Source organism: Caballeronia sp. LP006 (assembly GCF_031450995.1).
Taxonomy (GTDB): Bacteria; Pseudomonadota; Gammaproteobacteria; order Burkholderiales; family Burkholderiaceae; genus Caballeronia.
On sequence record NZ_JARTVW010000005.1, the window covers coordinates 1998971 to 2056641 of the forward strand.

At 62.5% G+C, this 57671-nt stretch carries 52 protein-coding genes (2 of these 52 running past the window's edge); 14 read left to right on the forward strand and 38 right to left on the reverse strand.

Going from position 1 to position 57671, the window contains the following annotated elements; translation table 11 throughout:
• Window positions 1-273, forward strand: partial view of a copper chaperone PCu(A)C gene (locus tag P9250_RS25960; RefSeq protein ID WP_250464726.1) — the 3' portion only. 168 nt of this gene lie to the left of the window's left edge; only the last 273 of its 441 coding nucleotides appear in the window; its start codon lies off the left edge, out of view; the stop codon is at window positions 271-273.
• A 73-nt stretch (window positions 274-346) separates the two neighbouring features.
• On the opposite strand, the gene P9250_RS25965 is transcribed toward P9250_RS25960, so the two are convergent.
• Entirely contained in the window at window positions 347-2908 is a 2562-nt protein-coding gene (locus tag P9250_RS25965; RefSeq protein WP_310395935.1) for a penicillin-binding protein 1A, read from the reverse strand.
• Between the two features lie 554 nt (window positions 2909-3462).
• Here P9250_RS25965 and P9250_RS25970 point away from each other — a divergent pair.
• The 3 genes from P9250_RS25970 (at window position 3463) to P9250_RS25980 (ending at window position 6117) form a co-directional block, all read left to right on the forward strand.
• Complete coding sequence (locus P9250_RS25970) at window positions 3463-3852, forward strand: plasmid mobilization protein (RefSeq protein ID WP_250509063.1); 390 nt, start codon at window positions 3463-3465, stop codon at window positions 3850-3852.
• 207 nt (window positions 3853-4059) lie between these two features.
• On the forward strand, window positions 4060-4740 hold the full coding sequence (locus P9250_RS25975) for a PspA/IM30 family protein (protein ID WP_244825282.1): 681 nt from the start codon (window positions 4060-4062) through the stop codon (window positions 4738-4740).
• A gap of 144 nt (window positions 4741-4884) precedes the next feature.
• Window positions 4885-6117 (forward strand): tetratricopeptide repeat protein, encoded by a 1233-nt coding sequence (locus tag P9250_RS25980; RefSeq protein ID WP_310395938.1) that lies wholly within the window; start codon window positions 4885-4887, stop codon window positions 6115-6117.
• 507 nt (window positions 6118-6624) lie between these two features.
• Here P9250_RS25980 and glgX read toward each other — a convergent pair.
• On the reverse strand, window positions 6625-8835 hold the full coding sequence (glgX, locus tag P9250_RS25985) for a glycogen debranching protein GlgX (RefSeq protein WP_250492328.1): 2211 nt from the start codon (window positions 8833-8835) through the stop codon (window positions 6625-6627).
• Between the two features lie 221 nt (window positions 8836-9056).
• Here glgX and P9250_RS25990 point away from each other — a divergent pair, with 221 nt between their 5' ends.
• From P9250_RS25990 to P9250_RS26005, 4 genes are all read left to right on the forward strand, one after another.
• On the forward strand, window positions 9057-10445 hold the full coding sequence (locus P9250_RS25990; RefSeq protein WP_250509065.1) for a DUF2252 domain-containing protein: 1389 nt from the start codon (window positions 9057-9059) through the stop codon (window positions 10443-10445).
• Window positions 10446-10617: 172 nt separating this feature from the next.
• A complete protein-coding gene (gene mscL / locus P9250_RS25995) occupies window positions 10618-11061 on the forward strand; it encodes a large conductance mechanosensitive channel protein MscL (protein WP_244825286.1) in 444 nt (147 codons plus the stop codon).
• A 318-nt stretch (window positions 11062-11379) separates the two neighbouring features.
• Complete coding sequence (locus P9250_RS26000; protein WP_244825287.1) at window positions 11380-11871, forward strand: hypothetical protein; 492 nt, start codon at window positions 11380-11382, stop codon at window positions 11869-11871.
• 174 nt (window positions 11872-12045) lie between these two features.
• The gene (locus P9250_RS26005) at window positions 12046-12255 is read left to right on the forward strand and encodes a dodecin (protein WP_244825288.1); all 210 of its coding nucleotides are present in this window, start codon (window positions 12046-12048) and stop codon (window positions 12253-12255) included.
• Window positions 12256-12328: 73 nt separating this feature from the next.
• Here P9250_RS26005 and P9250_RS26010 read toward each other — a convergent pair whose 3' ends face one another.
• From P9250_RS26010 to P9250_RS26025, 4 genes are all read right to left on the reverse strand, one after another.
• Window positions 12329-13414 (reverse strand): BMP family ABC transporter substrate-binding protein, encoded by a 1086-nt coding sequence (locus tag P9250_RS26010; RefSeq protein ID WP_244825289.1) that lies wholly within the window; start codon window positions 13412-13414, stop codon window positions 12329-12331.
• Between the two features lie 156 nt (window positions 13415-13570).
• Window positions 13571-14500: an ABC transporter permease gene (locus tag P9250_RS26015; protein ID WP_244825290.1), complete on the reverse strand. Its 930-nt coding sequence runs from the start codon at window positions 14498-14500 to the stop codon at window positions 13571-13573.
• A 13-nt stretch (window positions 14501-14513) separates the two neighbouring features.
• Window positions 14514-15620, reverse strand: a complete 1107-nt coding sequence (locus P9250_RS26020) for an ABC transporter permease (RefSeq protein ID WP_310395944.1) — start codon at window positions 15618-15620, stop codon at window positions 14514-14516.
• A gap of 2 nt (window positions 15621-15622) precedes the next feature.
• Window positions 15623-17194, reverse strand: coding sequence for an ABC transporter ATP-binding protein (locus tag P9250_RS26025; RefSeq protein ID WP_250464715.1), 1572 nt, complete (start codon window positions 17192-17194; stop codon window positions 15623-15625).
• A 280-nt stretch (window positions 17195-17474) separates the two neighbouring features.
• Here P9250_RS26025 and P9250_RS26030 point away from each other — a divergent pair, with 280 nt between their 5' ends.
• Window positions 17475-18407 carry a LysR substrate-binding domain-containing protein gene (locus tag P9250_RS26030; RefSeq protein WP_244825293.1) on the forward strand — a complete coding sequence of 311 codons (933 nt, stop codon included), beginning with the start codon at window positions 17475-17477 and terminating at the stop codon, window positions 18405-18407.
• Between the two features lie 80 nt (window positions 18408-18487).
• Here the strand turns inward: P9250_RS26030 and P9250_RS26035 are convergent, their stop codons facing one another.
• Window positions 18488-19855 (reverse strand): 8-oxoguanine deaminase, encoded by a 1368-nt coding sequence (locus tag P9250_RS26035; RefSeq protein ID WP_244825294.1) that lies wholly within the window; start codon window positions 19853-19855, stop codon window positions 18488-18490.
• Window positions 19856-20341: 486 nt separating this feature from the next.
• On the opposite strand from P9250_RS26035, the gene uraH reads away from it, so the two are divergent.
• From uraH to P9250_RS26050, 3 genes are all read left to right on the forward strand, one after another.
• Window positions 20342-20695, forward strand: a complete 354-nt coding sequence (gene uraH, locus P9250_RS26040) for a hydroxyisourate hydrolase (protein ID WP_250464909.1) — start codon at window positions 20342-20344, stop codon at window positions 20693-20695.
• A gap of 119 nt (window positions 20696-20814) precedes the next feature.
• Window positions 20815-22008, forward strand: coding sequence for a urate hydroxylase PuuD (locus P9250_RS26045; RefSeq protein WP_244825296.1), 1194 nt, complete (start codon window positions 20815-20817; stop codon window positions 22006-22008).
• A 283-nt stretch (window positions 22009-22291) separates the two neighbouring features.
• The gene (locus tag P9250_RS26050; RefSeq protein WP_244825297.1) at window positions 22292-23053 is read left to right on the forward strand and encodes an SDR family oxidoreductase; all 762 of its coding nucleotides are present in this window, start codon (window positions 22292-22294) and stop codon (window positions 23051-23053) included.
• Between the two features lie 90 nt (window positions 23054-23143).
• On the opposite strand, the gene ltaE is transcribed toward P9250_RS26050, so the two are convergent.
• From ltaE to P9250_RS26190, 28 genes are all read right to left on the reverse strand, one after another.
• On the reverse strand, window positions 23144-24151 hold the full coding sequence (gene ltaE / locus P9250_RS26055) for a low-specificity L-threonine aldolase (protein WP_310395947.1): 1008 nt from the start codon (window positions 24149-24151) through the stop codon (window positions 23144-23146).
• Window positions 24152-24276: 125 nt separating this feature from the next.
• Window positions 24277-24777 carry an ureidoglycolate lyase gene (locus P9250_RS26060; protein WP_244828042.1) on the reverse strand — a complete coding sequence of 167 codons (501 nt, stop codon included), beginning with the start codon at window positions 24775-24777 and terminating at the stop codon, window positions 24277-24279.
• The gene (gene alc, locus P9250_RS26065) at window positions 24777-25787 is read right to left on the reverse strand and encodes an allantoicase (RefSeq protein ID WP_244825299.1); all 1011 of its coding nucleotides are present in this window, start codon (window positions 25785-25787) and stop codon (window positions 24777-24779) included. The genes P9250_RS26060 and alc overlap by 1 nt, the downstream gene beginning before the upstream one ends.
• 34 nt (window positions 25788-25821) lie before the next feature.
• Window positions 25822-26343, reverse strand: a complete 522-nt coding sequence (gene uraD, locus P9250_RS26070) for a 2-oxo-4-hydroxy-4-carboxy-5-ureidoimidazoline decarboxylase (RefSeq protein WP_244825300.1) — start codon at window positions 26341-26343, stop codon at window positions 25822-25824.
• Complete coding sequence (gene puuE / locus P9250_RS26075) at window positions 26340-27287, reverse strand: allantoinase PuuE (RefSeq protein ID WP_310395949.1); 948 nt, start codon at window positions 27285-27287, stop codon at window positions 26340-26342. The genes uraD and puuE overlap by 4 nt, the downstream gene beginning before the upstream one ends.
• Before the next feature lie 146 nt (window positions 27288-27433).
• A complete protein-coding gene (locus P9250_RS26080; protein WP_250464922.1) occupies window positions 27434-28168 on the reverse strand; it encodes an aspartate/glutamate racemase family protein in 735 nt (244 codons plus the stop codon).
• Between the two features lie 434 nt (window positions 28169-28602).
• On the reverse strand, window positions 28603-30099 hold the full coding sequence (locus tag P9250_RS26085; RefSeq protein ID WP_310395952.1) for an NCS1 family nucleobase:cation symporter-1: 1497 nt from the start codon (window positions 30097-30099) through the stop codon (window positions 28603-28605).
• A 292-nt stretch (window positions 30100-30391) separates the two neighbouring features.
• Window positions 30392-31153, reverse strand: coding sequence for a GntR family transcriptional regulator (locus P9250_RS26090; protein WP_310395954.1), 762 nt, complete (start codon window positions 31151-31153; stop codon window positions 30392-30394).
• Window positions 31154-31448: 295 nt separating this feature from the next.
• Window positions 31449-32372, reverse strand: coding sequence for a muramoyltetrapeptide carboxypeptidase (ldcA, locus tag P9250_RS26095; protein WP_310395957.1), 924 nt, complete (start codon window positions 32370-32372; stop codon window positions 31449-31451).
• 5 nt (window positions 32373-32377) lie between these two features.
• Entirely contained in the window at window positions 32378-32977 is a 600-nt protein-coding gene (gene tadA, locus P9250_RS26100) for a tRNA adenosine(34) deaminase TadA (protein WP_310395958.1), read from the reverse strand.
• Window positions 32978-32979: 2 nt separating this feature from the next.
• Entirely contained in the window at window positions 32980-33366 is a 387-nt protein-coding gene (locus P9250_RS26105; RefSeq protein WP_244825306.1) for a DnaJ family domain-containing protein, read from the reverse strand.
• Window positions 33367-33573: 207 nt separating this feature from the next.
• Entirely contained in the window at window positions 33574-34332 is a 759-nt protein-coding gene (locus tag P9250_RS26110; protein WP_309843173.1) for an ABC transporter ATP-binding protein, read from the reverse strand.
• Window positions 34329-35195, reverse strand: coding sequence for an ABC transporter ATP-binding protein (locus P9250_RS26115; RefSeq protein WP_404989211.1), 867 nt, complete (start codon window positions 35193-35195; stop codon window positions 34329-34331). The genes P9250_RS26110 and P9250_RS26115 overlap by 4 nt, the downstream gene beginning before the upstream one ends.
• 1 nt (window position 35196) lies before the next feature.
• The gene (nikC, locus tag P9250_RS26120) at window positions 35197-36135 is read right to left on the reverse strand and encodes a nickel transporter permease (protein ID WP_409014946.1); all 939 of its coding nucleotides are present in this window, start codon (window positions 36133-36135) and stop codon (window positions 35197-35199) included.
• Window positions 36136-36153: 18 nt separating this feature from the next.
• Window positions 36154-37224, reverse strand: a complete 1071-nt coding sequence (locus P9250_RS26125; protein ID WP_250509082.1) for an ABC transporter permease — start codon at window positions 37222-37224, stop codon at window positions 36154-36156.
• Between the two features lie 19 nt (window positions 37225-37243).
• On the reverse strand, window positions 37244-38845 hold the full coding sequence (locus tag P9250_RS26130; RefSeq protein WP_310395961.1) for an ABC transporter substrate-binding protein: 1602 nt from the start codon (window positions 38843-38845) through the stop codon (window positions 37244-37246).
• Between the two features lie 29 nt (window positions 38846-38874).
• Window positions 38875-39438: a D-alanyl-D-alanine dipeptidase gene (gene ddpX, locus P9250_RS26135; protein WP_250464937.1), complete on the reverse strand. Its 564-nt coding sequence runs from the start codon at window positions 39436-39438 to the stop codon at window positions 38875-38877.
• Window positions 39439-39583: 145 nt separating this feature from the next.
• Window positions 39584-40777: a cystathionine beta-lyase gene (locus P9250_RS26140; RefSeq protein WP_310395964.1), complete on the reverse strand. Its 1194-nt coding sequence runs from the start codon at window positions 40775-40777 to the stop codon at window positions 39584-39586.
• Window positions 40778-40898: 121 nt separating this feature from the next.
• A complete protein-coding gene (locus tag P9250_RS26145) occupies window positions 40899-41534 on the reverse strand; it encodes a hypothetical protein (protein ID WP_409014948.1) in 636 nt (211 codons plus the stop codon).
• A 29-nt stretch (window positions 41535-41563) separates the two neighbouring features.
• The gene (bktB, locus tag P9250_RS26150; protein WP_310395966.1) at window positions 41564-42748 is read right to left on the reverse strand and encodes a beta-ketothiolase BktB; all 1185 of its coding nucleotides are present in this window, start codon (window positions 42746-42748) and stop codon (window positions 41564-41566) included.
• Between the two features lie 30 nt (window positions 42749-42778).
• On the reverse strand, window positions 42779-43705 hold the full coding sequence (locus tag P9250_RS26155) for a sugar kinase (protein WP_310395968.1): 927 nt from the start codon (window positions 43703-43705) through the stop codon (window positions 42779-42781).
• 3 nt (window positions 43706-43708) lie between these two features.
• A complete protein-coding gene (gene rimO / locus P9250_RS26160) occupies window positions 43709-45097 on the reverse strand; it encodes a 30S ribosomal protein S12 methylthiotransferase RimO (protein WP_409014949.1) in 1389 nt (462 codons plus the stop codon).
• A gap of 355 nt (window positions 45098-45452) precedes the next feature.
• The gene (gene phaR / locus P9250_RS26165) at window positions 45453-46028 is read right to left on the reverse strand and encodes a polyhydroxyalkanoate synthesis repressor PhaR (RefSeq protein ID WP_244825315.1); all 576 of its coding nucleotides are present in this window, start codon (window positions 46026-46028) and stop codon (window positions 45453-45455) included.
• Between the two features lie 170 nt (window positions 46029-46198).
• Complete coding sequence (locus P9250_RS26170) at window positions 46199-46939, reverse strand: 3-ketoacyl-ACP reductase (RefSeq protein WP_244825316.1); 741 nt, start codon at window positions 46937-46939, stop codon at window positions 46199-46201.
• A gap of 81 nt (window positions 46940-47020) precedes the next feature.
• Entirely contained in the window at window positions 47021-48202 is a 1182-nt protein-coding gene (locus tag P9250_RS26175) for an acetyl-CoA C-acetyltransferase (protein WP_244825317.1), read from the reverse strand.
• A gap of 55 nt (window positions 48203-48257) precedes the next feature.
• Window positions 48258-50327 (reverse strand): class I poly(R)-hydroxyalkanoic acid synthase, encoded by a 2070-nt coding sequence (gene phaC, locus P9250_RS26180; protein WP_310395969.1) that lies wholly within the window; start codon window positions 50325-50327, stop codon window positions 48258-48260.
• 319 nt (window positions 50328-50646) lie between these two features.
• A complete protein-coding gene (gene pgeF / locus P9250_RS26185) occupies window positions 50647-51480 on the reverse strand; it encodes a peptidoglycan editing factor PgeF (RefSeq protein WP_310395971.1) in 834 nt (277 codons plus the stop codon).
• Window positions 51477-52709 (reverse strand): RluA family pseudouridine synthase, encoded by a 1233-nt coding sequence (locus P9250_RS26190; RefSeq protein WP_310395974.1) that lies wholly within the window; start codon window positions 52707-52709, stop codon window positions 51477-51479. The genes pgeF and P9250_RS26190 overlap by 4 nt, the downstream gene beginning before the upstream one ends.
• 292 nt (window positions 52710-53001) lie before the next feature.
• Between P9250_RS26190 and P9250_RS26195 the strand changes: the two genes are divergently transcribed.
• Window positions 53002-53805 carry an outer membrane protein assembly factor BamD gene (locus tag P9250_RS26195; RefSeq protein WP_244828049.1) on the forward strand — a complete coding sequence of 268 codons (804 nt, stop codon included), beginning with the start codon at window positions 53002-53004 and terminating at the stop codon, window positions 53803-53805.
• Between the two features lie 96 nt (window positions 53806-53901).
• Here the strand turns inward: P9250_RS26195 and P9250_RS26200 are convergent, their stop codons facing one another.
• From P9250_RS26200 to P9250_RS26210, 3 genes are all read right to left on the reverse strand, one after another.
• Window positions 53902-56130 carry an ATP-dependent DNA helicase gene (locus P9250_RS26200; protein WP_310395976.1) on the reverse strand — a complete coding sequence of 743 codons (2229 nt, stop codon included), beginning with the start codon at window positions 56128-56130 and terminating at the stop codon, window positions 53902-53904.
• An 83-nt stretch (window positions 56131-56213) separates the two neighbouring features.
• Window positions 56214-56435, reverse strand: a complete 222-nt coding sequence (locus P9250_RS26205; RefSeq protein ID WP_244825322.1) for a DUF465 domain-containing protein — start codon at window positions 56433-56435, stop codon at window positions 56214-56216.
• 44 nt (window positions 56436-56479) lie between these two features.
• Window positions 56480-57340, reverse strand: a complete 861-nt coding sequence (locus P9250_RS26210) for a colicin transporter (RefSeq protein WP_244825323.1) — start codon at window positions 57338-57340, stop codon at window positions 56480-56482.
• A gap of 265 nt (window positions 57341-57605) precedes the next feature.
• On the opposite strand from P9250_RS26210, the gene P9250_RS26215 reads away from it, so the two are divergent.
• Window positions 57606-57671: the 5' end (the start) of a Tex family protein gene (locus P9250_RS26215; protein WP_310395978.1), read on the forward strand. 2283 nt of this gene lie beyond the right edge of the window; only the first 66 of its 2349 coding nucleotides appear in the window; the start codon lies at window positions 57606-57608; the stop codon falls past the right edge of the window.

Below are 57671 nucleotides of genomic sequence, written 5' to 3' on the forward strand. Positions count from 1 at the left end.
CTCACGGGCGTCGATACCCCCGCGTTCGGCATGGCGATGATGCACAAGTCGGATACCAAAAGCGGCACCGCGACGATGGCCCCCGTCGATTCCGTCGATGTCCCCGCGCATGGCACGCTACAGTTCGCACCGAAGGGTTATCACGTGATGCTCGAACAGCCGGGCAAGCCACTCAAGATCGGCTCGACGATTCCGCTCACGTTCAGCTTCGCGGACAAGAGCACGCTCGATGTGAGTTGCGCGGTGAAGTCCGCGGCGACGGTCGGTAACTGAAGCACCGTCACCAAAAGAAAACGCGCCGGGTTCGTTTAGAACCACGGCGCGTTTTTTTATCCTGCCTTACCCATCACGGCTTATTGAACATATCCATGATCTGCTTGCGCTCATCGGTGGTGACTTGCGGCGCGGGCGGCGCCTGCATGCCCGCCGGGCCGACGCCGCCGGTAGTGTTGGTATCGCCCGCTGTCGGATTGACGTTGTCCATGCCGATGCTCGCAACGAAGCCCGCACCCGGCGTTCGATCCGCATAGAACAGTTCGCCGTCCACGGTGGTCACGCCGTCGGGCCGCTGCATCTGTTCCTGCGGGATGCCGCGCAACGCGCGTCCCATGAAGTCGACCCAGATCGGCAACGCAAGCTGCGCGCCGAACTCGCGGCTGCCCAGCGTCTTCGGCTGGTCGTAGCCCATCCACGCCACCGCGACGAGCTGATGCTGATAGCCCGCGAACCAGCCGTCCTTGGCGTCGTTGGTCGTACCCGTCTTGCCTTGCAGGTCGCTGCGCTTGAGCACGTTGGTGCCCGAACCCGTGCCCGCCGTCGCCACCGTATGCAACAGGCTATTCATGACGTAAGCGTTGCGCGGTTCGAGCGTCTGCGGCGCGTTCTTGCTGGCCGTGAGCGGATCGGCGCGCGAAATGACGCTGCCGCGCGCATCGGCGACTTCGCCGATCAGATACGGGTTGATGCGATAGCCGCCATTCGCGAACACCGAGTACGCGCCGCTCAACTGCAACGGCGTGACGAGTCCCGCGCCCAGCGCGAGCGGCAGATACGGCGGCGTCTTGTCCTTGTCGAAGCCGAACTTCTGCGTGACGAAGTCCTGCGCGTAGCTCGTGCCGATATACGACAGGATACGAATCGACACCAGGTTCTTCGACTTCTGCAAGCCGGTGCGCATGGACATCGGGCCGTCGGGTTGATCGTCGTCCTTCGGTTCCCAGGCGTCGCCACCGGGCGATGCGGGCGGAAAGTACAGCGGCGCGTCGTTGATGATGGTCGCCGGTCCCAAGCCCTTGTCGAGCGCGGCCGAATAGATGAACGGCTTGAAGCTCGAACCCGGCTGACGCCAAGCTTGCGTCACGTGGTTGAACTTGTTCTTGTTGAAGTCGAAGCCGCCGACGAGCGCGCGGATCGCGCCGTCTTGCGGCACCATCGAAACGAGCGCGCCTTCCACTTGCGGCAATTGCGTGATCTGCCACGTGTCCTTCGCGTCCTTCGCCAGCCGGATGATCGACCCTGGCTTGATGGCAAGCGCCTTCGATGCATTGTTGCGCAGCGCGGCCGCGACGAAACGCAGGCCCTCGCCGGAAATGGTGGCCGTATCGCCGCCGACGAATTGCGCGACCACTTGCTTCGCGTTCGCCACGGTCACCACGGCAGCGACGAGTTCGCCGTTGTCCGGATGATCGACGAGCGCATCCTCGATGGCTTCGGCGCGATCGTCCGCGTTGCCCGGCAGAGCGATGCTGCCTTCCGGCCCGCGATAACCGTGACGCCGCTCGTAATCCATGATGCCCTTGCGCACGGCGCGATAGGCCGCGTCCTGATCGGCGGAATCGATGGTCGTCGTGACCGTCAGGCCGCGCGTGTACGCTTCTTCCTTGTACTGCGCGTACATCATCTGCCGCACCATTTCCGCGACGTACTCCGCATGCACGCCGTATTCGGTGCCACCCGACTTCGTGCGAAGTTCTTCGGCGACCGCCTGATCGTATTGCTCGCGCGAGATGAAGTGCAGATCGAACATGCGCTTCAGAATGTACTGCTGACGCACCTTCGCGCGCTTCGGATTGACCACCGGGTTATATGCCGACGGCGCCTTCGGCAAACCGGCGAGCATGGCGGCTTCGGCAAGCGTGATGTCCTTCAGGTCCTTGCCGAAATACACGCGCGCCGCGGCGGAAAAACCATAGGCGCGTTCGCCGAGATAGATCTGATTCATATACAACTCGAGAATCTGGTCTTTCGTCAACGCGCGCTCGATTTTGTAGGCGAGCAGCATCTCGTAGATTTTGCGCGTATAAGTCTTTTCGCTCGACAGAAAGAAGTTGCGCGCGACCTGCATGGTGATCGTACTTGCGCCTTGCGACGCGCCGCCGTGCGTGATGTCGCTCACGCCAGCACGCAGAATGCCGATAAAATCGACGCCACCGTGATCGTAAAAGCGGTAATCCTCGATGGCGAGCACCGCCTTCTTCATCTGGTCGGGAATGTCCTGAAAACGCACGAGGCTGCGGCGCTCTTCGCCGAATTCGCCGATCAGCACGTGATCCGACGTGTAGACCCTAAGCGGCACTTTCGGACGATAGTCGATCAGCGCATCGAGCGAAGGCAGGTTCGGCTCCATCACGACGAGCGCATAGCCGACGATCAGCCCGCCCACCACCACGCCGATAGCCGCGAGCCCTGCCAACCACAGCGCGACGCGCGCGAGCGGCGAGCGTCGGGAATCGCGCCCGTCGCGGCCATTCTTTCCATTGCGGCCGCCATTGCCGCCATTGCCGCCATCGCGTCCGTTGCCGCCGTTGCGTCCATTGCCGCCGCCGGCGTCGTTGGATGAGTCGTTCCAGCGAGGTTCGCAATTCAGTCGCGATGAATTCGTAGAGTCGGGTCGTTTGATGATAGGCATGACTGGGATCGTTCCGCGCGCCTCGAAGCGCGCGCTCTGTGGCGCCTTGGGTATGTCAGCGCCTGAGCACTTTCAGAAAGACGGGACCAAGCGAATGGGCAGGCCGGCTTCGACCGTATGGGACGGTAACCGTGAATAACAGCGCATTTTAAAGAATTCGCAGGCGACGCTACAAAACCCGTCGCGATTTTTTGTAAGTAATTGCCGATGTGGCGCCCGAAACCCGGTCTTCGGCGGAAAGGGTCGGGGTTGCACCAGGGTTATCCACCGAAAGTGTTGAGAGCCTTGTGGACAACCGTATGAGAAAATAGCCAAGTGGTTGATCGAAGAGCAGTTTTTCGAAATGCCCGAGGATCGTCGCCATGCGGTCGCGGCCGCACGCGCGAGCCCGCGAAACCGATATGATTGGTTTTAAGCCGCTCAGGTTTTAAGAGTGGCGCCAGAAGTTGCGGTAAAGAAGTCGTGCCGTTTGATGATAGGGAACGCGGTTCAAGCGCCCACTCGTGCGTACGCGCTTACGCGCTTACAACCGCCCTACTATTTGCGAGCTGCTCATGACGACCAAGCCTACCGAACGCATCGTTGTTTTCGTGACCCCGGCGCAGAAACTCGCCATCAGCAACACGGCGGATCAGCTCGGCATCAGCGTGAGCGAGCTGATGCGGCGTGCAGTGCTCAACTTCAACGCAACGAGCGAGCAGATCAAGGCAGCGGGTATCGTAGATCGCCTGCGCGCGCCCAAGGCACCCGATCCACTGACCGTGGCCTTGCGCAGCGTCGCCGCCAAGGCCGCGGCCCGCGAGGCGCGGGAAGCAGCGGCAAGCGCCACCAAGCGCGCGGCCGCGAAGCCTGCGCACCTTCCTGTGCCCGACGAATCCGCAAGTCCCGACGAACCTCTGGACGACGATGCCTCTCTAACCGACGACGGCCGCGCGGACAACTGAAGCACGCGCTGTATTCCGCTTCGTTCGTTTGCACGACGTTACACTCCTTCACCTTGCTTAAGCCCCGATTAAGGCGCGGCATGCTCTAATAAGCGGGGTAAACCCGGTCGTCATCGGCTGGTCAACGACGCTTGCAATCCTGCGCCATGCGCCTCACATTCGAGCCGCGCGGGCTTGCATGCCGCGGTCTTCATCAAGGAGAAATACATGTCGCTTCTGGATTCCATCACGCGCACGGTCAAAGGTCTGCTCAACGACGCAGCCGACACTATGCAGGACCCATCGCGCGATGCGCGGCAGATCGTGCGCGAGCTCGACGACAGCATCGCCAAGGCTGAGAACTCGTTGATCGAAATCGAGGCGCAGGTCGCCACGCAGCAGAGCAAGCGCGACGTCGCGGCCGAGAAAGCGAAGAAGTACGAAGACGGCGCGAAGCGCGCGCTGCAAACCGGCGATGAAAGCCTCGCGCGCGAAGCTCTCGCCGCGCAAGCCAACGCCGAGACGGAACGCGATGCCCTCGCCGGCGAATTGCAGACACTCGTGCCTTCGGTGGAGCATTTGAAGCAGCAGATCAACGACATGCGTCAACGTCGCAACGACTTGAACGCGCGCTCGAACATTCTGCAGGCCAAGCAGCAGATCGCCACCGCGAAAGACACGGCGGCGACCGCGCTGGGCGGCATCGGCGGAAAGAATCTGTCCGAAGACTTCCAGAAGCTCGAAGACAAGGTGCAGTTGGCCAACGCGCGCTCGGACGCGCGTCTGAATTCGGCGGATCAGAAGTCGGGCAAGGCGCTCGATGACAAACTCGCGGCGCTCAATCGCGGTCCGTCCGTGGAAGACCGTCTCGAAGCGCTGAAGAAGCAGTTGAATACGCCGGCGCAGTAATATGTTCGTCAGTGCGCGGCGCGGCCCTGGCGGCTCGCGCGCGCGTCGGACGAATCAGCGGGAATCGCGCTTGCATGCAAGCATTCGCTTTCCCCGATTGCAGCTCAGAAAGGAGACGGGTGCTTATCGCGCCCGGCCTGCAACATGAAAAAGACTCTGTCGGCTCTTGCGCTCTCGCTGTCCCTGGCCTTTTGCCTGTCGGTTGCGTCTCCGCTCGCCTTCGCCGTGCCAACCGCGCAGCAAGTCGAGCAGTCGATGACGCAAGGCAACTGGCAAAAGGCCGATTCGCAGTTGAGCGAAGTGCTCGACGCGCATCCGAAGAATGCTCATGCGCATTATCTCTATGCGCAGGTGCTCGATCGCGAAGGCCGCTATAGCGACGCGCTTTCGCATCTTCAACAGGCGCAGTCCATCGATCCCGCGCTTGGCTTCACGACGCTCGCGCGCTTCAACGAAACGCAGGCGCGCATTCAGGCCGATGCGAATCGCGCCAGCATCAGCCCAAACGCCGGTAACGAGACGCGCAGTTCGACCGGCGCGGTCGCGACCAATCCGTTCAATCAGGGCGCACAGGTCGCGCCGCAGAAACATGGACCGTCGATCGGCATGTGGATCGGCTTGATCGTGCTGATCGGTGCGATTGCGCTCGTGCTGCGCTGGGGAATGAAGCGCGCCCGCGTCCGTGACGATGGCCGCGCCGACGACGATCGTCGCACGCAACTCAAACGCGCGACCGAACTGCTGAACGAAGTGCGTTCGCTCAAGCTCGACGTCCGGCTTTCCACGACGCCTGGGCATGAGGCATTGCTAAAGGAAGTGGAAGGCGCCGAGACGCAATTGCGTGAGATGGTCGAGGCGTTGTCGGATGCCAAAAACCCCGTGCCGCCGTATGCGATTCAGGATTTGGAAAATCAGGTGGCGAGTTTGAAGGCGCGCGCCGAAGGCCGTCCCGACCCGAACGCTGCCCAGGCCGCGGCGCAGGGACAGTCGGCGTATGCGCAAGAAGCGGAGCGCTTCGGGCGCGGGCAGCAGCAGCCTTACGGGCCGCAGGGGCCTTATCCTCAACAGGGTCCGTATCCGCAGCAAGGGCAACAGCCACCGGTCGTCATTCAGCAAGGCGGCGGTGGATTTGGCGGCGGCATGGGCGGTTTGTTGACTGGCGTGCTGCTTGGCGAAGCGCTGTCGAACGGACGAGAACGCGTAATCGAGCGTGACGTGCCGGTGGAACGTCGCAACGACAACGGCGGCGGCCTGGACTTCGGCAATGGTGGCGGCGGCGGTGGCGGTCTCGACTTCGGCAACGGCTCGAACGATTGGAGCGATGGCGGTGGCGGCGTAGACCTCGGCAGCACAGATGATAGCTGGCGCGATACGTGATTCGCGCGGTTTGAAACTGGCGTTATGAGCCCCGCTTCGTGCGGGGTTTTTTTTGGGGGCGCTCGCTTGGCTTTTCGGCCGGAACGTTCAGCATGTGGAACGTGCGCTAAAGCTCGAGATTTCGAGCATTAGCAGCTTTGGAGACCGACCCAGTCCGGCACGTCGACGAGTGTTGCTGCCATAAACCCGCGCAAAAGCTCAATACCTCAGGGACGCGAAAGGCTCACCCCCCGCCACCCAAAAACCGCAACAACGCCCACAAGAACTTGAAGAACCCAACCACGAATTCCCAAATGCGTTCGAGCTGATCCCAGGTTGCAACGCGCATCAACGCTTGCAGCATCATGCGCCAGGCGTCGCGCGAAGTCTTTCATGCAACCGCACAGGGAAAAAGAAGCGAAATGGCATGGTTAAAAAAAGAGGCGGCTCTCCGCCGCCTCGTCGTCATCGAGGGAACTGCATGATAACCGCTTGCGTCCGGTCACTACGCAAGGGTCATCTCATTCCTCACGCGGCCGGTTTGTCTTCCGGCGCATCGGGCGGCACGTCATCCGTCAGCGCTTCTTCCAGTCGCTTGAAGATTCGCCGCGTCGCACCGCGCGCATGCAAGGCCAACAGCAGCAGCGAACGCCCCGTCACCTGATACACGTTGCCCGAGTCGAAATCTTCCAGTTCCTCGCGAATCGGCGCGTTCGTATCGATGAGGCAACTCCACTGATCCGAGCCCGGGATATCAGGCAGCTTGAAATCCACGACATCGTGATATGAATTGACGATCAGCAGCAACGTCGCATCGGATGCCGGCTTGCGAATGCCCGTCGCCTGCGCGCGACCGTCGAGCACCATGCCGAAGCAGCGCATGTTCGGGTCGCCCCATTGCTCGTCCGACAGTTCCTGGCCGTCCGGACTGAGCCACTTAACGTCCGCGACTTCGAGATCCTGGCGATACTCGCCAGTCAGGAAGCGCTGACGCCGCAGCACGGGCAGCGTATGGCGCAAGGTCGTCAATTTGCGGACGAACTCGGTAAGCGCGCGACCTTCGTCGTCGATATCCCAGTTCACCCAGCTGATATCGTCGTCCTGACAATACGCGTTGTTGTTACCCTCTTGCGTGCGGCCGAATTCGTCGCCGGCCAGGATCATCGGCGTGCCCTGCGAGAACAGGAGCGTCGCGAGCAGATTGCGCTTCTGGCGCTCGCGCAGCGCGCGAATCTCGGGATCGTCGGTCGGACCTTCCACGCCGCAGTTCCACGACTTGTTGTCCGAATGGCCGTCCTTGTTGTCTTCGCCGTTCGCGTCGTTATGCTTGTCGTTGTAGGAGACGAGATCGTTGAGCGTAAAGCCGTCGTGCGCCGTGATGAAGTTCACGCTCGCCCACGGACGGCGTCCGCGCTTGTTGAACTTGTCGCCCGACGCGGTCATGCGCGTGGCGAGTTCTGGCGCTTCGCCTTCGTCGCCCTTCCAGAAACCGCGCACGGTATCGCGATAACGGTCGTTCCATTCCGCCCAGCCCGGCGGGAAACCGCCGACCTGATAGCCGCCCGGACCGCAATCCCACGGCTCCGCGATCAGCTTCACGGTCGCGAGGATAGGGTCCTGACGGCAGCTGTCGAGGAACCCGCCGCCTTCGTCGAATCCATAGGTCTCGCGTCCGAGAATGGTGGCGAGATCGAAGCGGAAGCCATCGACGTTCATTTCCGTCACCCAGTAACGCAGGCTGTCGGTGACCATCTGCAAGACACGCGGATGCGAAAGATTGAGCGTGTTGCCCGTGCCCGTATCGTTGATGTAGTAACGCGGCTCGTCCGGCATCAGCCGATAGTACGACGCGTTGTCGATACCCCGGAACGACAGCGTCGGCCCGCGTTCGTTGCCTTCGGCGGTGTGGTTGTAGACCACGTCGAGGATCACTTCGAGGCCGGCTTCGTGCAGGCGGTCGACCATCTCCTTGAACTCCGCGATCGCACCCGAACCGCGCGCAAAGAAGCGCGGATCGGCAGCGAAAAAGCCGATGGTGTTGTAGCCCCAGTAGTTCGTGAGTCCCTTGTCGAGCAGGTAGCTGTCGTTGACGAACGCCTGGATCGGCATCAGTTCGACGGACGTTACGCCCAGACTCTTGATGTAATCGACGATTTCCTTCTGGCCGAGCCCTTCGAACGTGCCGCGCATATGCTCGGGAATCGCCGGATGGCGCTTCGTGAAGCCGCGCACGTGGGTCTCGTAGAAGATCGTGTGTTCCCAAGGCACGCGGCCACGTGTCGGGTGCGTCCACGAGAACGTCTGATCGACGACCTGGCACTTCTGCATGAAGGGCGCGCTGTCGCGTTCGTCGAAGGTGAGATCGTCGCCTTCCGCGTTGAGCGTGTAGCCGAACACGGCGGGGTCCCACTTTAGTTCGCCAACGTGCGCCTTGGCATACGGGTCGAGCAGCAACTTGTTCGGATTGAAGCGATGTCCCGCTTCGGGCTCGTACGGTCCGTGCACGCGATAACCATAGACCGCGCCAGGCGCCAAGTCGTTGATGTAGACGTGCCAGACTTCGTCGGTATATTCGGGCAATTCGATGCGATGCGTCTCCTGCTCGCCCTTTTCGTCGAAGAGGCACAGCTCGACTTTGGTGGCGTGGGCGGAAAACAGCGCGAAGTTGACGCCTTTTCCGTCCCAGGTCGCGCCGAGCGGAAAGGGAGAGCCCTCGGCAATGCGGAGTTCGTTCGGCATGAGATGATGAGTTCGAATAGAGTGACGCGTAAAGCGTCGGGATGATGTGTCGCGTTGGGCGATTCCAGCGGACATGAGTGAGCACATCGCGTGCCCACGCGCACGCAGGCCCCTCCGGCGTGATGCTTGCTTCGGCGCAAGATTAGATCGACACGCCGACCGAGTGAGTGGGCGTGCCTTGTAAAAACTATCGGCGCGCAAGCGTCTGAAGGAGAATTCGCTTGCCCACGCGCCCGAACTCCTTGGCATCGACATCATCCGATACGCTTGGCACGGCCGAGGAAAGCCGCGCCAAGGGCCGCGCGCTGCGCGACGCCGTGCCCTTCGAAGCCCACGCGGGCTGGCAGCCCGAAGCCAACCGGCCGAACCCTGTCGAGCGCGTGCTCGCCGTCAACGCCGGCCGTCAAGAGCGGCTCATCCCGCTGCGCATGGCGCGCATGGCCGAGTCGCCGTTCGCGTTCCTGCGCGGGTCGGCCACGGTCATGGCCTGGGATCTGGCGAAGTCGCCCTCGATCGGGCACAACGTGATCATCGACGGCGACGCGCACATCAATAACTTCGGACTCTTTCGCACGCCGCGTCAGGACGTGGTGTTCGACCTCAACGATTTCGACGAAACGCTCGTCGGTCCGTGGGAGTGGGACCTGAAGCGCCTCACCGCGAGCATCAACGTGGCGGCGCGCGAAAATGGCGTCGATGCGAGCGGTCGCGAGCGCGCGGTGCGTTCGGCATGCGCGGCGTATCGCACGTCCATGGCTTCGCTCTGGCAGGTGAGCCCCTACGATCTCTGGCAGATGCGTTCATACGCGAGCGCCCTCCACATCGACGCGCCGACCAGGCTCGATGCCAACGAGAAGGAAACCATCACGAAAACGGTCGAGCGCGCAATGAAGCGGTCGCACGCGACCATGCTCGCCAAGGTCGCCGAACCCGCTGGCAAAAGCTGGCGCTTCAAGGTCGATCCGCCGATTCTCACGCGCCTCGACGCCGCCGAGAAGAATCATGTGGTCGATGGCCTGAAGCCGTATCTGCAAACCATCGCGGGCGAATGGCGCATCATGCTGGAACGCTACGAAGTCGCCGATGTGGCGCATCGCGTGGTGGGCGTCGGCAGTGTCGGCACGCGCGCCTATCTCGTGCTCATGCTCGGCCGGGCGCTCGGCGACCCGCTGTTCATCCAGGTGAAGGAAGGCATCGTGCCGGCCGCCGCGCCCTTCGTCGCGCCGCTTGACGAGACGCAGCAGCATCAGGGGCGTCGCGTCGTGCAAGGGCAAAGGCTCATGCAGAGTTCGTCGGATGCGCTGCTTGGCTGGACCACCATCGCCGGGCGCGATTTCTACGTACGCCAGATGAAGCAGATTCGCGGCTCCATTCCCGTCGATTGGCTGCATGGCGCGACCTTCGATTTCTACGCGTGGTGTCTCGGCCTTCTGCTCGCTCGCGCGCACGCCCGCACGGGCGACGCCGCGCTGATCACGGGCTATTGCGGCACCTCCGACAAGTTCGACGCCGCCTATGCAAGCTGGGCCGAACGCTACGGCGCACAGACTGTCGCGGATCACGCGGCATTCTGCGCGGCTATCAGCGTGGGTCACGTGAGCACGACCTGAAAGGCATGTCCCGCGCGCCGCGCGCACGTTCATCGAGCGAATTGACTATCATGCTCGTGTCTCCGGACAAAGCGCGCGCCTTATGGCGTTTCGTCTGTGGATCAATGGCATAGCCCTTGCTGCCGCTTTTAACTCGCAAAAAACGTCTCACACCAACCGGAGGAAGCCGCGCATGAGCATGATCGACGAATTCAAGAACTTCGCCCTCAAAGGCAACGTGATGGACCTCGCCGTTGGTGTGATCATCGGCGGCGCTTTCTCGACGATAGTCAACTCCGTCGTGAAGGATCTGATCATGCCGGTGGTCGGTCTGGCCACGGGCGGGCTCGACTTCTCGAACCTTTTCATACGTCTGGGGCAGATACCGCCCAGCTATAAAGGCAATCCCGATTCGTATAAAGACTTGCAGACCGCGGGTGTCGCGGTGTTCGGCTACGGTTCGTTCATTACCGTGCTGATCAACTTCATCATCCTTGCGTTCATCATCTTTCTGATGGTCAAGTTCATCAACAATTTGCGCAAGCCCACCGAAGCGCCGCCGCCGCCCGCCGCTACGCCGGAAGACGTGTTGCTGCTGCGCGAGATCCGCGACGAGCTGAAACGGCCGCGCGTCTGATTCGATCACGGCCGCAAGCCCGGTTCGTCGAGCGCGTGAGCGCATTGCATCCGGGCGCACCCACCCGTCAATTGGTGCGCCCCCCCGCTTTTTTCTTTCTTTAGGCTGTTCGACAGGGCAGCAGCGGGACTATTATTGAGATAGATGCTCAGAGGGATGCCAGCGGGCCGCCAAACGGTCATCGGCATGATTCGTGCGCCACGGGTGTGCACCGGTAGCAGAACCCGGCGTGCATTCAAGTTTGCGAATCACCGTGACCGGATCACATCGATGCGCTATAAAAGATCGACGTGCGGCACGCAAGACGGGAGTGGCCGCATGAGGACGCTGCGTTTCTTGCAAATCTTTTTCAGGCGAGTTTTTATGTCCTTCCCGAAAAAGCGTAAACGTGTGAAAGCTGATGGCGACGAGTCTTTCCTCGCCGTGGTGCGGCATTTCAAGCCGTTCGGTCAGCTCGATACGAAAATTGCACGCGCTCGCGCGCAGGACGAGCCTGTGCTCTACGCGCATGTGCTGCCAGGGCTCGATGTCCTGCTATGCAGCGTGCGCGGCGCTCAACCGCCCTATCCCGCCATCGACGAACTGCACAGGCGCTGCGTGGAGTCGATCACAAACGCGCTCGAACAGCCGCTCGACGGTCTGGAGAACGGCGGCTACTGGTACGAAGCGAACGGCTTCGGCTTCCTCGTGTTTGCGAGCCGCGCTCGCACGCAGATCTTGAGCGAATTCGGCGCGACCGTTTCGGCGCGCAGGCGGCGCGGCGCGCGTCGTCAGGATGCGGGCGACGCCGCATCGCGTCCGCTGCGCTGATTCCCGGCTGAATTCCTTCGATGTTTTCCCCTGCGCCTCGCTCTTTCGCGAGGCGCGCGTCTTTCATGCGTCGGCTGCGTGTTGGCGCACGCCTTGCTGCATCGACACCGCGAGTATTTCGCATTGCACCCGTTCGCCCCGAGCGATCGCCATGCTTTTCACAAGGAGAACATCATGACGGAACACGTCTACAAGCAGATCGAACTCACCGGCTCGTCGCAGGAATCGAGCGATGACGCCGTGCGCGTCGCACTGTCGAAGGCATCGAAGACGCTGCGCAACATTCACTGGTTCGAAGTGACGGAAACGCGCGGACATGTCGAAGACGGCAAGATCCAGCACTGGCAGGTGACGATCAAGGTCGGCTTGCGTATCGAAGACTGATTGCTTCAATTAAAAACCGCGCGTCGTGGCAGCACGACGCGCGGTTTTTCGTTTCGCAGCCTGCTCGCGAGGCTTACTTCGGCAGCGAGCCGTCGACACCTTCCACGTACCAGTTGATACGCTGCATTTCCGGGTCGGTCAGCGTCTTGCCGGCCGGCACCTTTTCCGCGCCCGACTGATCCTTGATCGGACCCGTGAACACATCCCACTTGCCCGAGTGCAGATCGTCACGCTTCGCCGATACGGCTTGCATGGCCTTCGGCGGAATCGCGCTGCTGTTCAGGTCTTCGAGGTCCACGGCCTTCTGCGGCATACCGAGCCACACCGGGTCGTTCTTCCACTTGCCATCGAGCACTTGCTGAATGACCGCGTTGTAGTACACGCCCCAGTGCGCGACCACCGAACCCAAATGCGCGTTCGGGCCGAACTTCTTCATGTTCGAATCCCAGCCGAAGGCGAACACGTGCTTCTCGTTCGCGGTGTTGAGCGTGGCGTTCGAGTCGGTGTTCTGCAAGAGCACGTCCGCGCCCTGACCGATCAGCGTTTCGGCAGCCTGCTTTTCCTTGCCCGGATCGAACCAGCTGTTGATCCAGATGACCTTCGTGTGGACCTTCGGATTCACCGAACGCGCGCCCATCGTGAACGCGTTGATGTTGCGGACCACTTCGGGAATCGGCACCGATGCCACGAAGCCCAACGTATTGCTCTTCGTCACATAACCGGCGGCGACGCCTGCCAAGTACGCGCCTTGATACATCCGCACGTCATATGTGCCGAAGTTTTTGGCCTTCTTGAAGCCCGTGGCCGTGAGGAAAATCGTGTCCGGGAAATCCTTCGCCACCTTCAACTGGAAGTCCTGATAGCCGAAGCTCGTGCCGAAGATGACCTTGTTGCCCTTGTTCGCCAGATCGCGGAACACGCGCTCCGAGTCGGCGGATTCCGGCACGTTTTCCACGCGCGTGATCTTGATCTTGTCGCCGAACTTCGCTTCGGCTTCCTTGCTGCCCGCGTCGTGCGCGAAGGTCCAGCCTGCATCGCCCGGATTGCCGAGATAGACGAACGCGACGCCCGGTGCATCCGCCGCTTGCGCGCTCGCCGTCGCGAGCGTGGCGGACAAAGCGACGGTTGCCGCGATTGCCTTCAGCCATGGTTTATTCATTGTGTTTCTCCTGGTCGATGTTGTTTGATGAGCCACGAAATGGAAAACGACGTGCGCCAGTTTCGTCGGAAAAAAATCGCAACGGAACCGTCTGACGGCGCGCGTGCTGCCTCCCTGCAACAGCGGAGAACCGCGCGCGCGTTGCCAAATCCACGTTCAGCTTGCCGCGAAGAACGGCTTGCCAAGCGATGCGGGCGCGTTCAGCTTGATGGTGTTCGGATTGCGCGAGATCAGCACCAGCACGACGATGGTCGCGATATACGGCAGCATCGCGAGAAACTGTGTCGGCACCGGCACGCCGATGGCCTGCGCGTAGAACTGCAGCGCCATCACGGCGCCGAACAAGAGCGCGCCGATCAAAAGACGCCCTGGCCGCCACGTGGCGAACACGACGAGCGCGAGTGCAATCCAGCCGCGTCCGGACGTGAGCTGCTCCTGCCAGACGTGCAAATAGACGATGGAGTAATAGCCGCCCGCGATACCGGCCATCGCGCCGCCGAAGAGCGTTGCGCCGTAGCGCACGCCGACCACGGGAAAGCCCACCGAGTGCGCGACCGAAGGCGATTCGCCGACCGAGCGCAGCACGAGCCCCGCACGCGTCTTGTAAAGAAACCAGCCGATCACGCCAAACATGATGAACGCAAGATAGCCGAGCGGCGTAAGCGAGAAGATAGCCGGGCCGAGCACGGGAATGCTGGCAAGACCCGGAATCGGCATCACGTCGATGCTCGCGCGCACTGCCGCCGACGTGTACGGCTTGCCCACGTAGGCCGAAAAGCCGATGCCGAAGATCGTCAGCGAAAGGCCGGTGGCGACTTGATTCGCAAGCATGGTGATGGTGAGAAAGCCGAACAGCAGCGCCATCGCGATGCCCGCGAAAATCGACGCGACGATGCCGAGCCACGGATTACCCGTGATCGATGTCACCGCGTAGCCGGTGACGGCGCCCATCAGCATCATTCCCTCGACGCCCAGATTGAGCACGCCGGACTTTTCCGCGACGAGTTCGCCCGCGCCCGCGAACATCAGCGGAATGGCCGCGACGACCGCGCTCGAGGCGAGATTGCTGGCTTGATTGATATCCATGTCGTAGGTCTCGTCAGGAAGCGTGATGCGCGATCGCGCGGCGCCGGATGCGGTAATTGACGAACAGGTCGCAACCGAGGAGGCAAAAGAGCAGCAAGCCCTGGAAGACGCCCGCAAGCGCCTGCGGCAGTTGCAGCGAGGTCTGCACCGCCTCGCCGCCGAGGTAGAGCAGCGCCATCAGGAGACTTGCGAGCACGATGCCCACCGGATGCAGCCGTCCCACGAACACGACGATGATCGCCGTGAAGCCGTATCCCGGCGACCAGCCCGCCTGCAATTGCCCGATAGGCCCGGCCACTTCGCCCATGCCCGCGAGCCCGGCGAGGCCGCCCGAGAGCAGGAGCGAGGTCCAGATGGTCTTCTTGTCCGAGAAACCGGCGTAGCGCGCGGCGAGCGGCGCAAGACCGCCCACGTTCATGCGAAAGCCCGCGAAACTCTTGCGCATGAAAACCCACACGAGCGGCACCGCGATGGCCGTGAGAAACACCGACGCGTTGATACGCGTGCCCTTGAGCCGCGTCCAGTGCCAGTCGCCGTAGAGACGCGGGAAGAGCGCGTCGTCGCCGAACATCGCCGAGATGGGGAAGTTCATGCCTTCGGGGTCGCGCCACGGGCCGCTCACGAGATAGATCAGCAACTGCGTGGCGACGTAGGTGAGCATGAGGCTCGTCAGAATCTCGTTGGTGTTGAAGCGGCTCTTGAGCAGCGCGGGAATCGCCGCCCAGAGCATGCCGCCCACGACGCCGCCGAGCATCATCAAGGGCAGCGTCCACCAGCCGGAGGTATCGCCGACATGGATGGCGATGCCGCCCGCGACGATGCCGCCGAGAAGCATCTGCCCTTCCGCGCCGATATTCCACACGTTCGCGCGATAACCGACCGCAAGCCCGAGCCCGATCAGGCACAAGGGCGACGCCTTCAGCACGAGCTCCGACCAGCCGTTCACGTTCGAGAGCGGTTCGACGAAGAACGCGTGCATCGCGCGCAGCGGGTCCTGCCCGACGAGACTGAAGATCAGGAAGCCGATGACGAGCGTCGCCACCGCGGCGACCACGGGCACGGCGAGCTGCATGGCGCGCGACGGTGTCGGGCGCGCTTCGAGTCGATAAGGGAAGATCATCTTTACTTGCTCAATGAGTCGAGTTCGGCTGCGGGCGCGCGCTTTCCGTCGAAGAGTCCGGCCATGAACAGGCCGACTTCCTCCGCGTTGGTTTCGCGCGTCTTGCGCACCGGCGACAGCTTGCCGCGCGCGATCACGGCGAGCCGGTCGCAGATGTCGAACAGTTCTTCCAGTTCCTCGGAGATCACCAGAATGGCGACGCCGCGCGCCGCGAGATCGAGCAACTGCTGGCGGATGAAGCCCGCCGCGCCGACATCGACGCCCCAGGTCGGCTGGGCGACGACGAGCACCTTCGGCTCCTGAAGAATCTCGCGGCCGACGATGAACTTCTGTAAATTGCCGCCCGACAGACTTTGCGCGAACGCGCCGCTGCCGCCGCAACGCACGTCGAAGGCCTTGATGCAGCGATCGGCAAAGCTCTTGACCGCGCGCGAGTTGACCCAGCCGCCGCGCACCATGCTCTGCCGATGCGCGGTGAGCAAGCCATTCTCGGCAAGCGACATGGCCGGAACCGCGCCGCGCCCGAGCCGCTCTTCCGGCACGAACGCAAAGCCCAGACGCCGCCGCGCGCCCGCGGACAGCCGCGCGGCTGGCGTGCCGCAGATCGACACGGCGTCCGTTGCGACATGGGAATCGCGAATCTCGCCCGAGAGCGACGCGAGCAATTCCGCCTGACCGTTCCCCGACACGCCCGCGATCCCGAAAATCTCGCCCGCCTGCACGGCAAAGGAGACGTTTTCGAGCGACGTGCCGAACGGATCGGGACTCGCCACCGAAAGGTTCTTCACCGCGAGCCGGACATCGCCCGGCGTGTGTTGGCGACGCTGATAATCCGGCAGCGAATGGCCGACCATCAATTGCGCGAGCGAGGCATCCGTTTCGTTGCGCGGATCGACATTGCCGGTCACGCGGCCGCCGCGCATCACGGTGGCGTTCTCGCAGAGCGCGCGAATTTCGTCGAGCTTGTGACTGATGTAGAGAATGCTGCACCCTTCCGCCGCGAGCCGTCGCAACACGGTGAAGAGCTTCTTGACCGCTTGCGGCGTCAGCACCGAAGTCGGCTCGTCCATGATGAGCAAGCGCGGGTTCTGCAGAAGACAGCGCACGATCTCCACGCGCTGACGTTCGCCGACGGTGAGACTGTGAACGTGACGTTGCGGATCGACATCGAGCCCGTAGTCCGCCGACACATCGCGAATACGCTTGGACAGCGCTTTCATGTCGAACTTGTCGTCGAGCGCGAGCGCGATGTTCTCGCCAACGGTCAGCGTCTCGAACAGCGAGAAGTGCTGGAACACCATGCCGATGCCGAGCTTGCGCGCCGCCGCCGGACTGCCGATTTCGACGACTTCGCCCTGCCAGCGAATCTCGCCTTCATCCGGACGCACCGCGCCATAGATGATTTTCATCAGCGTGGACTTGCCCGCGCCGTTCTCGCCGAGCACCGCGTGAATCTCGCCTGGCTTCACGATGAGGTTCACGCCGTCGTTGGCCTTGACGGACGGGTACTGCTTGCTGATGCCGGACAGCGCCAGGCGCGGTGGCGTATCCGTAGGGGTGATGGCGTTGCCCATGAGTTCACGGAGTGCGCCCGGCCACCGGCAGGCCGAGCTGGAAGAAAAGGACCGCAGACGGGTCTTGTGACACAAAGGTGTCGCATCAAACCATACCGCGGGCAGAATTTACAGAATTCGCGACACGAAGTCGATCTCTCAAAATTCGATGCAATGCGCCGCTCTCCCAGTCTTTGCGGGTAAGCCACACCTTGACGTAATCTCTCCGTCATATTAAAAATGATATGCGACACCCTACGAACGATCAGCCAGAACATATACTGGCTATAGCGGAGATAACATGAGTCAGCAGCGCGAGGCGATCGATACATACTTATTGCGCGTCTTGCACACTTTGCTGATGGAACGCAGCGTCACCCGTGCGGCCGTCAAGCTTAATCAGTCGCAACCTGCCATCAGCGCAGCGCTCAGGCGTCTGCGCGACATCACCGGAGATCCGCTGCTCGTGCGCGGCAAGTCCGGGATGGTGCCCACCGAATACGGTCTACGCTTGCTCGAACCCACGCAGAATGCCTTGCGCGAGATCGAGCGAATCAAGGTGCAGCAGCATAATTTCGACCCTTCCACGTCGGTGCGGTGTTATCGCATCGGCTGTCCCGACTATCTGAACGTTCTGTTCGTGCCGACAGTTGTCGAGCGCTTCCGGCAGGCCGCGCCCAATGCAACGCTCGAATTCCATTCGCTCGGACCCGCGTTCGATTACGAACTCGCGCTGGAAGACGGCAAGCTCGATATCGTCGTCGGCAACTGGCCCGAACCGCCGGAGCAACTGCATCTGTCGAATCTGTTCGTCGACAAGATCGTGTGTCTCGTCAGCAATCAACATCCGTTCGCCAAGCGCGGCGGTCTCACGCTCGATCAATATCTCAACGCGCCGCATCTTGCGCCCACGCCTTATTCGGTCGGACAGCGCGGGGCGATCGACGTGCATCTGGCGCGCGAGCGGCTCAAGCGTCATGTCGTGGTCACGCTGCCTTACTTCAATCTCGCGCCTTACGTGCTGATCAAGTCGGATCTCGTCTTCACGACTACCCGCCTCTTCGCCGATCATTACGCGAGGTTCCTGCCGCTTGCCGTCGTGCCGGCGCCGCTCGACTTTCCGCCCATGCAGTACTACCAGTTGTGGCACGAGCGCTGTCATTACTCCGATGAGGTTCGGTGGCTACGCGGTCTCGTCGCGGAAGCAACGCGCTCGCTTATCGATCAGCCTTGAAAACGGTTCTTGCGGCGTTCTTGCGGCTCGGAAGGCGCCATCCCGGCGCGTTCCGAACCGCCTTCCCGCGTCTCTAACGCCTATCCGTGGCTCGCCAGTTCACCCGCGAGCCGGTTATGCCGCTCTACCACGGCGCCCAGATCCAGCGTCGTCAGGCGCCCTTCCTTCACTACGATTTTCCCGTCGATCACGCTCGTCGATACCTGCGACGGCGCGCAGAACACGAGCGCCGCCACCGGATCGTGCAGCGCGCCCGCGAACGCCGGCTGCGACAGGTCGAACGATACGAAATCGGCCGCCATGCCCGGCGCCAGCGCGCCGATGTCGTCGCGATTGAGCACCTTCGCGCCGCCGAGCGTGGCGATTTCCAGCGCTTCGCGCGCGGTCATCGCGTCAGGGCCGAAGCCGACGCGTTGCAGCAGCAACGCCTGCCGCACTTCGCCGACCATCTGCGCGCCATCGTTCGATGCCGAGCCATCCACGCCCAAACCCACGGGCACGCCCGCGTCACGCATCGCGCGAATCGGCGCAATGCCCGACGCGAGACGCATGTTCGAGCACGGACAGTGCGCGACGCCCGTTCCCGTGCGCGCAAAGAGCTCGATGCCCGGCTTGTCGAGCTGAACGCAGTGCGCATGCCATACGTCGTGACCGACCCAGCCCAGGTCTTCCGCGTATTCGGCGGGCGTCATGCCGAACTTCTCGCGGCTGTACGCCACGTCGTTCACGTTCTCCGCGAGATGCGTGTGCAACGACACGCCGTATTCGCGCGCGAGCAGCGCCGAATCGCGCATCAACTCGCGGCTCACCGAAAACGGCGAGCAAGGCGCGACGACCACCCGCAGCATCGCGTAGCGGCCTTCATCGTGATACGTTTCGATCAGGCGCTGCGAGTCCTTCAGAATGGCATCTTCCTTTTCGACGACCGAATCCGGCGGCAAACCGCCGTCTTTCTGACCGACGCTCATGCTGCCGCGCGCCGCATGAAAACGCATGCCGATTTCGCGCGCCGCCTCGATGCTGTCGTCGAGCCGGCTGCCATTCGGATAGATATACAGATGATCGCTCGATGTGGTGCAACCCGAGAGCATGAGTTCGGCCATCGCCGTCTGCGTCGACACGCCGATCATCTCGGGCGTGAGATGCGCCCAGATCTTGTACAGATTCGTGAGCCAGCCGAACAGCTCGGCGTTCTGCGCGGCGGGAATGGCGCGCGTCAGGCTCTGATACATGTGGTGATGCGTATTGACGAGGCCGGGAATCACGAGATGACCGCGCATGTCGAGCACGTCGTCGGCGGTTTGCGGCAATTCGCTCGTCGGGCCAACCGCGACGATGCGATTGCCTTCGATATACAAACCGCCATCGGCGATCTCGCGGCGCGTCTCGTCCATCGTGACGAGCATTCGCGCGTTCTTCACCAGCAGACTGCGGGTTTTCGCTTGCATCTGTTTGCCTCCGAAGTTGGAATCGAAAAAGTAACTGGACCGTGTGTAAAGCCCCGGTTACCCAGCTTCGACGCCGTCTTCGGGACGCGGCATGATAAGCGCGCATCGCCACTTTCCGCAGCCAAAAATATCGCGGCAATGGCACAGCCGGCATAGTCGTCTTCAGGCCCGCAATATATTCGCGAATTTTGGCGCGGTTAGCATCGCTCGATAGCCGTGTGGAAGCGCGGCGCGGGCGTCTCGTGAAGAAGAACCAAGCTTACGCGCCGCTGTCATGCGCCGGGCATTATCTTTCCTATCGGGGCCGCACAGCGCGTCTCGAATTTCTACAATGCTAATCACGGCGCGCATCTGAAACGCCGACGGGTATGTAGCCACTGACGTGGAGCCTCGATCCGCCGCCGCCGCACCTCGGACTGAGTCCACGGTGCGGGTTTTTCGGATCGATGCGCGAGCCGGTCATCGCACAACTCAAGGAACATGCGAATGGGCAAGCTCACTACCCACGTCCTCGACACCGCGCACGGACGTCCCGGCGCGAACATCAAAGTCGAGCTCTTCGCGCTCACGAACGACACGCGGCGCGCCATCAAAACCACCCTCACCAACGACGACGGCCGCTGCGACGCCCCGCTGCTCGAAGGCGCCGAACTCGTCACGGGCCAATACGAACTCGTCTTTCACGCAGGCGATTACTTCGCCGCGTTCGGCGTCACGGTGCCCGAACCGCGCTTCGTCGATCGCGTGGTGCTGCGCTTCGGTATCGCGGACGCAGACTCGCACTATCACGTGCCGCTGCTCGTCTCGCCCTGGGCCTACAGCACGTATCGCGGCAGCTGAGCGCGAAGCCGAGCCCCAAGCGAGCGTTGAACAGAACACAACGGAACACACCAGCACATCGCGTTCGTCCCCAGACACGCTGACGATGTGCGCATAACGATTCGGTAGTGGAGGAGTAAATGGAAGGCTTTGTCACCGACTGGCTCAATCTGGCGTTGCGTTGTCTGCACGTCATCGTCGCGATCGCGTGGATCGGCGAGTCGTTTTACTTCGTGGCGCTCGACAACAGTCTCAAACCGCCGCAAGACCCCAACGCCCGCCGACGCGGCGTGTTCGGCGACTTCTGGCACGTGCACGGCGGCGGTTTCTACCACATGCAGAAGTACTCGGTCGCGCCGCAAGACATGCCGGAGAATCTGCATTGGTCGTTCTGGCCGTCCTACACCACGTGGATGTCCGGCTTCGGCTTGTTCTTCGTCTTGTATCTGCTTTCGCCGAGCACGTATCTCATCGACAAGAACGTGCTCGACATGGGACCGGTCGTGGCAGTCTCGGCCGCGCTCGGTTTCCTGATGGCCGGTTGGATCGTCTATGACACGCTGTGCCGCGTCTTCGGCAACAACGATCGGCTGCTCGGTATCTGCGTCGGCATCTATGTGCTGGTTGCCGCGTTCGTCGCGTGTCACGTGTTCGCTGGGCGCGCCGCGTATCTGATCACGGGTGCGATGCTCGCGACGATCATGTCGGCGAACGTGTTCTTCGTCATCATTCCGGGCCAGCGCAAGATGGTCGCCGCGATGCTCAAGGGCGAAACGCCCAACGCCATTTACGGCAAGCGCGGCAAGCAGCGCTCGGTGCACAACACGTATTTCACGTTGCCCGTGGTGTTCGCGATGCTATCGAATCACTACGCGATGACCTACACGCACAAGTTCAACTGGGTTCTGCTCGTGCTCATCATGCTGGCGGGCGCGTTGATCCGTCAGTTCTTCGTGATGCGTCACCGTGGTCAGGTGCTCTGGTACATGCCGGTCGCGGGTCTCGTGCTGGTGCTCGGCGCGTTTGCGTGGACCATGCCTTCGCCGACGATTCCCGTGGCGCAAGCCGCAGGCGCACCGACGCTCAAGGTCGCCGATATCCAGCCGATCATCCAGCAGCGTTGCGCGACGTGCCACTCCGCGCATCCAACCATGATGGGCAGCGCGCCCGCCGGCGTCCTGCTCGATACATCGGCGGAGATCAAGCAGAACGCGCAGCGCGTGCATCAGCAGGCGGTGACGCTAAAGGCGATGCCGCTTGGCAACGTCACGCAGATGACGGACGCGGAACGGCAGAAGATCGCTGCGTGGTTCGACGGAGGCGCGGTGCAGTAACGCTATCGCCCCGCTCTTCGTTGTCGAGAAATAGCCCGATCGATTCGCTTCGATTGGGCTATTTGTTTTGGTGACGACTTGCCGCGGGCGCTTGAACATATCCACTCCCCTCGCGCGACCCAAGAGATGCCTTTCGTCGAAAGAGTTTTTCTAACTCGGACCGGCATTTAATCTGCTTTGCCATAGCTTCGGCGCGTGGTTAATCTTGCGTCTGTTTTCGCGGTCGCGATCGTGCCGCAATCGTCTTTGGTCCGAGTCCACCACCACTTTGAAGGTTCGCTAAATGGCTGACATCACCCAGGCGCCTGTGATTTTGATTACGGGTGGAAGCCGTGGCGTAGGCGCGGCGACTGCGCGTCTCGCTGCCGCGCAAGGCTACGACGTGGCGATCAGCTTCGTGTCGAACGAATCCGCCGCACTCGCGGTCGCAGCCGATGTCGAAGCGCTCGGCCGCGGAGCGTTGGCCGTGCGCGCCGATAGCGCAGACCCCGAGCAGGTCGCTCGGCTCTTTGCGGCGATCGACCGCGAGTTCGGCCGCATCGATGTGCTGGTCAACAACGCCGCAATGCTCGCGCGCCAGTCGCGCCTGGAAGATCTGGACTTCGAGCGGATGCAGCGCATCTTCGCGGTCAACTCCATCGGCCCTATTCTCTGCGCGCAGCAGGCGGTGAAGCGCATGTCCTACCGGCACAATGGACGCGGCGGCGTGGTGATCAACATCTCGTCGGCTTCGGCCCGGCTCGGCAGCCCGAATGAGTACGTCGACTATGCGGCGTCGAAGGGCGCCATCGAAACCTTCACGACCGGTTTTGCCAAGGAAGTCGCGCGCGATGGCATACGCGTCAACTGCATTCGCCCTGGGCACATTTACACGGACATGCATGCCAGCGGTGGCGAACCAGGACGAGTGGACCGCGTGAAAGACTCGATTCCGATGGGACGCGGCGGTCAGCCCGATGAGGTCGCGCGGGCGATTCTATGGCTGGCAAGCGCCGAGGCTTCATTCATCACCGGCACGTTTCTCGATGTCACCGGTGGCAAGTGAGCGATGCTCTTCGTCGCATGCGTGTCGCTAGTCTCGCGCGCACCGCGCGGCCGGCGCCTGACCCACTTGCCCCGCCGCGCGATCTCACGCTCAATGCGCAGCGAAGTAATCCTTCACCGCGCCGATGAACGTGTCGATGTCCTCGCGCGACACATCCCGATGCGTCACGAAGCGCGACGCATAGAGCATCTGCGTAAGGATGCCGCGTTCCTTCAGATACGCCTCCAGCGGCGCGCAATGCGCCTCCGGGATGCGTGCGAACACCATGTTCGTGGCATGCGACTGAATGCCGATGCCATCGATCTGCTTCAACCCTTCAGCGAGACGCGCGGCGTTGTCGTGATCTTCGGCGAGCGCTTCGACATGATGATCGAGCGCATAAAGACATGCCGCCGCGATCACGCCCGCCTGCCGCATGCCGCCGCCCAGCACCTTGCGCCAGCGATGCGCCACTTCGATCAACGCACGGCTTCCCACCAGCACGGAGCCGACCGGCGCGCCGAGTCCCTTCGAGCAGCAGATGGACACGGAATCGAACGGTGCCGCAAGTTCGCCCACCGGCTTGCCCGATGCGACCGCTGCATTGAAGACGCGCGCGCCATCGAGATGCGTGGCGAGTCCGCGTTCACGCACGAGCCGGGTCGCGGCCAGGACATATTCCGCCGGCAGCACTTTTCCGCCGATGGTGTTTTCGAGCGCAAAGAGACGCGAGCGAGCAAAGTGATCGTCGATGGGTTTGATCGCGGCGATGATCTTTTCGAGCGGCAACGAACCATCGGGCGCGTTCTCGATAGGCTGCGGCTGAATGCTGCCGAGCACGGCCGCGCCACCGCCTTCGTACTTGTACGTGTGCGCCATCTGGCCGACGATGTATTCGTCGCCGCGCGCGCAATGCGCCATCAGCGCGGCGAGGTTGCTTTGCGTGCCGCTGGGAAAGAACAGGCCCGCTTCCTTGCCGGTGCGCTCGGCGAGCGTGGCCTGAAGCTTGAGCACGGTGGGATCGTCGCCCCAGACGTCGTCGCCGGTTTCGGCGGCGGCCATGGCGGCGAGCATCGGCAGGCTCGGACGGGTGACGGTGTCGCTACGTAGATCGATCATGCGTGGTTCTCGCTTTTCGTGCGTGTCGGTGTCGGGGCGTATATCTTAGTCCCGCCGGGCGCCGCGCGAAAAAAAGACCGGTCAAGGGCACCGGTCTTCTTGCTCCGACTGAACGCACGAATGCGTTACCGCATGGCCTCAGCGGTCAGCCAGAGCGATTCCTTCAGGTCCTGCTCGTTGAGATTGCGCCCTTCCCCGCCGCGATCGACGACGATGAAATCGCTGACCTTGTCGAGCGCGAGCAGCGGATGATGCCAGACGCCCTTCGCATAGTTCACGCCTTGCCAGCCCTTCGTGACGAACGCGCGAATCTTCGATTCGTCCAGCTCGCCCGCCGGCGCGACGACGACGAGATACGTGCGGTCGTCGAGCGGCAGGAATGCCTGGCTGCCCAGCGGATGCCGTTCCATCATCTTCACTTCGAAAGGCAGCGTGCGCGGCTGCCCGCGAAACAGATTGACGAGCGTATGGCCGCCTTCATCCGTCACATCGACGCGGCACAGATCGTGAAACCGGATCGTCGTGCCGAGGTTGATCGGAATCTCTTTCGCGCCATCGAGTTCGATGACATCGCCGAAAGGCTCGAACGCAGCGCGCGTCAACGGTTCGATAGCGAGCTTCTTCATCATGCAAGCGTTCCGAAAAGACGCAGACGCGATACGCCGCCGTCCGGGAAAATATTGAAGCGCACGTGCGTCACGGGGCCGAGCGCCGCGAGTTCCGATTCGAAGAAATGCTGCTTGTCCATCGCAAGCTTTTGCTCGCCGAGAAGGACCGGCCAGAACATCGCTTGCGTGACGAGCGAGCTGTCCGTGCCGCCCTTCACGTTGGCTGCCTGCAGCGAGCAGCGATCCGGAAAATTGCCCTTGAAGTGCGCGGTATCCACTTCGACTTTCTTGATGATGCCAGGCTGCGCCAGCGCGACGATACACCAGTCGTTGCCAGGTTCGCGGCGGCGGCGCGTTTCCCAGCCGTCGCCCATGTTGACGCCGCGGCCTGGCATCAGCAGCGTGGAAGCGAGCCCGAAATGCTGGTTGTTCGTGCCGACGAGATACGCGCCGTTTTCCATCGCGGCCAGATCGAACAACTGATTGCGATCCGCGTTGCGCCAGTCGAGTTGCGGCTGACCATAAACACGCAATCGCGCGATGCCGCCATCCGGGTAGACATTCACGCGCAAATGCGTGAACGGCTGCTCGACGGCCACATCCAGATAGTGATGGCTATTGCCCTGCAAGGTCGTCGACGGCACGATTTCCGTCCATTGGGTCGACTGATTCGGGGCACCGTCCGTGACATGCGCGCCTTCAATCGATGCCGCCGGCGGGAAGTTGCCCGTAAAGTGGCTCGTATCCAGATCGATGCCCTTGATCACGCCCGGACGCGCGAGCTTGACCACGCACCAGTCGTAGCCGGTCGTGCGCTTGCGGCGCGTTTCCCAGCCGTCCATCCACTTGCCGTGATCGTCGAACTTGCCGGGGATGAACACGGCGGGCTCGGGGTTCAGCATGCGTTCTTTCGGCGCGAAGAAATCGTCGCTCGCCTCCAGTGCCTGCGCGCCCAGACGCGGGTCCGCGAGATTCACATAACGGCGCGTGAATTCGGGCGCGTTGGGATCGAGTGTCGGAATTGCCATTGTCTTCGTCCTTGTCTTTACGGTGAAATGCGGATCAGTGCTGGATCAGGTCGTCGAGCCTGAAACGCGCGATCCGGTAAATCTGATCGAGACTCGCGCGAAGCTCCTCGGCGCGCTCATGCTGCACACGCTTTTCGAAGTTCGCGATGATGCCGTGGCGGTCGTAACCCCTCACGGCGAGAATGAACGGAAAGCCGAACTTCTGACCGTACTGCTGGTTCAGCGACTGCAGGCGGTCGAACTCGTCCTGCGTGCAGAGATCGAGGCCCGCGCCGCTTTGCTCGCGCGTGGATTCTGCCGTCAGTTCGCCGCGCACCGCCGCCTTGCCCGCGAGTTCCGGGTGAGCGTTGATGAGCGCGAGCTGCTTCTCCTCACCCGCCGTTTCGACGGCTTGCGACATGGTCGCGTGCAGGCTGTCGATGTCCGCGAACGGGCGCTTTGCCGCCGCGATTTCCGCGACCCACGGCGAATGTTCGAAGATGCCTGCGAGCACCGTCACGAAAGTGTCGGCGGGCATGGAGTTGAGTTGGTCGAGTGTGTATTGCATCGCCTTCATGCCGCCGTCCCGTTTGCTTGTTGATGAGGATGATGCTCGCGCCAGTGCTTCGCGATATCGACGCGCCGCGAGACCCACACGCGGTCGTGTTTCTCGATGTGATCGAGAAACTTCTGCAGGCCGCGGAAGCGCCCCGGGCGTCCGAGCAGCCTGCAGTGCATGCCGATGGAAAGCATCTTCGGCGCTTCGTCGCCCTCTTCGTACAGAACGTCGAAGGCATCGCGCAGATACGTGAAAAAGTGTTCGCCCGTATTGAAGCCTTGCGGCGTGGCGAAGCGCATGTCGTTGGTGTCGAGCGTGTACGGCACGATCAGATGCGGCTTCTTCTCGCCGCCCGTGACTTCGACTTCGGTCCAGAACGGGAGGTCGTCGCCGTAATAGTCCGAGTCGTAGAGAAAGCCGCCGTATTCCGCCACCAGCCGACGCGTGTTCGGGCTATCGCGGCCCGTGTACCAGCCGAGCGGACGCACGCCGGTGACACGCTCGATGGCTTCCATGCCGAGGCGCATGTGCTCGGCTTCGCGCTCGGGCGACATGTCCTGATAGTGAATCCAGCGATAGCCGTGGCAGGCAATCTCATGCCCCAACTCGACGAAAGCCCTGGAAAGCTCCGGATGCCGCTCCATGGCCATGCCGACGCCGAAGATGGTGAGCGGCAACCCGCGCTTTTCGAATTCGCGCAGAATGCGCCACACGCCTGCGCGCGAGCCGTATTCGTAGATTGACTCCATGCTCATGTGACGCGACGGATACGCTGCCGCGCCCACGATTTCCGACAGAAACTGCTCCGAGCCCGGATCGCCATGCAACACGCAGTTTTCGCCGCCTTCCTCGTAATTGAGCACGAACTGCACGGCGACGCGCGCGCGCCCCGGCCAGTTCGCCTGCACGGGATGGCGGCCGTAGCCGATCAGGTCGCGGGGGTAGTTCGGATCGTGTGACATGGCGAGGGATAGTGTCGATGGGCAAAAAATGCGTCGAATCAACGATTCTGCGGTGTTTCAGTGTAACGAAAAGCCCCGGACGCGCCCATACAGCGGCGCAGATAATCCGGGTCACGGCAGGTGTATGTAGATCGGCGTTTTTGCCATCAGCGCGGGCTGAAATCCGACAACACGCCGTCGTAGCGCTTGGTGAGCGGGCGGGCGAAGTCGCCGCGTTTGGCCGTATGGAGCTTGAGCGCGACGAGCGCTTCCGCCCATTTCACGGCCGCCGTCACGCCTTCGACGACCGGTGCGCCGATCGCATCCTCGACTTCGCGGCAGAACTCGGCCATGCCCGCGCAGCCGAGAACGATGGCGTCCGCGCCGTCTTCGTCGAGTGCGCGCCGGCATTCTTCGATGATCGTCTGGCGCGCGGCCGAACCGGGCTCGTCGAGTTCGAGCACGGCGACATCGGTGGCGCGCACGTTCTTGCAGAAGCGTGTCATGCCGTATCGCTCCGCGAGATGCCAGGCCATGCCGCAGGTGCGCTGCAACGTCGTCACGACCGAGAAGCCCGGTGCGATCACGCTCGCGGCATGCATGGCGGCTTCCGCGATACCGATCACCGGGCCGCGCGCAAGTTCGCGTGCTGCATACAGCGCGGGGTCGCCGAAGCAGGCGATCACGTAGCCGTCGATACCCTGCCGCTCACCCGCTTCCACTTCGGCGAGAAGTCCGAGCGAGGCGACGGCTTCGTCGTAATAGCCTTCGATGGAAGGCGGGCCCATCGTCGGACTGACCGCGATGATCTCCGTGCCGGGCGCGGCGACTTCGCGGGCGCAGCGGCCCATGGCGTCGGTCATGCGCTGGGTGGTGTTGGGGTTGATCAGTTTGATGCGCATTGCGGTTCTCCTTGCTGCTTCTGGCTTGCTGCGGTTCTAAGGCTTTTGCATCTTGCATGCCTTCGGATGGGATGCGGTCTTTTGCATACCATCCGAAGGCGTATGGTCTTTTGCATGCTTCGATTGCTTCGATTGCTTCGCTCGCGGTTTCGACGCTTTGCATCTCGCGTTTTGCATGCCTTCCGTTAGGGTGCGGTATTTGCATGTCGCCCGCTGGCATCCGGCATTGGTCCTTTAGACGCAGTCGGCCGGCGTACAGTCCTTTGCACGCTTCGCTTGCTGCGCTCGCGGTTCTGAGGCTCTGCGTTTTGCGTCCTGCAGGCCTTCGGATGGCATACGGTCTTTTGCATGCCACCTGCTGGCATCTTGTCTTTTGCATGCAGCCGGCCGACATAGAGCATTTGCATGCCAGCCGCCCGACATCGCAATACGCGTCAAACCCGTTTCCGATCTGCCAACACGTAATAAAACACCGCCGCCAATCCCGCGCCGATGAACCACGAAAAGTTCGCGGAGCTTTCCAGCGACGGCAGCATCACACAAAGAATCGCGATCACCGCAGCGGGCAACAACGCCATCACCGCGCGGCGATTCACGCCCTTCGTGTACCAGTATCGACCGCTCTCTGAAGTCGTGTAGAGGTCATCGACCACGAGTTTGCCGCGCTTCATCAAATAGAAATCCACGATCAGGACGCCATATAGCGGCCCGATGAAGCTGCCGAGAATATCCAGCGTGTAATGAATCACGGCCGGATTGTTGAACAGGTTCCAGGGCGTAATGAAAATCGATGCCGTCGCGGCCATCATCCCGCCTGCGCGCCAGCTGATCAGACGCGGCGCCACGTTCGAAAAGTCGAACGCCGGCGACACGAAGTTCGCCACGATATTGATGCCGATGGTCGCAATCGTGAACGTCAGCGCGCCGAGAATCACAGCCGTCGGATGATCGATACGGCCGACCGTTTCCACCGGATCGGTGATCAATTGTCCGAACACCGGCAGCGTCGCGGCAGTCGTGACGACGGTCACGAGCGAGAACGCCAGGAAGTTGACCGGCAAGCCCCAGAAATTGCCGCGCTTCACGCTGCGAAAGCTCTTGCAATAGCGCGAGAAGTCGCCGAAGTTCAGCATCGGACCGGAGAAGTAGGAGACCACCAGTGAGATCGCGGTGACCATCACCGGCACCACTTCCATGCCGTGATACTTCACGCCGCCCAGATTCAGCCCGATGTTCTGAATGCCCGCACGCCACACCATGTAGCCCGCAAGAATGAACATCACGACATACACAGCCGGGCCGGCGAAGTCGATGAACTTCTTGATCATCTCCATGCCGCGCCAAAACACGATAGCCTGCAGCACCCACAGCAACATGAAGCCCGCCCAGCCGAGCGCGGACAGCCCGACGAAGCCATACCGATGCACATCCGCGTAAGGCATGAGCGAGGGCACGAATTTCAGCACGACGATAACCAGCGCGCTCGATGCCAGATAAGTTTGGATGCCGTACCACGCCACCGCGATCAGCCCGCGAATGACCGCCGGAATATTCGCGCCGAGCACGCCGAAGGTCGCGCGGCACGCAACCGGATACGGCACGCCCGCGACCTGACTTGGCTTCGCGATGAGATTGCACAACACGTTGACGAGCCCGATGCCGATCAACAACGACACGAGCACTTGCCAGCTCGTGAGGCCGAGCGCGAACAGACTGCCCGCGAAAACATAACCGCCGACGCTATGCACGTCCGACATCCAGAAAGCGAAGATGTTGTACGCGCCCCAGGTCTGATTTTTTAGCGGAGCGAGGTCTTCGTTATAGAGCCGGTCGCTATAACCGGCAGGCATACCAGAATGGTCGCCGTCTCCTTGAAACTCGCTTTCGTACGGCGGCAGAGCTGAGCTGCCGGATGCACTGAACTGGCCCATGACGTCTCCTTCGATAGGCTGCTTGCGTGATGAAAAAAGGCAAATGCTCGTGCGTGACTGAGATCAGTCGGATACCTTCGCCGGCCTTCGGATTTCACTCGGGCTCTGACGCGGTACTCTTGGGATTTGCTGGTTCGCCGGGAGCGTGATGACAAAAACGCGCGGGCACTTGCCTTCGCGCCTGCCGCCACGGCGATTTTCATTGCGCGCTCTTCTATTTCCCGAGCGGTCATTCAGTGCAGCATGACGCGCGTTGGATGGCGCGTGCATTGCAGATTTAAGGCGTTGCTTGCTACCGGTCGACAGGGTCGACAGCGTCGAGAATCGGCGCGCTTTCGGCCGGCCGCGCAAAGACTTCTTTCAGATCGACCGCGCCGCGCGCTGGCCGCTCCAACATTTTCAATTCGACATCGCGCAGATGCTGCGCCATCAGATTCGCGGCTTTCGCGGCATCGCCGGCGTCGAGCGCAGCGAGAATCGCTTCGTGATCTTCGAACGAGCAAGAACTTCTGCCGAGCGATTCATACAGCGCCGAGATCAGCGTCGAGCGTGCAACGAGTCCGGATAGACATTCGCACAGCACGGTGTTGCCGGTGAGTGCGGCGAGCTCCGTGTGAAACTCGCCGGAAAGGCGAATCCATTGCGAAAAGTCCCGGCTCTCGAACGCACGCCGCTCCCGCCCGATATTCATGCTGATCGACTTGAGCCGACGCATGCCGTGCCCCTTGCCGATGCGCTCCACCACCGCCAGTTCGATGATGCGTCGCATCTCGAACACCTCATGCACTTCCTGCAGCGACGGACTCGCGACGAAGGCGCCGCGGTTCGGCTCCAGATCGACCAGTCGCTCGTTCGCCAGTTGCGCGAGCGCCTGACGTACCGTGCCGCGTTTCACATCGAACACTTCGCATAACTGCGCTTCGGTCAGCTTGGCCCCAGGCGCAAGCCGATGCTCGAGGATCGCGGCGCGAATGTTCTCGGCGATCGACTCGGCATTCGCTCCGCCATTCAAATTCGAAGCGATCGATGCTGCACTCGGTTTGGGTTCGGACATGATGTGCTCGCTTGCATGTTGACCATCTTAGAATCGACATAAAGATTGTCAACAATTTGTTGTAAAAAGCCGCAATGAATCAGGCGTACAGGGACGGCCCATTGTTCGTACAGCCTTTTGCCACGGGCATGAGCGAGGATTCATCGACGTTTTGTCAGCATTGTTCGCACTTTTTTGTCGACAATTGAGCACGGGAAGTGAGCCGATATCAACTCGCGTGGAAATAGAAGAAAGACAGTTAGTTGCGATGCGCGAAGAAAAGAAAGGCGCTATGACAAGCGCCCTCGTTCCCCGATCAAACCAGATGCGGATAATCGGACATCGTCAACTTGAACCCGCGCTCGTTCGATACGAGATGCGCCGACGCGCCGAACGGCAACGTAAGCAGGTTATCGACGTGTCCGAACTGCAAGCCGGTGACGACGGGAATTCCCGTTACTGCCCTCACCTGATCGATCATCGCGTCGAGTGAATAGCCGTTGTCGTATTCGGACAAGCGTCCGCCCGAGAACTCGCCCATCACGATAGCCTGCTGCCGCCCAAGCACGCCCGACTGATGCAACTGATAAATCATCCGTTCAATGCGAAACGGATGCTCGTTCACATCCTCGATGAACAGAATGCCGCCCTCGACCGGCGGCAAATACGGCGTACCGACCAGCGACGCAAGTATGGCCAGATTGCCGCCCCACAACATGCCGCTCACATCGACGGATTGATGCTGCGGCTCATGACTCGTCACAGTCAGCGTGGGATGCGAGATCGCCTGCCAGAAATGCGTCATCGTGAAAATGCTCAGATGCTCCGCGCCGAAGTCGCCCGCGAACATGGGACCGCCGAAGGTCTTGACGCCCGCTTGCGCAAAAAGCGCGCATTGGATGGCGGTGAAATCGCTATGGCCGACGAGCGCGACAGGTTGATCGCGCAGCCTGTCGCGCAAGCCGTCGTAATCGAGACCATGAAGAATGCGCGACGCGCCATAGCCGCCGCGCACGGCGAGCACCACGTCCGGCAAACGACGCGACGGATTGGCGAGCCGGTTCAAATCGGCCGCGCGCTCGCTGTCGGTGCCGCCAAAACGCTGGAAACGGCGCCGCGTGGCATCGACGTTTTCAAGCTTGTGCCCTTGAGCTTTCAACCTGCCGATGCCGCGCTCGACAGCCGCCGGATCGTTCGGATAGCCCGAAGGCGCGATCAGATCGATGGTGCGTGATTTCACGTTTATCAGTTCGTTTTGTTGAAGGAAACGGCGAACTCGCCGCCCTGCCCGGCTTCGCGCGCGCGCCGCAAATCGCGTTCTTCGCGCGCCAGACGCCTTCGTTCCGCAAAGAAGTTCTTGAGCGACCGGCCGCATTCGTCCGCAAGCACGCCGCCTGTCACGCTGGTGTGATGATTGAGCCGCTCGTTGGCGAACACGTCGACCACGCTGCCGCATGCGCCCGTTTTCGGATCGGCCGCACCGAACACCACGCGCGCGATCCGAGCATGCATGATAGCGCCCGCGCACATGAGGCACGGTTCGAGCGTGACATAAAGCTCGCAGCCCGGCAGCCGGTAGTTTTCGAGCGATTGCGCCGCCGCCCGCAAAGCGGCCATTTCGGCGTGCGCGGACGGGTCATGTCCGCCAATGGGATGATTGAAGCCCGTCGCGATGACTTGATCGCCACGAACGATGACCGCGCCCACGGGCACTTCGCCCGCGCGGCGCGCTTCGTCGGCGGCTTGTTGCGCGAGCGCCATGAAGCGGCGATCGCGTTCGTCGGAGGAATCGACGGATGCGGTGGAAAAGGAAGCGTCGGAAAGGTTGGGGAGGTCGGGCGACAAGATCAGCCCATCTCGCTGCGGCCCTGAGCGCGCTCGGACAGCCGCTCGGCAATGCGCCGCCTGTATTCATGCGGCACGCAACCGCCGCCGCGCAAGGATTCGAGCGCCATGTCGAGCGCGAGCATCTTCACCTGAATACGGCAGCGCGCGGCCGGGTCGGTCACGCGGTCCAGCTCGTCCTGAAGCCCGCGCAATGCGCGCAGCTGTTCGACGGCTGGCGGGACAAAACCCGCGTTTTTGAGAATACGATTGGCGACGCGCACTTCCTCCGGCACGAGGAGATCGTCGTCCAAGGCGAGGGGCGCGCCTGCGCCGGGAAGATCGTTGAATTCGCCGCGCGAGGCGGCTTCGTTGATCCGCTGTTCGACCAAAGCATCTAGCAATTTCATCGGGGGATTCGACCGGCTCTCACTGGTTGGCGGGCGCGGTCTGTCGCGATTTCCGTGGGTTAGCCTGAAGTCGGATGGCAGCCGGAAATACCACGCTTGAAGCGCTGTTCGGCAGATCCCGACAATCCAATTCCTATTCTAACAGCGGCTGGCACGCTGTTTTCATCGCGCGGCCAGAGCGCGATCGGGCTGCATTGTATACCGGCTTTATGCGTGATTTTCGCCACATTCGATGGCGTCGTTTCGACGAATGTGCTTGCGCGTATAGCCTTCGGTCGCCCGCATGAGGCTGCGCGTGTATTCGTGCTTCACGTCGCGCGCGCGGACGGCTTCCACATCGAGTTGCTCGACGATCTCGCCATTTTTCATCACCGCGACGCGCTGACACAGAAAACCGACCACGGCGAGGTTGTGACTCACGAGCATCATCGTGAGCTTGCGCTCCGTGTGCAAGCGGCGCAGCAGGTTGAGGATTTCGGCTTGCACGGAGACGTCCAGCGCGGACGTCGGTTCATCGAGCAAGAGCACGCGCGGACCCACGATCAACGCGCGCGCAATCGACACGCGCTGCCGCTGCCCGCCCGACAATTGATGCGGATACCGAAATCTGAACGCCGGTCCGAGCCCGACCTCGGCAAGCGCGGCCAAAATGCGCGCGTCTTCATCGCCGATACCGTTGATCGCGAGCGGCTCGCGCAAGGTCTTGTCGACCGTGAAGCGCGGATGCAGCGCCGCGTACGGGTCCTGAAACACCATCTGCGGACGGCTATCGCTGACTCGCAGGCTTCCGCTCGACAGTGGCACGAGGCCGGCGAGTGCGCGCAGCAAGGTCGACTTTCCGCTGCCCGATTCGCCGACGAGCCCGAACACCTCGCCCTCCTCCACGCGAAAAGTCACGTCGCGCACGGCATCGACGTGACCGGTCTTCGTGCGGAAACGAATGCTCGCGCGGTCGATATCGATCATCGTGCGCTGTCTCCTTCGAACGATTCCGTGAGCCACGCCGGATCGCGCCGCAAGGTCGGCAACTCGGCGGGTGGATCGACGAGCGGCGGATTGGCGGCCAGCAACCCGCGCGTGTACGGATGCTTTGCGTGCGCGAGATCCGCCGCCGCGCATGTCTCGACGATCCGCCCGCCGTACATCACTGCCACGCGGTCGCAAAACGACATCACGAGCGGCAGGTCGTGGCTGATAAAGACGAGTCCTGTGTCGTGACGCTCGATCATCTCGTCGAGCACGGCAAGCACTTGCATGGAGACGAGCACGTCGAGCGCGCTGGTGGGTTCGTCGGCGATCAAGAGGCGCGGGCCGGCGAAGACCATCATCGCGATCATCACGCGCTGGCCCATGCCGCCCGACAGCTCTTGCGGATACGCATCCGCCACGCGCTCCGGATCGCGGATATGCACCGCCGACAACGCCTCGACGATACGCGCGCGCATGGCCTTGCGGCCGAGGCGTTCGCCTTGCCGCGCGAAGGTTTCGCGCATTTGCTGCGCGACGGTCATGACCGGGTTCAACGAGAATTTCGGGTCTTGCAGAATCATGCTCATCTGCGTGCCGCATAAACGCCGGCGCTCGTTCGGCTTCATCGCGAGCAAGTCCTGGCCGTCGAAACGCAGGGCTTTCGCGGACCAGTTCGCCCCTTGCGGCAAGAGACCGAGCAGCGCGCGGCCGGTAAGCGACTTGCCCGAACCGGATTCCCCGACGATACCCAACCGTTCGCCGCGCTCGACCGACAACGAGACGCCGCGCACGGCGGGCATTGGCACGCCGTCGTGGCTGGCGAAAGAAATATCGAGTCCATCGATCTCGCACAAGGACATGTCAGCCTCCGTGACGCGGATCGAAGACATCGCGCAAACCGTCGCCGAGCAGATTGAACGCCAGGCTCACGGCGAGAATGGCGAGGCCGGGAATAGTTGCGACCCACCATGCATCGAGCAGCACATTGCGGCCAGAGGCAACCATGTAACCCCATTCGGGACTCGGCGGCTGCGCGCCCAGCCCCAGAAATCCGAGCCCCGCGACCGCGAGGATGATGCCCGCCATGTCGAGCGTCGCGCGCACGATCACCGACGACGAACACAGCGGCACGATATAGCGCAACAGAATGCGCGCGGGCGACGCGCCCTGCAGACGCGCCGCGTGGATGAAGTCGGCCTGCGCGAGCCGCAGCGATTCGGCACGCGCGAGCCGCGCATACGGCGGCCACGCCGTGATCGAAATGGCGATGACCGCGTTGAGCACGCCCGGCCCGAGCGCCGCCGCAAACGCGACCGCGAGCACGATCTTTGGAAACGCAAGCGCGACATCGGTAATGCGCATGAGCACGGTATCGACGAAACCGCCGCAATAACCCGCCACCGTGCCCATGAGCAAACCCACGGGTACGACGAGCACCACGACCAGCATGGCGATACTCAACGTGAGCCGCGAGCCGTGCACGAGCCTCGACAGGATGTCGCGGCCGAGCTGATCGGTGCCGAACCAGTGCGCGGCGTTGGGCGGCGTAAGGCGTTCGGCGAGCACTTGCTGCAACGGGTCGCGCGTGACGACGAGCGGCCCGAAGATCGCCACCACGACGAGCAGCACGAGTATCGCGAGACCGAACATGCTGAGCGGATTCGCCGAGAACGCGCGCCAGCGCCGGTATGCGCGCCCGAGCGCCGCCTGACGCGGCGACGCGGGCGTGTCGGTGAGCAACCACGCGCGCCAGTGCGCCCGCGCGGGTTTCATCGGCGTGCGCTCGACGGGCGAATGCATCGACAAGCGTCCTCCATGTCAGCGTGCGCGCGGATCGAACACGCGGTAAAGCGCGTCGGTCAGCAAATTGAGCGCAATGAACGTCGCGCCGATCACGAGCGTGCTGCCGAGCACCGCGTTCATGTCCGCGTTCAAAAGCGCGCCCGTCAGATACGAGCCGATGCCCGGCCACGCGAACACGATTTCTGTCAGCACCGAGCCTTCGAGCAGATAGCTGTACGCCAACGCGATCACCGTCAGCAACGGCACCGCGATATTGCCAAACGCGTGCCGCCAGATCACGCGCCGCTCGGACAAGCCCTTCGCGCGCGCGGTGGTCACGTATTCCTGGCTCAGTTGTTCGAGCATGAACGAGCGCGTCATGCGGCTCAGATAAGCGATGGAATAGAACGCCAGCACGCCCGCCGGCAACGCGATATGCGAGAACGCGTTTCTAAAGACGTCCCACTCGCCCGCGAGGAGCGAATCGATTAGTAGACTGCCGGTGCGCGTATCGACCATGCCGTCGTACATCGGGTCGATACGGCCCGGACCCGAAACCCAATGAAGGCGCGCATAGAACAGCAACAGACCCATCAGCGCGAGCCAGAATACGGGCACCGAACTGCCCGCCAGCCCGATGAAGCGCGCGATGTGATCGACCATGCGGTTGTGCTTCACGGCCGCAATCACGCCGAGCGGAACGCCGATGCAAACGCCGATGAAAGTCGAGAGCGTCGCCAGTTCGAGCGTCGCGGGAAACACGCGTTTGATGTCGTCGATGACGGGATTCGCCGTCAAGAGCGACACGCCCAGATTGCCGTGCAGGACATCGCGCGCGTAGATCATGAACTGCTCGATGAGCGGCTTGTCGAGCCCGAGCTGCAAACGCGCCGCCGCATACGCCGCCGCCGATGCGCGGTCGCCGAGAATGGCAAGCACGGGATCGATGGGAATCTTGCGGCCGATGAAGAACGTGATCGCAAGCAGCCCGGTGAACGTCACCGCGAGCATGATGATCCAGCGCACGAGTGCAAGCACGAAGCGCACGCCCCTTCGCCGGCCGCTCGCGGCGCGCATTCGGTCGAAAAACGTGGGCGTGACGGACATTCGCAGGCTGCTTCGCTGGTTATTGCTTTTTGATGTCTTTGTAAGAGACGAGATCGTTGATCGGCCCGACTTCCAGCCCGCTCACGCCTGGCCGCGCCGCCACCTGCGACACCTTCTGGAACATGATGACGAAGGGCGACTTCGCGAGCACTTCGCGCTGCATGGTCTCGTAGCTCTGCGCGCGCTTTTTCGTATCGCTTTCGGCGAGCGCGGCGTTCGTTTCCTTCGTCAGTTCCGCAATGTCCCAGGCGTTGCGCCACGCAAGCATTTTGTAGCTCGACGCATCCGAGTTGTCCGGATTCCACACGAAGCCCTGCGCGTTGCTATGCGGATCGATATAGTCCGCCGACCATTCGCCGATATAGATGTCATGCGCACGCGCCCGGTAGCGCCCGAGCGTCTGCTTGTTGTCGCTCGGCATGAGTTGAACCTTGATGTTGGCAAGCGCGAGGTTCGCCTGCACCGCCTGCGCAATCTCGCTGTATGGATAGTCGTTGCGCACGTCCATCTTCACGGTGAAGCCATTCGCAAGACCGGCCTTGGCCAGCAACGCCTTGGCCTTCGCGACATCCTGGTGATACGGATTGTCATTGAGCGCGCCCAGGAATCCCTCGGGCAGGAAGGTTTCGTGCACCTTGTACGTCGTGCGGATGACGTTCTTCTGAATGCCCTGATAGTCGATCAGCCACTTCATCGCCTCCCAGACTTCGGGCTTCGCCAGATTCGGATTCTTGTTGTTGAGGCCGAGATACATGAGCGTTGCCTGCGGCACGGCGTTCACCTTGATCTTGCCGGCCTTGGCAAGCGTGTCGAGGTCGTCGGGGCTCAGATCGCGTGCCACGTCGATGTCGCCGTTCTCGATCATCAGACGCTGGCTCGCCGCTTCGGTCACATGGCGCAGCACGATGCGCTTCATGGCAAGCGGCGCGCGATACCCGTCGAAACGTTGCAATACGATGCTGTCGTTGGCCGTCCACTTCACGAGCTTGTACGCGCCCGAACCGGCCTCGTTCGTCTTGAGCCATTCGTTGCCGTAGTCGCTGCCCTTCTGATGCGATTCGAGCAGCTTGCGATCCACCACCGACGCCGGCCACGAGCCGAGCACGTTCAACACGAAAGTCGGCGCGTAGCGTTGATCGGTGGTTATGGCGACGGTCGTATCGTCGATCTTCTTCACGTTCTGCAGCGCGTTGGCCTTCGTGAGCCCGATGCCCGCAAGCACGGCGGCCGCGCCCTTGTCCAGCAACGCGGTGCGCTGGATGGACCAGGCGACGTCGTCGGCGGAAAGCGGATTTCCCGAATGGAACTTGAGGCCGGGGCGAATCTTGAACGTGAACGTCAGACCGTCCTGACTGACCGACCACGACTGCGCGACGTCGCCGTTGAACTTCGACGGGTCTTTCAGATCGACGCGCACCAGCCGGTCGTACGTGTTCGCGACGTATTCCTCGGGCACGAGTTCGTAGATTTCGCCGGGATCGAGCGAGGTGAACTCGTCGAGCAGCGTTGCCATGACGAACATGTCCTTCGGCGTGGCGGCCTGCGCGAGTGTCAGTGTTCCCGCGCCCGCCAAAACCAGAGCCGTTGCCAGTGCCGCCGCGACTGCCTTGCGCAAGACCATGTGCTTTTCCGTTCGAAGTGAGGTTGGGTTCACATCAGCCGCAACAGGCCGCTTTCTTCGTTGTCGATGAGAGCAAGTTCGCGCGAGCCCGGCAATTCGTAATGCCACCACTCGCTGGGAATATGCGCGAAGCCCGCGCCGTGCATCACGCCGAGCAGCAGCGTGCGGTTGTGCTGTACGTGCCTCGGCAAACCCGCGTGAAAGTGCGCGGACTCGGGGACCATTGCGTCGAAGCCCGTGCCCATGTCGAGCTCGCCGCCGTTTTCATCGACGAGCGTGAGGTCTACTGCCGTGCCGCGGCTGTGATTCGAGCCGCGCTTGAGATCGGCGATGAAGGTCGGGTCGGGAAGAAAGTCCCAGAGCACCTGCTGCGCTTGCGGCGGCCGATAGGCGTCGAAAATCTTGAGCGTCATGCCGAAGCTTTGCGCGATGGCGACCGCGCGGCGCAAGGCCGCCTCGGCGGGTTCGAGCAGCAGACAATGCTGCGCCTTGTAGATGGGTTTGCCGGTGAGATTGCGATCGGTCGCGTAGACGAGATCGATCTCCACCTGATGCGTCCGTGGCGTGATGTGCAGCAAGGAGAATCGAGTCATGTTTCTGGATGCGGGAGCTGCGGTTCGTTTCATTCCGATAGACGAACCTTAACCCGATAGAAAAATCCGCGAAACTGTTTGTTTGGGTGGTTTTGTTTCGGCCGACGGGTTGGGTCAGGCGAGCAAGCGCCACCGGGCGAGCATCTCACCCCAACGCCTTCTCCAACGCCCTTTCCACGTCCGCCCTCAAATCGCTCTCGCTCTCCAGCCCGATATAAAGCCGCACCAGCACGCCCTCATGCGGCCACTTCGACGCCGTGCGCATCGACCGGATGTCGTAGGGCATCGCGAGGCTGTGCGCCCCGCCCCAGCTCCAGCCGATGGAAAACAGCTCGAGCGCCTCGACGAACGCATCGACTTGCGCCGCGCCATGGCGCGCGTCGAACACGAACGAAAACAAGCCGCCCGCGCCGCCCGAAAAGTCCCGCTTAAAGAACTCGTGGCCAGGACAATCGTCCAGCGCCGGATGCAGCACCGCCGCGACTTCCGGGCGCGTCTTCAGCCATTTTGCCAAAGCAAGCGCGGAACGGTCATGGGCCTCGTAGCGCAGTTGCATCGTCGGCAAGCTGCGCAACACGAGCGATGCGTCGTCGGACGACACACCCACGCCCACCCGCATGCGCGCGCGCTTGAGCTTCTTATGCAGCTCGAAATCGCGAACGATGGTCGCGCCCATCAGAATGTCGCTGCCGCCCGACTGATACTTCGTCAGCGCCTGCACCGAGATATCGACGCCATGTTCGAACGGCTTGAACGCGAGCCCCGCCGAATACGTGTTGTCGATCGCCGTCACGATGCCGCGCGCGCGCGCCGCGGCAACCATGGCCGGCACGTCCTGAACTTCCATCGTCACCGAGCCGGGCGCTTCGAGCCAGATGAGCTTCGTGTTGTCACGGATGTCATCGGCAATGCCCGCGCCCTTCATCGGATCGTAGTAGGTCACCTCCACGCCGAAGTCGCTCGCGAGCCAGTCTGCGTGATCGCGATTCGGTCCATACACGTTGTCCGGCACGAGCACGTGATCGCCCGACTTGACCAACGCGAAGTACACGTTCGAAATGGCCGCGAGCCCGGACGGTTGCAACAGTGCGTGTTCGCCGCCTTCGATCGTCGCAAGCCGCTGCGCAAGCGCGACCGTCGTAGGCGTGCCGTGCAGCCCGTAGCGCCATTTCGAATCGTCGCTCCAGACGAGTTCGCGCATGGTGGCGAGGTCCGGAAACACCACGGTCGAGGCGCGCGTAACCGGCACTGAAAAGGACTCGAAGCCCGGCGTGATGCGGTCATCTGGCTGGACGATACGGGTTTGCAGGTCGCGTTCGGAGTTGCTTGAATCGGTCATGTCGAAGCAGAGTTGAGTGGTTGATGCGCGGGAGTGCCGCTAACGCTCGGCCGAGGAATAGAAGTGGGAAGGTTCGCGATGGGCGTCGTGTCGAGCACTGACGCCCGCTTCGAAACGACCATCACTCACCGATGATCACGTTACTCGTCCCGCCCACCGCATTACGCGGCGGCGCAGGTTCGAGCGAAGGCGCGGGCGGCGCACTGCGCGTGAGAGGCGCACCCTGCACAGCGGGCAGCGTCGCTCCCGCCACCGCTGGACGAAGATCGAATGGCCTGGAATTGGAATCGTCCGGGTCCATGCGCTCGCCCGACACGCTGCCATCCGCCGCGAACTTTCCCACCCAGTTGCCAGTGATATGCGTGCCGTCGTTCGATTCCTCGATCTCCAGCGTATCGCCATCGCGATCGCCAGCAACGAGGATCACCGACGGGCTGTCCGCGAACCGATACTCGCCATGCACGCCCGAGGGATCGTCGGTCTTCGCGCCGAGCCTCATTTCGATTTGCCGGTCGCCGAGCGTGCCGACATAACGCGGAAAGCGCGCGTATTCCGGATTCGGCGTGAGCGGCTTTTGCGGTGGCAAGGCAAGCGTTTCGATAGCCTGCTGCGCGCCATGCGACTCGCCCTTCGCGCTGACAGGCGCATTCGCCGCGGCCGTCGACGCATCCGGCGGCATTGGAGAATTACAGCCGGCAAACGCGAATGCGGCGCCTGCGATCGTCGCCCAGTGCAAGCGCTTCATTGTTTCGATCATCCTTCGTTCCTTGACCCAAGCTCCGAGCGTCAGATGCGCTCGAAAATCGCCGCGATACCCTGACCGCCGCCGATGCACATCGTCACGAGCGCATACCGCCCGCCAATGCGCTGCAACTCGTACAGCGCCTTCACGGTGATGAGCGCGCCCGTCGCGCCGATCGGATGCCCAAGCGAAATGCCCGAACCGTTCGGATTGACCTTCGCCGGATCGAGCTTCAGTTCCTGCGTGACCGCGCAGGCTTGCGCGGCGAAGGCTTCGTTCGCTTCGATCACGTCGAGATCGGCGACGCTCAGTCCCGCGCGCTCCAGCGCCTTTTGCGTGGCGGGGACGGGGCCAATGCCCATGATTTTCGGATCGACGCCCGCATGCGCGTAAGCGACGAGGCGCGCGAGCGGCTTCACGCTGCGCTTCTCGGCGACGCCGCGCTCCATCAGCACGACGGCCGCGGCCGCGTCGTTGATACCCGATGCATTGCCCGCCGTGACCGTGCCGTTTTCCTTCGCGAACACAGGACGCAGCTTCGAAAAATCTTCGGCCGTCGCGTTCATGCGCACGTGCTCGTCGCGATCGAAAACGGTGTCGCCCTTCTTCGATGCCAGCGTGATCGGCAGAATCTGTTCCTTGAAGTAACCGGCTTCGATAGCCCGCGCCGCGCGCCGGTGCGATTCGAGCGCGAGCGCGTCCTGCGCCTCGCGCGTGATGCCGTACTTGTTCGCGACGTTCTCGGCCGTCACGCCCATGTGGATCTTGTCGAACGGGTCGTTCAACGCGCCGAGCATCATGTCGACGACGCGTGCATCGCCCATGCGCTGGCCGAAGCGCGCGGCGGGCATGACGTAAGGCGCGCGGCTCATGCTTTCCGCGCCACCGCCGATGGCGATCTCGGCGTCGCCCAGCAAGATGGATTGCGACGCGGACACGATGGCCTGCAAGCCCGAGCCGCACAGACGGTTTACCGTGAGCGCGGGCGCGTGTTGCGTCACGCCGCCGTCGAGCGCGGCCACGCGCGCGAGATACATGTCACGCGGCTCGGTCTGGATCACGTTGCCGAACACGACATGGCCGACCTCGTCGCCCTGCACGTTTGCACGCGACAACACTTCGCGCACCACGCGCGCGCCGAGATCGGTCGGCGTGAAATCCTTGAGCGCGCCGCCGAAGTCGCCGATTGCCGTGCGTACACCGCTTACCACCACTACTTCTCGCGTCATGTTCTTGTCTCCTGAGTTTGCGTGGGTCTTTTACTCCGCGAGCGCGGACTCCACTGTCTTTCTGGTTGGAATCGGGGCTACCGCGCCGAAGCCTTGCGTCGATAACGCCGCCGCCACGTTGGCATAACGCGCCGCCATAAAAGGATCGTCACCCGCGACGATACGCGCGATGAACGCGCCGCCGAAGCAATCTCCGGCGCCGGTGGCATCGACCGCGTTCACGACGCGGCCCGGCACCACGCGCCGCTCATTGGGTGTCGCGATATACGCGCCTTCCCGGCCGAGCTTGAGCGCGACGACTTTCGAGCCGAGCGCGAGCAGGAAGTCGACGATGGCGTCCTTGTCTTCATGGCCCGTGATGACGGTCACGTCGTCCCAGCTCGGCAGGCAGATGTCCGTCATGCGCAGCGCTTCGAGCATCACCGCGCGGGCGCGCGCAAGCGGCCACAGCTTCAGGCGCAGGTTCGTGTCGAAACTCACCTTTGCGCCGTGCGAGCGCGCGTGATCCATGGCGGCGAAAGCGGCATCGCACGCGGATACGCCGATTGCGAGACTGATTCCCGACAGATGCACGACCTTCGCCGCCGCGATCGCGTCGAGCGGCAGATGCGCGCTCGCATAACGGCTCGCCGCCGAACCCGCGCGCAAGTAATCGAAGCGATGCCCGCTCTCGCCGTGCGACACGAAATAAACGCCCGTGGGCGCCGTATCGTCGATACGCACCGTCGATGTATCGACATTCTCCGTGCGCCAGAGATCGAGCAGCAGTTGCCCGAACTGGTCGTTGCCGACGGCGGACACGAAGCCCGTCGACGCGCCTTGCCGCGACGCCGCGATCAGAAAGTTCGAGACATCGCCGCCGAAGCCTTGCAGATAGTTCGGCTGATTTCGCGTCGACTGGTTGAACTCGATCATCGCCTCGCCGAGCGCGAGCACCGAAGGCATGGAATGCGCCATGACTTATACCTCGCCCCAGAGATCGTGGCCGTCCGCGCCGGTGATCCTGACGGAGACGAAGTCGCCGGCCTTGTAGCGCTTCGACGCCTTCGTCGCGGGCGCGATATACACCACGCCGTCGATTTCCGGCGCATCCGCCGCCGTGCGGCCAACGCCGCCGTCCATGCTCACTTCATCGACGAGCACGCGCAGCGTCTTGCCGACTTTCCTTTTCATGCGCGCGGCCGACAGTTCCTCGGCCAGTTCCATGAAGCGCGCGCGGCGTTCCTCGCGGACTTCGTCGGGCAGCGCGCCATCGAGTTCGTTGGCCGTTGCGCCTTCGACCGGCGAATACGCGAAGCAGCCGACGCGGTCGAGATCCGCCTCGCGGATAAAGTCGAGCAGCGTTTGAAACTGCTCCTCGGTTTCGCCCGGAAAGCCCGCGATAAAGGTGCTGCGGATGGTCAGATCGGGACAAATCTCGCGCCACGTCTTCACGCGTTCGAGCACTTTCTCGGCATTGGCCGGGCGCTTCATGCGCTTCAGGACTTCGGGATGCGCATGCTGAAACGGCACATCGAGATACGGCAGAACGTGGCCGCGCAGCGGGCCTTCGGCCATCATCGGGATGACTTCGTCGACGCTCGGATACGGATACACATAGTGCAGACGCACCCACGCGCCGTATTGCGACGCGAGCTCGCCGAGCGCGCCGACGAGTTCGGTCATGCGCGTCTTGATAGGCTTGCCGTCCCAGAAGCCAGTGCGGTATTTGACATCGACACCGTACGCGCTCGTGTCCTGCGAGATGACGAGCAGTTCCTTCACGCCGGACTTGAACAGATTTTCGGCTTCGAGCATGACTTCGGCGATGGGGCGCGAAACGAGATCGCCGCGCATCGAAGGAATGATGCAGAACGTGCAGCGATGATTGCAGCCTTCGGAAATCTTGAGATACGCGTAATGACGCGGCGTGAGCTTGATGCCCGCGGGCGGCACGAGATCGGTGAACGGATCGTGCGGCTTGGGCAGATACGAGTGCACGGCGTTCATCACTTCGTTGGTCGCGTGCGGACCGGTGACGGCGAGCACTTTCGGATGCACTTCCTCGATGAGCCCCGTGCCGCTCGCGCTCTTTTTCGCGCCCAGGCAGCCCGTCACGATGACCTTGCCGTTCTCGGCAAGCGCTTCGCCGATGGCGTCGAGGCTTTCCTGCACGGCTTCGTCGATGAAGCCGCAGGTGTTGACCACGACGAGGTCGGCGCCGTCATAGGTGCCGGAGATTTCGTAACCTTCGGCGCGCAGCTGGGTCATGATCTGCTCGGAATCGACAAGGGCTTTCGGGCAGCCGAGACTGACCATGCCGATGCGCGGCGCGGGTGTGCTAGTGCTTGATTTCAAAGAAGTATTCACGGGGACATCCGGAGAAAGACGCGCGCGTGCGACAGCGCGTGCCTCGGTCGAGGCGAATCTCGTATTTTAACCGGTTGTGGCGTGGAGAATCACTGACTGCCGGCCGCATACATCTTCACAGACGATTTCTCCCACTCGCGTATTAACTGGACGGGCGAGATTCCTGCCTGCGTCGAGAAGGGCGATTTCCTCAAGCGCGCGTTGCGCTGTCCGGTCAATGACGCACGATGGCGCCAGCACGCAGTCAACCGCGGCGGCTTCATGGCATTCAGCGACGTCTCGACGGATTTTCAAGCGCATCCGCCGCTCGGCGCGGCGGTGGCTGAGTCGGCCCGTGCGCTCGGGCCATGAGCGCCTATTTCTTCTCGGTCGTCGGCGGCACGACAGGCGTCGGAAACGGAAACGTGTTAAACATCGTTTTCGCCTGGGTCTGCATCTGCTCCTGCATCTGCACGAACATGTTCTTCGACTGCTCGATGTAGCTCGTCATCATGCCCTGCATCATCGGCGCCTGCATGTTCATGAATTGCGACCAGACTTCCGGATTGAGCGCGTTGCCGTCGTAGATGCCCTTGCTCTGTTCGGACAGCTTCTGCTGGATGTCGATGAACGCCTGGATATTCTTCTCCAGATACGTGCCCATCATGCCCTGCATGGCATGGCCGTAGAAGCGGATGATCTGCGAGAGCATCACCGATGAAAACATCGGCAAGCCGCCGCTCTCTTCCTCGAGAATGATCTGCAGGAGAATGCTGCGCGTGAGGTCGTCGCTCGACTTCGCGTCCAGCACTTTGAATTCTTCCTGATCGAGCACGAGCTGCTTCACATCCGACAACGTGATGTAGGTGCTCGTTTCCGTGTCGTAGAGCCGCCGGTTAGGATATTTTTTGATGAGTCGTTCGGCGGATTTCTTTGTAGTAGTGGTGGTCATTTAACGCCTTTAAACGCAGGACTTTACTGCGGTGCCAGCCGCCACGGCTTGCATTGTCGCAATAAAGCGTTGCCGCCAGTTCGCCGCGTCGTTGATCTATCCGGCAAGCAGCAGCGTCCCTCTTCACGCCTTCACGCCTTCGCGCCTTCCGTGAGGGACGCCGCCACCCGTCAGCCCATGTGCAAGCCGCCGTTCAGCGAGAAATCCGCGCCGGTGGAGAATCCCGATTCATCGGAAGCGAGCCACGCGACGATGGAGCCGATTTCATCCGGCGTGCCGAGCCGGCGCACGGGAATGGTCGCCACGATCTTCTCCAGCACTTCGGGGCGAATGGACTTCACCATCTCCGTGCCGATATAACCCGGCGACACCGTGTTGACCGTCACGCCCTTGGTCGCCACTTCTTGCGCCAGCGCCATCGTGAAGCCATGAATACCGGCCTTCGCGGTGGAGTAGTTCGTCTGGCCGAACTGCCCTTTTTGACCGTTCACCGACGAAATATTGATGATGCGCCCGAAGCCGCGCTCGACCATGCCGTCGATCACCTGCTTCGTCACGTTGAAAAGACTCGTCAGGTTGGTGTCGATGACCGCGGTCCAGTCTTCATGCGTCATCTTCCGGAACACGACATCGCGCGTGATGCCCGCGTTGTTCACCAGCACGTCGACTTCGCCGACTTCCGCCTTGACCTTGTCGAACGCGTTCTTGGAAGACTCCCAGTCGCCCACATTGCCTTCCGACGCGATGAAATCGAAGCCGAGCGTCTTCTGGTCTTCCAGCCATTTCACCCGGCGCGGCGAGTTCGGGCCGCAGCCCGCGACGACCGTGAAGCCATCTTTATGGAGCCGCTGGCAAATGCTCGTGCCAATTCCGCCCATCCCGCCGGTTACATACGCTACGCGCTTTGTCATTCCTCACTCCATTTTCGTTATGCGGAACGGCGTTCGAACGACGCCTTCCGCTTGGCCTTCCCATGCCTTCGGGTGTTGCGCTCAGTCACGCTCGAGCGCAAGCGCCACGCCCATGCCGCCGCCGATACACAGCGACGCCAGACCCTTCTTCGCGTCGCGCTTCTGCATTTCGTGCAAGAGCGTCACGAGAATGCGGCAGCCCGATGCACCGATCGGATGGCCAATGGCAATTGCGCCGCCGTTCACGTTGATCTTCGACTGATCCCAGCCCATTTGCTTATGCACGGCAAGCGCCTGCGCGGCGAAGGCTTCGTTGATCTCCATCAGGTCGAGGTCGTTCACCGACCAGCCCGCGCGCTCGAGACAACGCTTCGATGCAGGCACGGGACCCATGCCCATGACCTTGGGATCGACGCCCGCATTCGCATAAGCCTTGATGCGCGCAAGCGGCGTGAGACCGAGCGCCTCGGCCTTCTTCGCCGACATCACGACGACCGCGGCCGCGCCGTCGTTGATGCCCGATGCGTTCGCCGCCGTCACCGTGCCTTCCTTCGAAAACGCGGGCTTGAGCGTGGAAAGCGCTTCGGCCGTCACGCCGTGGCGCACGAATTCGTCGGTGGCAAACCGCAGCGGCTCGCCCTTGCGCTGCGGAATGGACACCGGCACGATCTCGTCGTCGAAGCGCCCTTCCTTCTGTGCCTTCTCGGCCTTGTTCTGCGACAGCGCCGCGAACTTGTCCTGGTCTTCGCGCGAGATGCCGTATTCCTTCGCGACGTTCTCGGCGGTCGTACCCATGTGGTAGTTGTTATAGACGTCCCACAGGCCATCGACGATCATGGAGTCGATCAGCTTGGCGTCGCCCATGCGAAAGCCGTCGCGCGAGCCCGGCAGCACGTGCGGCGCCGCGCTCATGTTTTCCTGACCGCCGGCGATGACGATATCCGCATCGCCCGCGATGATCGCGTTGGCCGCGAGCATCACGGCCTTCAAACCCGAGCCGCAGACCTTGTTGATCGTCATGCCCGGAACCATGTCGGGCAACCCTGCCTTGATGAGCGACTGGCGCGCCGGATTCTGTCCCGAACCCGCGGTCAGCACCTGACCCAGAATGACTTCGCTCACCTGATCCGGCTTCAGTCCCGCACGCTCCAGCACCGCGCGAATCACCGTTGCCCCCAGTTCCGGCGCCGCGATCTTCGCGAGCGAACCACCGAACTTGCCGACCCCTGTACGCGCGGCCGATACGATCACTACGTCAGTCATTTCAGTTTCCTTTGGCATCAAATGAATTCGGTTATGCGTGCGACTTCGCGCCGTGTCAGAAGTCGCGCTCCAGCACGTAGCGTCCGGGCGCGGGCTCGATCACCGGATAAGTCTTCGAGCCTTGCGACGTGCCCGCCTTCACTTCCTCGCCCGCGTTTTGCGCGAGCCATGCGGACCACGTCGGCCACCAGCTTCCCGGATGTTCCGTGGCTGCCTCGAACCACGCGTCGGCGGTTTCGGGCAGGCGCTCCTCATGGCTGTCGAGCATCCAGAAACTGCGCTTGTTCTTCGACGGCGGATTGATCACGCCCGCGATGTGCCCCGACGCGCCGAGCACGAACTTTTGCGGGCCCGTGAGAATGGGCGCGGATGCATACGCGGACTTCCACGGCACGATATGGTCTTCGCGCGAACCGTAGATGAAAGTGGGCAACGAGAGCGTCGACAGATCGATCGCCTCGCCGCACACGGTCAGCGCGCCCGGCTCGCGCAGCTTGTTCTCCAGATACGTGTTGCGCAAATACCAAACGCACATCGGACCGGGCAAGTTGGTCGAGTCGCTATTCCAGAACAGCAGGTCGAAGGCTTGCGGCGTGCGTCCCTTGAGATAGTTGTCGACGACGTAATTCCACACGAGATCGTTCGGCCGCAGATACGAGAACGTATTGGCGAATTCGATCCCGCGCATGAGCCCGGCGGGCGCGCCGTTCTTGCCGCCGATCGACTGCTCGCGCATCTGCACGTGTGCTTCGTCGACGAAGACGTCGAGCACGCCGGTGTCGGAAAAATCGAGCATCGAGGTGAGCAGGGTCATCGACGCGGCCGGCTCTTCGCCGCGCGCCTTCGCTACCGCGAGCGCCGTCGCCAGAATGGTTCCGCCGATGCAAAAGCCGAGTGTGTTGATCTGCTCCTCGCCCGTGATGTCCTTGATGACGCCGATGGTTTCGAGCACGCCCTGTTCGACGTAATCGTCCCATTCCTTCGCGGCGAGCGATTGATCCGCATTGCGCCACGACAGGATAAAGACTTGCTGCCCTTGTTCGAGCGCATAACGCACGAGCGAGCTTTCAGGCTGAAGATCGAGGATATAAAACTTGTTGATGCAAGGCGGCACGATCAGCAAAGGCCGCGCATAAACCTTCGGCGTGAGCGGCTTGTATTGGATCAGTTGCACGAGTTCGTTCTCGTACACGACCGAGCCTTCCGTCGAACCGATGTTCTTGCCAACCGCGAAGCGCGACTCGTCCGACTGCGAGATCTTGCCGCGCTGCAAGTCGTTGAGTAGATTGAGCATGCCCTGGCGCAAGCTCTCGCCCTTGCTTTCGATGAGCGTCTTCTGCGCTTCGGGATTGAGCGCGAGATAGTTGCTCGGCGAAGCCGCAGCCGCCCATTGCTGCACCGTGAAGCGGATGCGTTCGCGCGTCTTGGGATCGCTCTGCACGGCGTCCGCGAGTTCTTGCAGATAACGCGCGTTCAGCAAATACCACGCGGCCGTGAAGGCATATGCCGGCGTGTTCTGCCACGTGGTGTCGGTGAAGCGGCGGTCCTTGAGCGATGCAGGGTCGATGCTCTGCTCGCCCGCCTGCTTGAGCAAAGCGGCGGCATCGCGCGAATAATTGCTTTGCAGTTGTTGCAGACGCTCGGGCGCGATGGCTGCCGTCGGAATCTTCGGCAACGTAGGCAAGCCCTGCATCGACGCGCCGAAGCCCGGCATGCTGCTCGCGAGCTTGGCGAATTCGGCCAGGCCGTTCATCTTCGCGAAGTCGGGCATTTGCGGCATGACGGTTGGAACCGCGCCGAATGCATTCGGAAATGCACCGGGCAAACCCGCACCGGACAAACCCGGAAACGCGCCCAAGCCGGGAAACGAACCGAACGCTCCGAACGGCGGCGCGCTCGCGCTATTCACAGCGGCTCCGTCATTCGTCTGCGCGTTGGTTTGCGCGTTGGTCTGGGGATTGAATTTCGCCCATTGCGCGGGATCGGCGACCGAGCGCCACGCGTTGAGCCATTGATCGAACGCTTGCTGTACGCCTGTCGGATCAGCGGGAACTTCAGCCGTCGAACTGCTGGCAGTACGGGAGCGGGCGGAGGACGCAGAGGAGGAACTAGATTTGGAAGCCATACCCGCTTTTGACCTGTAAGTCTCGCAAGACTGATTGCTGATGCAGGCATCGCCGGGCTTGTCTCAACCAGCGCGCAAGTGTCGATGCGCACTCTGCGCGCCACAAGAGTCACCTAGCTACGCCGTGCCCGATTGAATGAATTCCGGGAACATTCTTGCTCTTAGGACTCAGGCATGTCAATGCTTCACCTGATTTTGCCGCAGTGCGATATTTTTTTAATTATCGTTTTCCCCATGCGAGATATTGCATTCGCATGGGCTTACGCAAGTTCCTGCGACTTAAAGCTGGCAGTTGTCGCTGAATGCAGATGACGAGCAGTTAATCGCCAAGCCAGATCATGGCGGCCATGCGCCCTGTCACGCGATCGCGACGATACGAATAGAAGCGCTCTCGCTCGCTCACCGTGCAGTGCGTACCGCCATGAACGCGCTTCGCTTCCACGCCGATATCGGCTAAACGCAAGCGCGCAAGCGTATAGATATCGGCGAAGTATTTGCCTTGTGCGCCGGTCGGCTTGAACGCTGCCGCGGTGAGGTCGCGTTGATTCGCATTCGCGATCGACACGAAGGCATCGAGCACGTCCTCGCCCACTTCGAATGCAGCGGGACCAATGGCCGGACCGAGGTAAGCATTGAGGCGCGATGTCGGCACGCCCGCGAGTTGCGCCACCCGCGCGCCCGTCTTCTCGACGATACCGCCCGCAAGACCTCGCCAGCCCGCATGCGCGGCGCCGACCGCGCGGCCTTCGCCGTCGCAGAAGAGGACCGGCAAACAGTCCGCCGTCATCACCACGCAGACGACGCCCGGCCGGTCGGTCACGCTCGCATCGGCGCGCGTTGGACCGGCTGCGCGGCGCTCGATGACCGCGTGCGCATCTTCAACCGTCGTGCCGTGAATCTGTTCGAGCCACGCGGCTTGTCCGATGCCCGTCAACGCCAGCGCGCGACGGCGATTTTCAGCGACGGCATCCGGCGCATCGCCGCTCGACAAACCAAGATTGAGACCGCCCGCGCCCGGCGTGCCGCCATCGAAAGGCGCCGCGCTCACGCCGCCCGCGCGAGTCGTCACGAACGCATGCACGCGCGGCGAGACGCGCCATTGCGGCCACACGCAATCATCCGCGCTCAATGTGACGTCAGTGCGATGGGTCATGCTTCGTCGTCCTCGGCATCGGCATCGTGTTCGCCTTCTTCGTCGTCGTATTCGTCGTCCCAGTCTTCGCCGTCGCCCATTTCATAGACTTGCGGGAAGTCGTCGTCTTCGTCTAGTTCGACTTCGTCGTCGCGCCCGAAGCCGAGTTCCGTGGCGAGCTTGGCGAGATCCTCGGGCACGTCCGCGCGCCAGTGCACCTGCTTGCCCGTTGCCGGATGAACCAGACCGAGCCGCCACGCGTGCAGCGCCTGACGCGCAAAGCCGTCGGGCAGCGGCGTCACCGAACGCCGGCCGCGTATGTGACCGTAGACCGGATCGCCCAGAAGCGGATGGCCGCTCGCCGCGCAGTGCACGCGAATCTGGTGCGTGCGGCCGGTTTCGAGATCGCAATGGATCGCGCTCACGGGCTGCCCGTTCCACTGCGTCCGGTCGATGGTGCGAAAGTGCGTGCGCGCCGGTTTCCCCGATGCGCCTTGAACCACGGCCATGCGCGTCCTGTCGCGCGAATCGCGGCCGATGGGCGCGTCGATGGTACCGTCGTCCGGCATCCTGCCCCACACGAACGCGACATAGCGGCGCTTCACCGTGCGCGCCTGCAACTGCCGCACGAGGTCGGTCTGGGCTTCGAGCGTGCGCGCGACGACCATCAGCCCCGAGGTCTCCTTGTCCAGCCGATGTACGATGCCCGCGCGCGGCAGCCCCGCCGCCGCATCGCCATAACGATGTAGGAGACCGTTGAGCAAGGTGCCGCTCCAGTTCCCCGCGGCGGGATGCACGACCATGCCGGCGGGCTTGTTGATGACGACGAGCGTTTCGTCTTCGTACACGATGTGAAGCGGCACTGGCTCGGGCGTGAACGCGAGTTGCTCGGGCAACAGGTCGGGCACGAGCGCGATGGTCGCGCCAAGCGGCACGGGCTGGCGCACCTTGGCGCTGGCGCCATCGACGAGCACGCGCCCTTCCTCGATCCAGCCTTGCAGACGGCTGCGCGAAAACTCGGGGAAGATCTTGGCCAGCACCTTGTCGAGCCGCTCGCCTGCGAGTTCGTCCGGCACGCGCGCCTCGCGCGGCGCTTCCTCGTTGCGATGCCGCGCTTCCTTGCCGCGATGCGGCGTGCCGGCATCGGGCGCATGCGCGTCCGAATCGGTAGAAGCTGCGTCGTCGGGCTTGGCGCTTCGGCTATAATCTTTGGGTTGGTCTTTGGTACGGCGTGTACTTGAGCGGGTCATTTGAACGGGATATCGGGTTGTACCCGGTGAGTCAGTCTTCATCTCGGGCTGCAGTTCGGGACATTGCGCAAGACGTTCTTTACAGCGCGCGACACTGCCGGGCAAACTTCAATGCAGGCAATGCAAGGAAGCCGCGCCAGACCGTTGCGGACCGGGAAACCGGGCGGAATTCGAGGGATATCCAAACGGAAAATCCCGAGCGAAAACCGCACCGGACACACAGCTAGACATAGCGAGATTCAGCCAGGAACAGCAAGCACTAATGCGAGCCTTCAACACCATTCATCAATCGATGCAGCAATCGATCAAGTATCTGGCGCTGGGCGCGAGCGTCGCCATTGTCACGGCCTGCCACGGCTTGCCGGAGAAGACCGACGAAACGGCTACGTGGAACAACAACAAATTATATACGGAGGCCCAGGACGCGCTTTCAGGCCGCGACTGGGGCAAGTGCTCCAAGTATTTCGAAGCGCTCGAAGGCCGCGATCCGTTCGGTCACTTCGCGCAGCAGGCGCAGATCAACGTGGCTTACTGCAACTGGAAAGACGGCGAGACCGCATCGGCGGATCAGGCGATCGACCGGTTCATCAAGCTGCACCCGGATCATCCGGACATCTCTTATGCCTACTACCTGAAAGGCATGATTCACTTCAACGACGACCTCGGACTCTTCGGCCGCTTCTCCGGCCAGGATATGAGCGAGCGCGACCCGAAGTCGCTGCGCGAGTCGTATGACGCGTTCAAGGTCGTGGTCGATAAATATCCGCAAAGCAAGTATGCGCCCGACGCCGCGCAACGCATGCGCTATATCGTGAACGCGCTCGCTTCGCACGAAGTCCACGCGGCGGATTACTACTATCGTCGCGGCGCGTATGTCGCGTCCATCAACCGGGCGCAACTCGCCATTCGCGAATACAAGAACGCGCCGGCCACCGAAGAAGCGCTGCATCTCATGATGCTCTCATACGAGAAGCTCGATCAGCCGCAACTCGCCGACGACACCAAGCGCGTGCTTGCCGCCACCTTCCCCGACAGCCCGTATGTCACGGGCAAGCGTCGCGCGAGCGCGGAAAAGGCGTGGTATCAGATCTGGTAAGCAGAACGCGAGATCGTTCCACTGGTCAGGCAAAAATGGGCGCTTCGGCGCCCATTTTGTTTGTCGATCAACCGCTCTCGCGCCCTGCTGCAAGCCCTACTCGGCAAGCTCCGCCGACGCGTCCGCCGCTTCGCTGAAAAACGCCCGCGCGACTTCAAGTTCACGCGTGCGCTTGAACGGCGGCAGGCTTTGCCAGATGCGTCGGCCGTATGGTTTATCGACAAGCCGCGTGTCACAGATCATGAGCACGCCGCGATCCGTCTCCGCGCGAATCAACCGCCCCGCGCCCTGCTTGAGCGTGATGACGGCCTGCGGCAACTGATGCACGGCGAACGGGCTCAAGCCTTTCTTCGTGAGCGCGTCGAGGCGCGCGGCAAGCACGGGATCGTCGGGCGGCGCGAACGGTAGTTTGTCGATGACCACGAGCGAAAGCGCATCGCCACGCACGTCGACACCTTCCCAGAAGCTCTGGCTGCCGACGAGAATCGCATTGCCATACGCGCGGAAGCGGTCGAGCAACTCGGTACGGCTCGCGTCGCCCTGCACGAGCAGCGGATTGTCCCAACCGCGCCGCTCGATCACGTCGCGCAGACGCTGGGAGATGCGATCGACCGCGCGCAGCGTCGTGCACAGCATGAACACGCCGCCACCCGATGCCTCGATCACCGGCAACGCGGCGTCGAAGACGGCGTCGGTGAACTGCGGCGAGGACGGCTGCGGTAGATTGCGCGGCACGTACAAAAGGCCCTGCGACGGGTAATCGAAGGGACTCGGCAAGGTCATCGAGCGGCGCGCGTTCAAACCCATTTGCGCCGCGTAATGCGTGAAATCGCCACGCACCGAAAGCGTCGCGGAGGTGAAGATCCAGGCACGCGGCACGCCCGCGCGCTGCTTCGCGAAGATCGGCGCGACCGACAGCGGCGTCTCGTGCAGTTGCACCGTGTGCGAGAACACTTCGATCCAGCGCACCATCTCGTTGGGCTCGTCGCGCGCGGCTTCCGCGGCGGTATCCGCGTCTTCGACCACTGCACGTTCGAGCGCGGTCGGCGGCTTGGTCCAGCCCGACAAAAGCCCTTGCAATTCGCGCGCGCGCCGCACCAGCGCCTGCAGCGACTCCGCGCGCTCGCCGTGTGCGCCGAGCGCGGCCGTGAGTGCATCGAGATGGGTTTGTAGCGTGTCGAGCGCCTCGAAAAGCGGATGGCCATCGGCGAGCTGGCCGAGCGAGAGGCGAATCGAATCTTCCCGGAATGCGAGCCGCAGGTCGCGCGCCGCGCGTTCGAGCGCCGCGCCGAGCTTGGTCCAGTCGGCGGCGTCGCGAGCGTGGGACAAACCTTCGGCCACCGCATCGCGGGCGAGTTCGAGCAGTTGCGTGGTCGAAAGCGTCTCGCCGAAAAAGAGCGTCGCTGTCTCGGGCAACTGATGCGCCTCGTCGAAGATGATGGTGTTCGCCATCGGCAAGAGTTCGGCCATGCCGGTGTCGCGCAGCATTACATCGGCGAAGAACAGGTGATGGTTCACCACCACGATGTCCGCCTGTTGCGCTTCGCGGCGCGCCTGCATCACGAAGCAATCCTTGTAATGCGGGCAATCTTGTCCAAGGCAATTGTCGCGCGTGGACGTGACCATCGGCCAGACGGGCGAGTTCTCGGGGACACTCGCAAGTTCGGCCTTGTCGCCCGTGCGCGTGATCTTGGCGAAGCGCACGATCTCCTGCAGATGCGACGTGTCCTGACGCGTCGGCAGCCGCCCGTTGTCGGCGGTGCGTTCGAGATAGTAGTGGCAAAGATAGTTGGCGCGGCCCTTCAGCATCGCGACGGTGACCGGCACGGCGAGCGCGTCGCGCACGGTCGGGATATCGCGCTGAAAGAGCTGATCCTGCAAGTGTTTGGTCCCGGTCGAAACGATGACCTTGCCGCCCCACAACATGGCCGGAACGAGATAAGCGTAGGTCTTGCCCGTGCCCGTTCCCGCCTCGACGATCAGCGTGTTCTCGCCGCCATCGACGGCGCTCGTCGCGGTGGCGATACCCACGTCGTCGGCGGATGCCTCGTCTACCGCATGCGGCTTGTCCGATGGCCCGAGCTTGCGCGCCGGGCGGCGCTGCAATTCGAACATCGCGGGTTCTGGCATGGCGCGGCCGGACGCTTCCATCGCGGCGGCGACGGAGCGCGCCATGTCGATCTGCGACGCGCGCGGCCGATAGCCGTCGATCGCGCGCGCGAGAAGGCCTTCGGCGGAGAAGATGGCGTCGAGTTCCGTGCGGCGCTTGTCCGTGAGTTCGAGCGCAGCGCTTGCGCTGTCGCGGGGTTGTGCGGGTAAGTTCAAGGCGGGGCTAGATCCTGCGGTTGCGGTCACGGCGCATGGCGGCGCTTTGCTGCCTCAAGCGCCTCGACCCGCGTCGATGCGCTTCAATGCGCGTCGCCGTCGAGCTGCAGTTGCAGCAGAAGTATGGTGTCTTTCACCTTGAGCTTGCGCTTTTTCAAGCGCCTGAGCTCGAGGTCGTCGATACCGCCCATCTTGTCGATGAGCGTGGACAAGCCGTGATGCTCTTCCTGCAATTGCGTGATGCGATCGCGGAGCACGGTGGCATCCACGGCGGGTTGTCGGGGTGCGTTCAAGCGCTGCTGCATGCTCGCCTCCTTTCATCCTCATCGCCCGGGCGGTGCCTTGGGCGTCACTTACCTGGTTGCTGCTGTTGCTGCTGTTGCTGCTGTTGCGCCTGCTGGGCTTGCTGTGCCTTTTCCTGCTGCTTGCGCGCGGCTTCTTTCTGACGCGCCTCGACTTCCGCGCGATGCTGCGCGGCATCGCGTTGTTTCTGTTCGTAACGGTCCGCCTTCTGCTCGCGGTCCTGCGCGTCCTGCACGCCGCGTGCGCGCGCTTCCTCGAGTTGTCGCTGATAGTCCGCCTGCTTGCGGTCGTACGCGGCCTGATTGGCCGCGCGCTGCGGCGCCTCGGCCTGACGTTGCGCGGCGGACAGCGCGTTCTGACGCTGCTTTTCCTCGTAGGACTGCTGGCTCGACTTTTCGCTGGCGGCGCGTTGCGGCGCTTCCGCATCGTATTGTGCCTGCTTGAGCGCGGTCTGTTCGTCGCGCTGCTTCGTGCGCTCGGCGCGTTGTTCGTCGTCGAGAGCGAGCTGCTGCTGGCGAATCTGCTTGCGCTCTTCACGCATGGCCGTGCGCGCGTTGTCGAGACAGTGGTTCACGAAGAATTTGCCGTAGCAGTCGTGTTCCTTGACGCCGTATGCGTAGTCGTTCTGCGCGGTGCGTTTGTCGAGCGCCTTTTGCCGGCGCGCGTTGTCGGCCTTGAGCGCGTCTTCGGCGCTCGGCTCGGCACTGACCATGGCGGATGAGGCATCGCCGAGCGGCGTGGCGCGCACCGACGTGGTGGGGTCGATGCCCTTGGGCGTCTGCGCGATGGCATTCGGCGCGAGAACGAGCGTGCACAGAAACGCGCACGCGGCGCAGATGGACGCAAGCGGGGAAAGGCGAAGTTTGGGCAAATGAATGGACGGCAACGTGATAAAGACCCGATGCATTAAGCGATGCAACGACAGACGCAATGCAGCCTGCGCGATGCCGAAATTCTATCACCGTGAACCGGAGCCCTTCTCCATTTATGGCAAAATCCCCCGCTCAAGCAACCCGGCCGCAACCGGCAGCACGCCCGCTTTGCGAGGCGCAAGAAGTAGTCAGCGCGCACCAAGCGGGACACAGGGCGTAAAGCGTGCAACGCGTCGCACGAGATGCGCGCCCTGCGTCTTGCCGTTGCACAAGGCCAGCAGAGAGCAGACAGCGCAGACCATGACGCAAACCGTAGCACTCAAGATCGTACAGCGCATTGCCACCGAGCTTACCGTGCAGCCGCGC

What these genes read in the sequence shown, in the direction of transcription:
- P9250_RS25965 (WP_310395935.1), bottom strand. Translation starts at nt 2,908, where the DNA reads ATGCCTATCATCAAACGACCCGACTCTACGAATTCATCGCGACTGAAT.
- P9250_RS25970 (WP_250509063.1), top strand. Translation starts at nt 3,463, where the DNA reads ATGACGACCAAGCCTACCGAACGCATCGTTGTTTTCGTGACCCCGGCG.
- P9250_RS25975 (WP_244825282.1), top strand. Translation starts at nt 4,060, where the DNA reads ATGTCGCTTCTGGATTCCATCACGCGCACGGTCAAAGGTCTGCTCAAC.
- P9250_RS25980 (WP_310395938.1), top strand. Translation starts at nt 4,885, where the DNA reads ATGAAAAAGACTCTGTCGGCTCTTGCGCTCTCGCTGTCCCTGGCCTTT.
- glgX (WP_250492328.1), bottom strand. Translation starts at nt 8,835, where the DNA reads ATGCCGAACGAACTCCGCATTGCCGAGGGCTCTCCCTTTCCGCTCGGC.
- mscL (WP_244825286.1), top strand. Translation starts at nt 10,618, where the DNA reads ATGAGCATGATCGACGAATTCAAGAACTTCGCCCTCAAAGGCAACGTG.
- P9250_RS26000 (WP_244825287.1), top strand. Translation starts at nt 11,380, where the DNA reads ATGAGGACGCTGCGTTTCTTGCAAATCTTTTTCAGGCGAGTTTTTATG.
- P9250_RS26005 (WP_244825288.1), top strand. Translation starts at nt 12,046, where the DNA reads ATGACGGAACACGTCTACAAGCAGATCGAACTCACCGGCTCGTCGCAG.
- P9250_RS26010 (WP_244825289.1), bottom strand. Translation starts at nt 13,414, where the DNA reads ATGAATAAACCATGGCTGAAGGCAATCGCGGCAACCGTCGCTTTGTCC.
- P9250_RS26015 (WP_244825290.1), bottom strand. Translation starts at nt 14,500, where the DNA reads ATGGATATCAATCAAGCCAGCAATCTCGCCTCGAGCGCGGTCGTCGCG.
- P9250_RS26020 (WP_310395944.1), bottom strand. Translation starts at nt 15,620, where the DNA reads ATGATCTTCCCTTATCGACTCGAAGCGCGCCCGACACCGTCGCGCGCC.
- P9250_RS26025 (WP_250464715.1), bottom strand. Translation starts at nt 17,194, where the DNA reads ATGGGCAACGCCATCACCCCTACGGATACGCCACCGCGCCTGGCGCTG.
- P9250_RS26030 (WP_244825293.1), top strand. Translation starts at nt 17,475, where the DNA reads ATGAGTCAGCAGCGCGAGGCGATCGATACATACTTATTGCGCGTCTTG.
- P9250_RS26035 (WP_244825294.1), bottom strand. Translation starts at nt 19,855, where the DNA reads ATGCAAGCGAAAACCCGCAGTCTGCTGGTGAAGAACGCGCGAATGCTC.
- uraH (WP_250464909.1), top strand. Translation starts at nt 20,342, where the DNA reads ATGGGCAAGCTCACTACCCACGTCCTCGACACCGCGCACGGACGTCCC.
- P9250_RS26045 (WP_244825296.1), top strand. Translation starts at nt 20,815, where the DNA reads ATGGAAGGCTTTGTCACCGACTGGCTCAATCTGGCGTTGCGTTGTCTG.
- P9250_RS26050 (WP_244825297.1), top strand. Translation starts at nt 22,292, where the DNA reads ATGGCTGACATCACCCAGGCGCCTGTGATTTTGATTACGGGTGGAAGC.
- ltaE (WP_310395947.1), bottom strand. Translation starts at nt 24,151, where the DNA reads ATGATCGATCTACGTAGCGACACCGTCACCCGTCCGAGCCTGCCGATG.
- P9250_RS26060 (WP_244828042.1), bottom strand. Translation starts at nt 24,777, where the DNA reads ATGAAGAAGCTCGCTATCGAACCGTTGACGCGCGCTGCGTTCGAGCCT.
- alc (WP_244825299.1), bottom strand. Translation starts at nt 25,787, where the DNA reads ATGGCAATTCCGACACTCGATCCCAACGCGCCCGAATTCACGCGCCGT.
- uraD (WP_244825300.1), bottom strand. Translation starts at nt 26,343, where the DNA reads ATGAAGGCGATGCAATACACACTCGACCAACTCAACTCCATGCCCGCC.
- puuE (WP_310395949.1), bottom strand. Translation starts at nt 27,287, where the DNA reads ATGTCACACGATCCGAACTACCCCCGCGACCTGATCGGCTACGGCCGC.
- P9250_RS26080 (WP_250464922.1), bottom strand. Translation starts at nt 28,168, where the DNA reads ATGCGCATCAAACTGATCAACCCCAACACCACCCAGCGCATGACCGAC.
- P9250_RS26085 (WP_310395952.1), bottom strand. Translation starts at nt 30,099, where the DNA reads ATGGGCCAGTTCAGTGCATCCGGCAGCTCAGCTCTGCCGCCGTACGAA.
- P9250_RS26090 (WP_310395954.1), bottom strand. Translation starts at nt 31,153, where the DNA reads ATGTCCGAACCCAAACCGAGTGCAGCATCGATCGCTTCGAATTTGAAT.
- P9250_RS26105 (WP_244825306.1), bottom strand. Translation starts at nt 33,366, where the DNA reads ATGAAATTGCTAGATGCTTTGGTCGAACAGCGGATCAACGAAGCCGCC.
- P9250_RS26110 (WP_309843173.1), bottom strand. Translation starts at nt 34,332, where the DNA reads ATGATCGATATCGACCGCGCGAGCATTCGTTTCCGCACGAAGACCGGT.
- P9250_RS26115 (WP_404989211.1), bottom strand. Translation starts at nt 35,195, where the DNA reads ATGTCCTTGTGCGAGATCGATGGACTCGATATTTCTTTCGCCAGCCAC.
- nikC (WP_409014946.1), bottom strand. Translation starts at nt 36,135, where the DNA reads ATGCATTCGCCCGTCGAGCGCACGCCGATGAAACCCGCGCGGGCGCAC.
- P9250_RS26125 (WP_250509082.1), bottom strand. Translation starts at nt 37,224, where the DNA reads ATGTCCGTCACGCCCACGTTTTTCGACCGAATGCGCGCCGCGAGCGGC.
- P9250_RS26130 (WP_310395961.1), bottom strand. Translation starts at nt 38,845, where the DNA reads ATGGTCTTGCGCAAGGCAGTCGCGGCGGCACTGGCAACGGCTCTGGTT.
- ddpX (WP_250464937.1), bottom strand. Translation starts at nt 39,438, where the DNA reads ATGACTCGATTCTCCTTGCTGCACATCACGCCACGGACGCATCAGGTG.
- P9250_RS26140 (WP_310395964.1), bottom strand. Translation starts at nt 40,777, where the DNA reads ATGACCGATTCAAGCAACTCCGAACGCGACCTGCAAACCCGTATCGTC.
- P9250_RS26145 (WP_409014948.1), bottom strand. Translation starts at nt 41,534, where the DNA reads ATGATCGAAACAATGAAGCGCTTGCACTGGGCGACGATCGCAGGCGCC.
- bktB (WP_310395966.1), bottom strand. Translation starts at nt 42,748, where the DNA reads ATGACGCGAGAAGTAGTGGTGGTAAGCGGTGTACGCACGGCAATCGGC.
- P9250_RS26155 (WP_310395968.1), bottom strand. Translation starts at nt 43,705, where the DNA reads ATGGCGCATTCCATGCCTTCGGTGCTCGCGCTCGGCGAGGCGATGATC.
- phaR (WP_244825315.1), bottom strand. Translation starts at nt 46,028, where the DNA reads ATGACCACCACTACTACAAAGAAATCCGCCGAACGACTCATCAAAAAA.
- P9250_RS26170 (WP_244825316.1), bottom strand. Translation starts at nt 46,939, where the DNA reads ATGACAAAGCGCGTAGCGTATGTAACCGGCGGGATGGGCGGAATTGGC.
- P9250_RS26175 (WP_244825317.1), bottom strand. Translation starts at nt 48,202, where the DNA reads ATGACTGACGTAGTGATCGTATCGGCCGCGCGTACAGGGGTCGGCAAG.
- phaC (WP_310395969.1), bottom strand. Translation starts at nt 50,327, where the DNA reads ATGGCTTCCAAATCTAGTTCCTCCTCTGCGTCCTCCGCCCGCTCCCGT.
- pgeF (WP_310395971.1), bottom strand. Translation starts at nt 51,480, where the DNA reads ATGACCCATCGCACTGACGTCACATTGAGCGCGGATGATTGCGTGTGG.
- P9250_RS26190 (WP_310395974.1), bottom strand. Translation starts at nt 52,709, where the DNA reads ATGACCCGCTCAAGTACACGCCGTACCAAAGACCAACCCAAAGATTAT.
- P9250_RS26195 (WP_244828049.1), top strand. Translation starts at nt 53,002, where the DNA reads ATGCAGCAATCGATCAAGTATCTGGCGCTGGGCGCGAGCGTCGCCATT.
- P9250_RS26205 (WP_244825322.1), bottom strand. Translation starts at nt 56,435, where the DNA reads ATGCAGCAGCGCTTGAACGCACCCCGACAACCCGCCGTGGATGCCACC.
- P9250_RS26210 (WP_244825323.1), bottom strand. Translation starts at nt 57,340, where the DNA reads ATGCATCGGGTCTTTATCACGTTGCCGTCCATTCATTTGCCCAAACTT.